Source organism: Pseudomonas sp. NCHU5216 (assembly GCF_052156495.1).
In the GTDB taxonomy this organism is placed as follows: Bacteria; Pseudomonadota; Gammaproteobacteria; order Pseudomonadales; family Pseudomonadaceae; genus Aquipseudomonas.
The window spans coordinates 55649-112139 of sequence record NZ_JBQLIX010000003.1 but is presented as its reverse complement, the minus strand read 5'-3'; the positions used below and the strand labels follow the sequence as shown (position 1 = coordinate 112139).

Sequence of the window (56491 nt, the reverse complement as noted above, 5' to 3'; positions counted from 1 at the left end):
CCACCGATGGGGCGGTGCTCGGGAAGTGCATGCCAGGGGTTGAAGGACAAATTGTCGCAGAACAGGTTTTGTTCACGACTGTCGAAGTCCTGCGGTGGCAATGTGATGCGTGCCACAGTTTGAAATGGCGAGATCTTTTCGCTCCATTCCACGCTCGGGTCTTCGATGGGCATGTAGTACTGGGCGTTCTGTTTTTGTACCTGCAGCTCGAAACAGGCCGGCATGCGGTCGAGCGATAGTTGCTGGTAAAGCGCATTACGCAGGAAGTTGGGCAGGGCCTGGTTTTGTTCGGGCAATTGATAGGGTGGGCAGTTCTGTGGTGCCGGCACCACACGGTATTTGATGTTGAGCGGGCCGAGCTTGTAGGGGGCAATGGAGTTGTAGGTGGTCGCCACCGGGGTTTGCGGCGCGGGCGCCAGGGTTTTCAGGGCGATGAACAGGTGGCGGACTTCCCAGGTGCGAGGATCCCAACTGGGGAAGAAGGCCAGCACCTTCTTGCCATCGGCCTGGGCGGCGAAGTTACTGCGGTATTCGGCCACGTCGCGAACGAAGAACACCGGATGGTTGAACATCACGAAGTCTTGCTCGCCGGCATGCGCCGGGCTGCGCATGAGCTTCTCGCCCGGTACGTCGAGCAGTTTGATGGCCATGCCACGGGCATCGCGGGCGCGGTCGAACTGCGGGTAGGCGTTGCCGTTGGACAGGCGCACCCAGGCCTGCCAGGTCTTGCCCGGCTCGCTGAACACCCCCTGGCGCAGGTCGGCGTCGAGGTCGTCGAGCACCTGTACCTCGCCCTTCATGCAACCGTGGGCCTTGGCATGGGCATCACGCAGAACGCGAGTGTTGTCGCGGTGCTGCTCCACCACACGCACGGCGTCCTCGATGATCAGGCGGGTCAGCGCCGCCTCGTCCGGCGGAATCTGCTCTTCATTGGCCACCGGGCCGGAGAATTTCTGCGCGTAATAAAGCTCGCCCGCCCCCCAGCCCAGCAGGCCGAGCAGCGCCAGGGTGAGCAGGAGTTTGCCAAGGACACGGCCAAGCCAGAGCCAGAAAGCTTTCAACATGGGTGGATTCCTTCTTCTCGTTCTTATCAGCTTTCGCAGCTCGGGGCTGGCGTGCTCGGGCGCACCGGCAGGTCGCTTAGCTGGGCTTCCAGCGGCGGGTTGCCCAGTACCTTGAGGTATTCGATCAGGGCCAGGCGCTCATCCGGGGACAGGGCACGGCCGATCACGCCTTGCTGGCGACAGCCATCGCGGAATTCATGACCGCCGTTGCCGTTGCCGGTCACACGGGTATCGAAGAAGAAGCCGCCGGGAAATTTCTCGGTCTGGAAGCCGACGAACTTGGGGTCGTACTCGAAACTGCCGACCCAGAAACTGCTTTGCCGCTCGTAGACCGGCGAGAGCAACTGGAACAGGGTTGGCACCGAACCGTTGTGCAGGAAGGGCGGCGTGGCCCAGATGCCATCCAGTGGTCTGGCCTTGTAGCCGCGCAGCTCCTGCACGCCAATGGGCAGGCCGTAGCCGTCCATCACCTGACGCTCCCGTGGCGGGATACCAGCGTCCTGATAGGCGCGGTTTTCCACGTAGGCGGTGATGTAGGCCAGGCCCTTGGCGCTGGAGATGCTCTTGAAGTCCACCTCGTCGAGGCTGGAGCCGAACAGGCGCACATCCAGCTTGCTCAGCTCGGCCTTGGTCCAGCCCAGGCGGCTGATGTCGAAGCGATGATCGGCGATGTTGTCGGCGGTGGTCGGGTCGGTGCCGATCACGCTGAGCGGCACGATATGCATGTGCCATTCGGGATCACGGCTGGGTGCCAGACGCCGATCGACGGGCGTGGGATCCGGCGCGTGGCAGCGGGCGCAGTTCTCGCTGAACAGCGCCTTGCCCTGGCTGGCCAGTGGCAGATCGATCTTGCCCAGCACCTCCTCAGGCCAGTGCGGCGGTTGCAGGCGCTGGAGCGTTTCCTCGAGGGTATGCAGATCCTGCAGGCGCACGCTGGAGGCGTAGCGGTCGGCCTCGGGAATGGCTTGGCCATGGTCGTCGAGCAACTGCAGGGTGGCGCCCACGCCAAGGGCTTCGCCAACGTTGCGCGCCATCGGTTGCATGGCCGAGCCGTTCCATTGCACCCAGTCGAACTTCCAGATGTCCCAGAGTTGCGGGTAGCTGACCGGGCCGTTGGCGATGCGATAGTTGGCCGGGTCGATGGCGTCGCCGAACACGGTATTGGCGATACGGCCGAAGGCATCGGTACGGCCGAAGCCTTCTTCGGTGGGGTAGAGGCCACGGTGCCAGTCGTTGGCGGCGGTTGCCAGCAGCGCGTCGAGCACCTGCTTGAAGTCTTCACGCAGGCGCTCGCGCCCCTGCGGGTACTGCTCGCCCAGCACCTCGCGGGCGAAGCGGCGGAATTTCAGCGGGTTGTAGTAGGTGAAGAGCATGCTCATGCCCAACGCCTGGCCGAAGCCGCCGCCACGCAGGGTCGGCACCGTCGAGGCCAGGGAATGCAGGGCGGCGCCGCCGTCGATGCGCACGGCCTGGCCACGATAACGCAGCTCGCCGGTGTGGCAGGCAGCGCAACTGATATCCAGGTACTGTTCGCCGCTCTCGCTGTCCTCGTGACGGGTGAAACCGACTGGCAGATTGCCGGGATTCAGCGCGCTGGGCCGTTGGTTGGGGTCGATGAGCAGACCGAAGCGGGCCAGGTACTCCGGGCGGGCGAACCGGCTCGTACCGAAGGGCATTTCCAGGGCGGTGAACCAGTCGTAACGCATGCCCTTGAGCTGCGTACCCTGCGGCGTGTAGTAGTAGGTCTGGCGATCGGTCTCCGACCACTGATCCAGGTAATGCAACTGCTCGGGTTGCTGATAGCTGGGCAGGTTCGGGTTGGCGACGTAGTAGAGGACGACTGCCAGGGCGATCAGCGCCAGCAACAGAACCAGTTTGAAAACTCGGCGGAGCAGGCGCATCGGGGGTCTCCTTCAATGGAGTTCTTTTTAAGGGTGCTGTTATGCCAAGCCCTTACTCTGTTGGCAAGTTGCCATCAATTGTAGACGAGCCATTTCTTGCACTTTTGTCTCTGCTTCTCTGCGGCATGTCGGGCGCGAGGCTGCTAAGGTGCAAGCGAACCCACCATGCAAGGACAGGCTCATGCATCCGTTCGAGGCCGAGAAACCTCCACAGTTGGCCCTTTTGCTGGGCTATGCCGGGCTGCTGCCTTTCGTCTTCGGGGCGCTGGGAATCTGGCTGATCCCACTGGGCTGGCGCGCCTTCGTGCTCGAGGCTGTGCTCGACTACGCGGCGGTGATCCTGGCATTCATGGGGGCGATCCACTGGGGCCTGGCCATGCGTGCCGAGGCGAGCGAGAGCCAGGCGCAACTGCAGCTCGGGCTGTCGGTGATTCCACCGCTGCTGGGTTGGGTGGCGATTGCCAGTGGGCTGACCACCAGCCTGGTGCTGCCGATCTTCCTGTTCGCCTTCAGCGGCCTGTACCTGGCCGATCTGCACGCGGTGCGTGTCGGCCTGGCGCCGAAGTGGTATCCGGCGTTACGCACGCCGCTGACCCTGGTAGTGTGCCTCAGCCTGCTACTGGCCTGGGCCAGTGTGCTCTTCGTCTGAGGCGAGCAGGGCAGCGACTTGACGCTGGGTCGTCTGCCAGCGCTGTTCCCAGTCACCGCCAACCGTATGGAACGTCTGGTTCGTGCTCTGCAGCCAGTGCTGGCAGGCCTGGTGGAAGTCCAGACGATCCTGAAGCTCCGGTTGGCAGCGCTGGCCGTCGTCGCACCAGGGCACGCCACGCGGGTCGAGCAGCAGGTGCAGGTCGTAATGTCGGCGCAGCAGTTCCGTCTCCAGCCAGTCGGGCACGGCGCCGAACAGGCTGCGGCTCCAGAGGATATTGCTGAGCAGGTGGGTGTCGAGAATCAGCAGGTGAGGGCGCTCGGTCCGGGCCTGATCTTCCCAGGCCAGTTGCCCACGGGCAATCACAGGAATGTCGGCGTAGCAGGTGTCGCGCTGCTCGCGCTCGATGAAGTGGCGCACGTATTCGCCGACCACACGCCCGCCGAAGTGCTGGGCGATACGCTGCGACAGCCAGCTCTTGCCAGTGGACTCCGGCCCGGTCAGCACCACGACCTTCATGCGGCCGACCGCAACGCCAGATCCTTGCGCCAGCCGAGCCAGCCGCTGATGGCCAGCAGGGTGAACACGGCGTAGAGCACGGCGGTCAGGTAGAGTTCGGTGGCGATGAAGAACGCCACGTAGCACAGATCCACCACTATCCATAGCACCCAGCATTGCGCGCGTTTCTGCGCCATCCACCACTGCGCCACCAGGCTGAAGGCAGTGAGGGCGGCGTCCAGCCAGGGGGCGCTGGCATCGGTGAAGGTGGCCATCGAATAGCCCAGCAGCAGGGCACCCAGCAGTCCCGCTGCCAGGTCACGAACAACGCCCGGCATGGGCAGCATGCTCACCTGACGCCCTTCATGGCGCTCGCCGCCGCGCGTCCATTGCCACCAGCCATAGAGCTGCAGCGCGGCGAACAGCACCTGCAACAGCAGATTGGAATACAACCGCCAGTCGTAGAACAGCCAGGTATAGAGCAGCACCATGACCAGCCCGATGGGCCAGCACCAGGGGTTCTGCCTGACGGTCAGCCAGACCGAGATGATGCCAAGGCCGGCGGCCAGCAATTCGAGCCAGGACATGGATCACCCCCCAAGTAAAAAGGGCGCGATTGTAGCGCCAAGTCAGTCTGGATCAAACGCGGAACTGCCGATTCAGTTCCTCGGCCAGGTGCTTGATTAGCACGGTGATGCCCCGCACTAGCATGAGCCAGAGGCGGCTCATGGAAACCTTAGGAAGGTACTCTGCACGCTATCGGCATAAGGCTGCCGCCTTCGCGACCTTTGTCTGATAGCATCTCGCCCGGTCGAAAGCAGCCCCTGATACGCAGGAACCTCTCCATAACGCGTCTGTCCCAGGGGCGGGAAAAATTCAAAGCAGCGCATTGCCGTATTTCTTGGGGGAGTCAATGGATATCTGGATGGCCTTTCAGGCCCTGATTCTGGGCGTAGTCGAGGGGCTTACCGAGTTCTTGCCGATTTCCAGCACTGGCCACCTGATCGTGGTAGGCGACCTGCTGGGCTTCAACGGCCAGACGGCCACGGCATTCAAGATCATCATTCAGCTCGGTGCCATTCTGGCCGTGATGTGGGAGTTCCGTGCCCGCGTGCTCGGCGTGGTCGTGGGCCTGCCGCGCGAGCGCAAGGCTCAGCGGTTCACCTTCAACCTGCTGCTGGCGTTCATTCCGGCAGTGATCTTCGGCCTGGCCTTCGCCGATCTGATCGAGCATTGGCTGTTCAACCCGATCACGGTGGCCACGGCGCTGATCGTCGGTGGGTTGATCATGCTCTGGGCGGAGAAGCGCGAGCATGCGACCAAGGCCGAAACGGTGGATGACATGAACTGGAAGCTGGCCCTGAAGGTTGGTTTCGCCCAGTGCCTGGCGCTGATTCCTGGCACCTCGCGCTCCGGCGCGACCATCATCGGCGGCCTGGTGTTCGGCCTGTCGCGCAAGGCGGCCACCGAGTTCTCCTTCTTCCTGGCGATGCCGACCATGGTGGCGGCCACGGTCTACTCGCTGTTCAAGTACCGTGACATCCTGCACCTCGACGACCTGCCGATCTTCGCCATTGGGTTCGTCACCACCTTCATCGTGGCGATGATCACCGTGCGCGTCTTGCTCAGGTTCATCGCCAACCACAGCTACGCCGTGTTCGCCTGGTACCGCATCGCCTTCGGCCTGGTGATCCTGGCCACCTGGCAATTGCACCTGATCGACTGGAGCACCGCGCAACCGTGATCGGCAATGAGCGCAAGGGGCGTCTGCAACGCTGGGACGACGCCAAGGGCTTTGGTTTCATCCAGCCGCAGGGTGGCGGTGCCGAGCTGTTCGCCCATATCTCGGTGATGCGTGGGGAGCGCCGTCCCCAGGCAGGGGATGAGGTGTTCTATATCGAGGGGCGTGACCCGCAGGGCAGGCCGCGCGCCGAGCACATGCGTCTGGCGGGTGAATTGAGTCTGGATCGCCAGGCCATTCGCCGTAAGCCGGCAGCCAGGCAGACGGTTGGCAGTCGCGAGCCAGGCAAGGGCTCTCGGAGTACGCGACGGCAGCAGGGCGAAGGCACGATTCAGCATTTCGGCGCCAAGGCCGTGCTGTTCCTGTCGCTTTGTGCGTTGCCGCTGGTGGGTGCGCTGCTGCAACTGGGCGGTGCCCTGTGGTGGGTATTGCCGCTCTACCTGCTGGCCAGTGCGCTGAGCTTCGTGCAGTACTGGCAGGACAAACGCAGTGCCCAGCAGGGCCGGCGGCGTACACCGGAGCAGACCCTGCATCTGGTCGAACTGGCCGGTGGCTGGCCGGGCGCTCTGCTGGCGCAACAGGTGTTTCGCCACAAGACGCGCAAGCTTTCCTACCAGATACCGTTCTGGCTGATCATCGCCGCACATCAAGTGTTCTGGATCGATCTTCTGTGGCTCGATGGTGCCTACCTCGCTCGCTACATTCCGTTACCCCTCCAGTAACCGCACAGGTTGCAAGGCTCGCTGGCATGAAACCGCGGTAAGCGACTATGTTGACGCCCCGGATCCGCCAGCCTGGCGAGAGCAAGGTGTCATGCGAACAATGAGAAACCTCGGTGCAGCCATTGCCAGACCACGTCTCGCGACCGGTTTACGGGCGCTGGGTCTGTGTCTGCTGGGCTGGCTCGCAGGCTCCGCGCAGGCCGCTGCCGGGGTGCAACTGACCCTGGGCGGTACGCCCGAGTCGCTGGCCTATACTCGGCTCGTGCTCGAGCAGACCTTGGCCTTGGGCGGGCATGCCGTCGAGGTGCGGGAGCTTGTCGACCTACCGATGAAGCGCCTGGAACTCATGCTGCAACGTGGAGACATCAGCGCGCTGATCCTCGGGCCGACGGCCGAACGCAATCGCAGGTTTCTGCCGGTAAGGGTGGATATCACCGACAATCTGGTCAATCAACGCATCCTGTTTATCCCCAAGGGCAGCCAGGCGCTGTACGACCCGGTGCACAGCCTGGAGGATTTCCGCCGCCTGCAGCGGGTGGCGGGCATGGGCACGGCCTGGGCGGACAGAGCCATCTGGGAAAGCAATGGCCTGCCGGTGGTGAGCATCGACGGTGACTGGAAGCGGCTCTACCGCATGGTGGCGTCGCCGACGCGGCGGATCGACTATCTGCCCCGTGGCGCCCACGAGATGGCGCTGGAATGGAAGCAGCATGTCGACCTGGAGGTAGAGCGGAACCTGCTGTTCACCTATGCACAGGATCACATTCTCTATGTCTCGCCGGCACGCCCGGAACTGCATCGCTTGTTGCAGGAACTGTTGCCGCAGGCACAGCGCACGGGGTTGATAAGTCGTCTGGCCAGGCAGTACTACCACCAGGCCTTCGAGTCGCCGGTCAGCCTGCAGCAGCGGCGAGTCATCCGCCTGCAGATGCCACCTCTATAGCAGCAGCCCCGGTTGCAAGCGTTTGGGCAGGCGGCGCACCACCAACTGATGGGAGCGGGTGAGCAATTGGCGCAATTCCGCCTCGCCCAGAGGCAACTGCCGGGCACTCATGCTGATCCAGTGTGCGCGCGCCAGGTAGGGCGCAGGGCGAATGCCGGGGCGATCCACGTAACCCAGGAACAGCTCGCTGTCGACCTTGAAGGCCAGATCCTCGCCGAGAAAATCGAGGATGGCGAACATCTTGTTGCCCGCGATGGAAAACACGCGGTTGCTGCCCCACTTGAAGTCTTCGCGGGCACCGGGCAGGTTCAGGCAGAAGGTGGCGATCTGGTCGGGGGTCATGGCTGATTCCGAAGTCGGCAGGTCTTTGGCTGGGTGTGCATTCAGGCCGGGGCAGCCTGCGAGCGTTCGTACGCCTGGGTCATGACCCGCCAGGTATGTGGGTCAGCCGGGATCAGGTGCTCGATACGTAGCGACGCCACCGTGATATCCAGCGGCATGCCAAAGGTGGTGAAGGTGGAGAGAAAACTCAAAGGCCCCTCGGGTGAGTCGATGCGCGTCATCACCAATGGTGGAAGTTCGTCGTGCACTGCGGCCGGCGCGCAAGGTGCCGGTAAACCTGCCAGCAGTCTGGCCAGCTCGGGATCTTGCAGTGCTTCACGTGAGGCGCGCTGCCAGGCGAGGGCGCGGATCTCATCGGCATTGACCAGGTGATCCCCCAGGCCGCCTGGTTGCAACAGGGTGACCAGCAGGTTGAGTTCATCGGCGCTATCTGCCGACAGTCCCAGCAAGTCGAACAGTGCCGCCGTGCTGGCATTGGCAGCCAATACCTGCCATTGGCTGCCCAGCACTATCGCCGGGGCCGGATTGTTGGCGTGCAGGATATGGCCGATGGCGTCTCGAATGGCGGCGAGCGACTGCGCCTCGAGCGGTGACGTGCCATAGCGCGGCGCGTAACCGGCAGCCAGAAACAGGCTGTTGCATTGCTCCAGCGGAGCTTCCAGGGCCATCAGCAAGGCGTGCAGAGTCGCGGGGCTGGGCCTGGCGCGGCCGGTTTCGATGCAGCTCAGGTGGCGCTGGGAAATGCCGCAGATCAGCCCCAGATTGAGTTGGCTGAGGCCGGCCTGGCGACGCAACTGGCGCAGTTGCAAGCCAGCAGGGGCAAGGGCAGGCGTTCGTGGCGGAAGGTGGGCGTTCATGCACGGACTCTGGCAGTTCGGGCGAGGCGTCGTCCATGACCTCAGAGGTCATTGAACGAGAGGCGAGCCTATCACTAATTTGCTGGCACCATCGCTCAGGAGCCGCTCATGAACCGACCTTACCTTGCGCTCGTCACCCTGCTGACCTTTGCGCTCTATACCGCCTGGAGCATGGCGGTTACCGAACAGTCGCTGCTGGCTTTCGGTCTGCAACTGCTGTCGCGCCCGGATACCGCGCAAGTCGTCATCGATCTCTACCTGATGGCAGCGCTGGCCATATGCTGGATGTATCGCGATGCACGCGCCAAGGGGCGTTCGTGGCTTTCCGTCCTGCCTTACCTGGCCCTGACTGTCATCTTCGTTTCCATCGGCCCGCTGACCTACCTCGTGGTCGAAGGCTTCTGCCGCCAGCGCTTACCGGCGGCACGCGCATGAGCACCGGTTGGCGTCGCCTTGACCCGCGTGTTTTGGCAGCTTCTGAGCTTGTCTTGTAGACTCCGCTCTTCCTTGCTTCTCTACGAGCAGTGCCTGCTGCGCGCGCCCATCGTTGGCCACCCATGAAGATCGATCGCCGTTTTCGCTTCGCCTGGCTGTTGCTGTGGCTGCTGCTGTCATGGCCAGCGCTGGGCGATGTGCTGCCTGTGGATGGGGGGCAACTTGGCGATGCGCCAGTGTCGCTGACTCGCCATGTCGGCATGCTGGAGGATCCCTCTCAGGCCTTGACCCTGAAGGAAGTGCGCGCCGCTGCGCAGGAGGGCCGCTTCCGTTACCAGCAAGGCAGCGGCGCATCCTTTGCTCTGGGCTTCACCCGTTCGGCCTACTGGTTTCGCCTGGTACTCGGCAATTCCAGCGATGTGCCGTTCACGCGCCTGTTGGTGGTGGACAACCCGCGTATCTCCCAGGTCGATGCCTACATTCCGGACGGGCAGGGTGGTTATCGCGGCTGGTTGACCGGTGCCGACCGGCCATTCACCACCAAGGCCTACGACAATCGCAATTTCGTCTTCCCGGTCGCACTGCCGGCGCGCTCGCAGCAGGTGATCTACCTGCGCGTGCAGTCGAGCATCGGACTGCTGGTGCCGTTGCAACTCTGGTCGCCGCAAGCCTTTCAAGCCTACGAGCGTGATGACTACATGGCACGCAGTGGTTACATGGGCATCGCGGTGGCGATGATCCTGTTCAACCTGATGTTGTTCATCGCCCTGCGCGAGCGCATCTACCTGCTGTACGTGACTTTCGTGCTCAGCGCCGTGGGCCTTTTGACCATCAAGAACGGCATGGCGCCGGACTGGAGCCTGTTCGGCTTCACGCTCAACTCCAATGTCGCCTACTACAGCAGCGCGTCGCTGGCCTTGTGCGCGCTGATGCTGTTCATGCGGCAGATGCTGCAGACCCCGCGTTTGCTGCCCTGGGGCGACCGTCTGCTGCTGGCGATGATCGCCCTGTATCTGGTCTCGCCACTGATCTACGCCCTGGCCTTGCCTCAGGTGTCCCGGGTGGCCATCGTGCTCAACCTGCTGACAGCGCTGATGATGATCGCCATTGCCGTCGCCTGTGCCCTGAAACGGCAGCGCAGCGCCTATTTCTTTCTCGCCGCCTTTGGCCTGCTGATACTCGGCGGGGCCAGCACCACGTTGCGCGCCATGGGCATCCTGCCGACCAACGTGTTTACGGTCGACGGCCTGCAACTGGGCTCATCGCTGGAAATGCTCCTGCTGGCCTTCGCCCTGGCCGACCGTATCAACGTCATGCGCCAGGAAAAGATGCGGGCCCAGGCGCAACTGCTGCAGGCTCAGGAGCAACTGGTGGACAGCCTGCAGCGCTCCGAACGTGAGCTGGAGCAGCGTGTGCAAGAACGCACACAAGAGCTGCAGGTGCTCAATCAACGCCTGGAAAACCTGAGCATGACCGATGCGCTGACGGGCATCGGCAACCGTCGGCAGTTCGATGCCATGCTCGCTCAGCAATGGCATCAGGCCCAACGCAATGCCACGCCGTTGGCTCTGGCCGTTCTGGACGTGGACTGGTTCAAGCCCTACAACGACCTCTACGGCCACCCGCTGGGGGATGCCTGCCTGCGCCAGATTGCCCAGGCGCTGGAAGCGACACTTGGCCGCTCGACGGATTTCGTCGCCCGTTATGGTGGTGAGGAGTTCGTCTTTCTCGCGCCCATGACCGATCTGGCCGGTGCGCTGCAGCGGGCCGAGCAGCTGATCGCGGCGGTGCGCGCCCTGAATCTGCCGCACAGCGGCTCGCCCTATGGTCAGGTCACCCTGAGCATCGGCGTGGCGGTCATGCAGGCCACGCCGCAGCATGATCGGCAGCAGCTTCTGGAGCGGGCCGATGCCGCCTTGTACCGGGCCAAGCAACGGGGGCGCAACCGCGTCGAGTGCGACCAGACGGAGTGAACGCTGCCCCTGTGTAGGAGCGAGCTCATTCGCGATAGGCCATGGCCCGATGCCCCGCGACTCTGTGTGCTTGATGGGGGGGCAGCCGTAGGGCGGACTCAGGAGCCTAAGCGAACAGTCCGCCGGGCCATGCCGAGTTCGGCACCACGGCTCACACCCAATACAAGCATTCCAACTGCGAAGCGCCATAAAAAAGCCCCGAGCACGCAATGCGCGCCCGGGGCTAAAGGAGCGGCGGAGCTGAGCCGCTCCCAGGAGAGAGACTTCAGGCCTGTGGCTGCCAGCCGCCACCCAGCGCCTTGTAGATGGCGACGATGCCGCTGTATAGCTCCACCTCGGCCGCCGCCTGGGCGTCTTCGGCGGCCAGGCGCTCGCGCTCGGCATCGAGCAGCACGAGGAAGTCCACGGTGCCTTCGCGGTAACGAATCGCCGCCTGCTGCGCCGCCGCACGGCTGGCTTCGACCTGTCGTACCAGAGCGATCAGGCGTTGCTGGCGCTTGCCGTAATCGCTGAAGGCGTTCTCCGACTCTTCCAGCGCCAGCAGCACCTGTTGCTCGTACTGCGCCAGGGCACCGTCGGCCTCGGCTTCGGCACCGCGCAGACGTGCGCGCACGCTGCCCAGGTCGAATGCGGCCCAGCTTATGCTCGGTGCCACGGCCCAGGCCCGTGCGGCCGAGGCGCCCAGTTGCGAGCCGCGCCCGGCGGTAAAGCCGAGAAAGCCCGACAAACTCACCCGTGGGAACAGGTCGGCCGTGGCCACGCCGACTTCGGCGGTGGCTGCCGCCAGTTGCCGCTCAGCGGCCTGCACGTCCGGGCGTCGGCGCAGCAGCTCGGCCGGGTTGCCAATCGGCAGAGCCTTGGCGATGGCTGGCAGCGGCTTGGGCGACAGATCCACCTCCAGTTGCTCCGGGCGCTGGCCGAGCAGGGTGGCGATGCGGTTGCGCGCCCGTACCTGCTGTGCCTGCAACTGCGGCACGCTGGCTTCCACCGCCGCCAGGCGGGCATCGGCGCGCAGCACGTCCAGCTCGCTGCCGATACCGGCATCGCGCAACTGTTCGGTGATGGCACGCGATTCCTGCTGGTTCTTCAGGTTTTCCAGGGCGATGTGTTCACGTAGCTGCGCGCCGCGCAAGGTGCCGTAGGCATCCACCAGCTCGGCGATCAGGCTGACCTGAATCTGGTAGTAGTCGGCCTCGGCCACCTCGATGCGCGCTTCGCTAGCCTCCAGTTGGCGCTGGATGCGGCCGAACAGGTCGAGCTCCCAGGCCGTGTCCAGGCCCAGGTCGTAGCGCTCCTGACGCACGCGCTGCTCGGTGGTCGGTGGCTGCTGGGCCTTGCCGAATTCGCCACTGGCACGGCTGGTGACGGTGGGGAAACGATCGTTGGCCACGTCATCGCGAATGGCCCGCGCCGCGCGCAGGCGGCTGAAGGCCACGCGCAGTTCACGGTTGTCGGCCAGCGAGCGCTGCACCAACTGGTTCAGCGTCGGGTCGTCGAACTGCTGCCACCAGGCCGCCTCGAAGCGGGTGCGGTCGTAGTCGCCGGCCTCCAGCGCGGCAATGCGCGCCGGGTCGGTTTCGGGTGCGCGATAGTCAGGGCCTACAGCGCAGGCCGACAGGGCCAGGGCGAGCAGGGCGGGAGTAAAGGCCTTCATGCGTGCACCTCCTGCAGGCGGGCGACTTTGCGCGCTTGGCGTTTCTCCACGAAGGCGCGGATCAGCACGTAGAACACCGGCGTCAGCAGCAGGCCGAAGAAGGTCACGCCAATCATCCCGCTGAACACCGCCACGCCCATGGCATGGCGCATCTCGGCACCGGCGCCGGAGGAGAGCACCAGCGGCACCACGCCCATGATGAAGGCGATGGAGGTCATCAGGATCGGACGCAGACGCAGGCGGCAGGCTTCCAGCACTGCAGCGACGCGATCGAGGCCTTCTTCCTGTTTCTCCTTGGCGAACTCGACGATGAGGATGGCGTTCTTGCACGCCAGGCCCACCAGTACGATCAGGCCGATCTGGGTAAAGATGTTGTTGTCGCTACCGGCCAGGATCACCCCGGTGATGGCCGACAGCAGCACGGTCGGCACGATCAGGATCACCGCCAGCGGCAGACTCCAGCTTTCGTACTGGGCAGCCAGCACGAGGAAAGCCAGCAGCACGCAAAGCGGGAAGATGAACACGGCGGTGTTGCCGGCGAGAATCTGTTGGTAGGTCAGATCCGTCCACTCGTAGGTCATGCCGTTGGGCAATTCCTGATCCAGCAGGCGGGCGATGGCGGCCTCGGCCTGGCCGGAGCTGTAGCCCGGCGCGGCGGCACCGTTGATCTCGGCGGTGAGGAAGCCGTTGTAGTGCATCACCCGATCCGGGCCCGAACTGTCATCCACCTTGACGAAGGTGGACAGCGGCACCATCTCGCCACGGTTGTTGCGCACCTTGAGCTGGCCGATCTGCTCCGGCTCCAGACGGAACTGCTGGTCGGCCTGGACGTTGACCTGGTAGGTGCGGCCAAAGCGGTTGAAGTCGTTGGCATACAGCGAACCCAGGTACACCTGCAGGGTGTCGAAGATGTCATCGATGGCCACGCCATGGGTCTTGGCCTTCTCGCGGTCGATGACGGCATCGACCTGTGGCACGTTGACCTGATAGCTGGTGAACACCGACATGGGGTTCAGCTCCGGCAACTGGCGAGCCTTGTTGAGGATGTTCTGGGTTTGCGTGTACAGCTCCTCATAGCCCAGGTTGCCGCGATCCTGGATCTGCAGGCGGAAGCCGCCGATAGTGCCCAGGCCTTGTACCGGGGGTGGCGGGAAGATGGCGATATAGGCGTCCTGGATCTCGCTGAACTGGCCGTTGAGCGCGCCTGCGATGGCGGAGGCCGACATGGACGGATCCTTGCGCTGGTCGAAGTCCTTCAGCGTGACGAAAACAATGCCGCTGTTCGGGCTGTTGGTGAAGCCGTTGATCGACAGCCCGGGGAAGGACACGGTGTTCTCCACGCCTGGGTACTTGGCAGCGATATCGCTCATGCGCTTGATCACCGCTTCGGTACGGTCGAGGGTGGCGGCATCGGGCAACTGGGCGAAGGCCACCAGGTACTGCTTGTCCTGTTGTGGCACGAAGCCGGTGGGGGTACTGGAGAAACCCAGGTAACCGAGCACCAGCAGGCCGCCGTAGACCAGCATGGCGATGCTGCTACCGCGCAGCACACGGCGCACGGTGCCGACGTAGCCATGGCTGGCGCGGTCGAACACGCGGTTGAACGGGCCGAACAACCAGCCACCGAACAGCTTGTCGAGCAGGCGCGAGAAGCCATCCTTGGGAGCATGGTGATCTTTCAGCAGCACGGCAGCCAATGCCGGCGACAGGGTCAGCGAGTTGATCGCCGAGATCACCGTGGAGATGGCGATGGTCAGCGCGAACTGCTGATAGAACTGCCCGGTGAGGCCGGAAATGAACGCAGTCGGCACGAACACCGCGCACAGCACCAGGGCGGTGGCGATGATGGGGCCGGTGACTTCCTTCATGGCTTGGCGCGTGGCTTCGACCGGCGACTTGCCCAGAGCGATATTACGCTCGACGTTCTCCACCACTACGATGGCGTCGTCCACCACGATGCCGATGGCCAGCACCAGGCCGAACAGCGACAGGGCATTGAGGGAGAAGCCGAACAGGTGCATCACGGCGAAGGTGCCGATCAACGACACCGGCACGGCGGCCAGCGGGATGATCGAGGCGCGCCAGGTCTGCAGGAACAGGATCACCACCAGCACCACCAGCACGATGGCTTCGAGCAGGGTGTGCACCACTGCCTCGATGGAGCCGCGAACGAAGATGGTCGGGTCGTAGACGATCTCGTAGTCCATGCCCTGCGGGAAGCTCTGCTTCAGCTCGGCCATGCGTGCCCGCACCTCGTTGGAGATGGCGATGGCATTGGAGCCGGGGCGCTGGAACACCGGGATGGCCACGGCTGGCTTGTTGTTCAGCAACGAGCGCAGGGCGTACTGGTTGGAGCCCAACTCTACCCGGGCGATATCGCGCAGACGGGTGATCTCGCCGTCTTCGCCGGCGCGGATGATGATGTTCTCGAACTCTTCCTCGGTGACCAGGCGGCCCTGGGTGTTGATCGACAACTGGAAGCTGTTGCCAGCATCCGACGGCGGCGCGCCGAGGGCACCGGCGGCAACCTGGCGATTCTGTTCGCGGATGGCGTTGACCACATCGCTGGCGGTCAGCCCACGCGAGGCCACCTTGTTCGGATCCAGCCAGACGCGCAGCGAGTAGTTGCCCATGCCGAACAGTTGCACGTCGCCCACGCCGTCCAGGCGCGCCAGCTCGTCCTTGACGTTGAGCGCGGCGTAGTTGGACAGGTAGAGCATGTCGTAGCGGTTATCCGGCGAGGTCAGGTGCACCACCATGGTCAGGTCGGGGGAGGCCTTGTCCACGGTCACGCCGAGGCGCTGCACTTCGGTGGGCAACGTCGGCATGGTGCGGGTGACGCGGTTCTGCACCTGCACCTGGGCGTTGTCCAGATCGGTGCCCAGAGCGAAGGTCACGGTCAGGGTCAGCTTGCCGTCGTTGGTCGACTGCGACGACATGTAGAGCATGCCTTCGACGCCAACGATGGCCTGCTCCAGCGGCGAGGCCACGGTCTCACCGATCACCTTGGGGTTGGCGCCAGGGAAGTTGGCACGTACCACCACGGTGGGCGGCACCACTTCCGGGTATTCGCTGATCGGCAACTGGAACAGCGAGATGGCGCCGCTGATCAGGATCAGCAGCGACAGCACGGCGGCGAAGATCGGCCGCTGGATGAAGAATTGCGAGAAATTCATGGGTCTGTCCTTGAGTCGCGGGCGTGATCAGCCGCGCGGCGAGCGAATATCGGTACGTTCGGCGGCAAGGCGGGGTGACTGGCTCTCGGCGGCGGCCTCACGCATACGTGCCAGTTGCGCCAGGGTGTCGGCATCGGCCATGGCCACGGGTTGCGGGTCAACGGTGGCGCCGGGCATGGCGCGCTGCAGGCCGTTGACGACGATCTTCTCGCCCTTGCTCAGGCCGCTGCGGACGATGCGCAGGCCTTCGAGCTTCGGCCCCAGTTCGATGGAGCGGTAGGCCACGGTGTTGTCGTCACCGAGCACCAGCACATACTTCTTGCCCAGATCGGTGCCCACCGCTTCGTCCTTGATCAGGGTGGCGGCATAGGGCTTGCTGCCCACCAGTTTCAGGCGTGCGTAGAGGCCCGGGGTGAAACGGCCGTCCTGATTGTCGAACACGGCGCGACCACGGATGGTGCCAGTGCGCGGGTTGACCTGGTTGTCGAGAAAGTCCAGCTGGCCAAGATGCGGGTGACCGGCCTCGTCGGACAGACCCAGGTACACCGGGCTGGCGCCACGGGCATCGGTGCCGGCGTCATGGGCCAGTTCCGTGTACTTGAGGAAGGCGCGCTCATCGGCGTCGAAGTAGGCGTAGACCTTGTCGGTGGACACCACCGAGGTCAGCAGGCTTTCACCGGCGTTGACCAGGTTGCCGCGGGTGATTTCGGCGCGGCTTACGCGGCCATCGATGGGCGAGGTGATGCGGGTGAAATCCAGATTGAGACGGGCGTTGTCCAGCTCCGCCTGGATAGCCGCAACCTGTGCTTGCGCTTCGCTGGCGGCACTGGCGCGGGCGTCGGCCAGTTCTGCGGAGATGGCGTTGCTCTGGCGCAGACGTTCGCCACGGCGGGCTTCGTTGACGGCGCGAGCCTGGTTGGCGCGGGCCTGCTGCAACTGCGCTTCGAGGCGCTTGACCTCGGCCTGGAAGGGGCGCGGGTCGATCTGGAACAGCAGATCGCCTTTCTTCACCAGGCTGCCTTCATCGAAGGCCACGCGGTCGATGTAGCCGGACACGCGCGGACGAATCTCCACCGATTGCGGCGCTTCCAGGTGGCCGGTGAACTCATCCCACTCGTTGACCGGTTGCTCGATGACCTCGGCCACACTGACCTTGGGTGCCGGCATTTGCGCCTGGGCCTGCGGGGCTTGCTCGCAGCCGCTCAGCAGCAGAGCGCCGGCGAGGGCCAGGGGGAATATCCAGATGTTCTTGTGAAACTGTTCCATAGATGACTCCGCCAGTCGGATTTGTGGATGGGCGGAGTCTGCGGCGAGGCACGGCGAGCGACTAATCGAACGCCATGAAGTTCAATATCACCGGCAATGATTATGGAGCGTTTGCGGTGCTGCTGTGATTGATGGGGCGCCACCGGTATCAAGGTTCATTCATCACGGGCGCGGGTGATTTCGCTCACGCCTCATCCGGTTGCGGTAGCGGATCTTCAAAGGCCGATCGCACCCCTTCGACGCGGAAAGGCTACCTTCTCGACGATTTTGCTAATAAATAGCGAACCTGCATTAAAAACAGTAATGCACCGAGACATTCGCCAATCGGTGAAATGTAGCGCCTGAGGTGCGCTACAGGCTATCCGGGTCACCACAGAACATCTGGATGCGCGAACGCAGCCAGCGCTCGGCCGGGTCGTTGTCCTGGGCGCCGCGCCAGGCCATGTGCAGCTCGAAGGTCTGCGTCTGCAGCGGCAGATCCTCGGCACGCAAACCGCCAGCGGCGGTCAGGGCGGCGGCGGTGTAGTCCGGCACGCTGGCGACTATGTCGGTTTCCGCCAGCAAGGTGCCCAGGCCATTGAACTGCGGCACGGCCAGCACCACATGGCGCTTGCGCCCGAGCTTGGCCAGTTCGTCATCGATGAAGCCGGTCAGGTCACCGGCGAAGGACACCAGGGCATGGGGGCGGTTGCAGTAGTCGTCCAGGCTCAGCGCGCCGGGGATGGAATCGGCGCGCAGCAGCTTGGCCTTGCTGCGCCGCAGCACCTTGCGCTTGGCGTTGGCGGGCAACTCGTCGGTGTAGGCCACGCCCACGGAAATCTCGCCGGAGGTCAGCAGGCCGGGCATCATCAGGTAGTTGGTGCGGCGAACCACCAGCACTACGCCCGGCGCCTCGGCGCGCAGGCGGCGCAGCAGAGCTGGCAGCAGGGCGAACTCGACGTCGTCAGAGAGGCCGATGCGGAAAACCGCAGTGCTGGTGGCCGGGTCGAAGTCGGCAGCGCGGCTGACCGCCGTGGAGATGGAGTCCAGCGCCGGCGAGAGCAGGGCGAAGATCTCCTGCGCCCGTGGGGTCGGCTCCATGCTGCGGCCGGTGCGTACGAACAGCGGATCGTCGAACAGGGTGCGCAGGCGCGCCAGCGCCGCGCTGATGGCCGGTTGCCCCAGGAACAGCTTCTCGGCGGCGCGCGTCACGCTGCGCTCGTGCATCAGCGTCTCGAAGACGATCAGCAGGTTCAGGTCGAGGCGACGCAGATCGTTGCGATTCATTCGGATACCATTCGAGGGAAACTGGCCTTGTCAGCACTGCGTTGCAAATGAGAGCCTGTGCGTGGGCATAGTAAGGTCAGTGCACGGCGGATTGAAAGGCGCCGAATCACTGCCAGGCATGACGACTATCGATGGCAGCCGATAGTGCCGGTGTCATACAGCGGATAAAGTCCCCACTCAATGAAGTGTCAAGCCGCGATCGAGCGTTGAGGTAAGCGATGTCCCGCATGATCCGTTTTCATAAGTTCGGCGATGCCGATGTGCTCCAGTACGAAGAGGTTCCGACGCCCGTGCCCGGCCCCGGTGAGGTGCTGGTGCGCGTTCAGGCCGTCGGGCTTGGTTGGAAGGACGTGATGTGGCGTCAGAACCTGGCCGCCGAACAGGCCCGCCTGCCAGCGGGCACAGGTTTCGAGTTGGCCGGTACCGTGGCCGCACTGGGCGAGGGCGTCGACGCCTTCGAGCTGGGCACCCCCGTCGCCGGCTTCCCGGCGAGCACGCCGAACCGTTACCCGACCTGGGGTGATCTGGTGCTGATGCCCAGCCATGCCCTGACCCGTTACCCCGAGGTGCTCAGCCCCGTCGAGGCCAGCGTGCACTACACCGGGCTGCTGTTCGGCTACCTGGCGCTGATGGATCTGGCTCAGCTCAAGCCTGGGCAGCATGTGCTGATCACCGAGGCCAGCCACTGCCTGGCCCCGCAGACCGTGCAACTGGCCAAGGTGCTGGGCGCCAAGGTCATCGTGTCTACCGGCTCGGCCGATGATCGCGAGTTCCTGCGCGGCCTGGGCGCCGACAAGGTGATCGTCACCGAGGAACAGGATCTGGTGCTGGAGGTGGAGCGCTATACCGAAGGCAAGGGCGTGGAGGTGATTCTCGACCAGTGCGCCGGCCCGCAGATGAAACTGCTCGGTGATATCGCCGCAGCACGTGGCAAATTGATACTGTATGGTAACAACGGTGGCAATGACACGGCGTTCCCGGCTTGCGCCGCGTTCAAGAAGCACCTGCAGTTCTTCCGCCATTGCGTGCTGGATTTCACCGGCTGCCCGGAGTTGGGCATCGAGCCCGACAGCGAAGCCGTAACCCGTGCGCTGACGCACATCAACCAAATGACGGCAGATCGATTGCTCACACCCGTGATCGACAAGGTCTTCGCCTTCGAGGATTTCGTCGCCGCGCATCGTTACATGGAAACCTGCCCGAACCGTGGCCGGGTTGCCCTGCAACTGAGCATCGATTGAGGATCGACGGCCGTATCGCGCCCGCTCTTGCGGCGTGATGCGGCTGGGTGGTTTATCCTGTCGAATGTCTAGTCAAGGAATCAGCCATGACGCTCGTTACCGGCGACTCGCTATCGCTTTTGCTCTTTCGTCTGCATAGCGGCAGGCTGCTCGGCATCAACCTGCTCAAGGTCAATGAAGTCATCGACTGCCCGCCGCTGACCAAACTGCCCAACCGGCACCCCAACATTCGCGGTATCGCCATGTTGCGCGGCTTCACCCTGACCGTCATCGATCTGGGCGCCGCCATCGGTGAACGTGGTGTCAGCAGCGAGAACGACGAAGGCTGCCTGATCGTCACCGAAGTCAATCGCTCCCGTCAGGGCATGCTGGTGAAGAACGTCGAGCGCATCGTGCCGTGCTCGACCCGTGACGTGCGCCCGCCACCCGCAGGGGCGGGCAGCCGCGCCTTCATCACCGGCGTGGTGCAGATCGACGGCGATATCGTGCAGGTGCTGGATATCGAGAAGGTGCTGCACGAGATCACCCCGGAGCACGACCATACGCCCACCGAGCAACTGCTCGAGCCGCAGGACGCGAAACTGCTGCAGGGGCGACGGGTGCTGATCGTCGACGACTCGTCGGTGGCGTTGCAGCAGACGGTCAGCGTGCTGCGTCAGCTCGGCCTCGATTGCACCGCCGTGCGCAGCGGCCAGGCGGCGCTGGAACAGCTACATGAATACCGCGAAGCCGGCATGCCCTTCGAGTTGCTGGTGTCGGACATCGAAATGCCCGAGATCGACGGCTACAGCCTGGTGCAGGAAATTCGCCGCAGCAGCGATATCGCCGACACCTACGTGCTGCTGCACACCTCCCTCGACAGCACCATGAATACCGAAAAGGCGCGTGCGGTGGGGGCCAACGCCATTCTCACCAAGTTCTCCGCCGTGGATCTGACCCGCCTGACCCTGGACGCTTTCCGCCAGATCAGCGCGCGCTGAGCCTTGCCGCCCGACGGCAGACAATTGCCGTCGGGCGGCAGCTTGATGCCTCTCCCTTCCTCTCGCACTTCCGACAAATCAACAGCTTGCGATGATTATCTCGACTGGCATGAGAGTTGATGGGTTGCACCTGCAATTCATCCACGAGGATCAATCATGAGCACGATTGCGGGAGTGGCAGGCCACAGCAGCCTGTCGCTGATGGAGTTCAAGACCGGCAAACGCAGTGACGAGCAGCAGAAGGACGCGTTGTTTGGCGCTCAGACCAGCGTGCCCCAGCCGCGCACCGTCGATGCCAATGCCGAACGCGACTACCAGGCCCAGCAGGCCAGCGACGAAGGCTTCGCGCGCTATCGCGTCGGCCTGCAGACCACCTCGAACGCAGCGGCGGATAACCACTCTGAAAGTGGCGTCTGGAGCAATGGCCTGGGCACGAGCAAAAACGACGAACCTGACAAGGCCCTGCAGGAATTCCAGGCCTACATGGCCAAGTCGCCTGCCGAGAAGATGCGCGACAGCATCCTCAAGGACATGGGCCTGACCGAAGAAGACATCGAGGACATGCCGCCGGAAAGGCAGAAGGCGGTCGAGGCGGAAATCGCCGAACGCATGAAGGACAAGGCGCAGATGCAGGCCCAGGCGGATGTATCGCCTGAAGAGCAGGTTTATGGCGTGGTGTAGCGGAGGCTAGAGCGGAGGGAGCGACAGGGCGCGAACTCGCGCCTGTCGTACGTCGTGTTGTGGCTGCAGAGGGCCAGGGCAGCGATAAGAGTGGCAGCCTCGCAGTTACACAGCACTTCAAGCTTCCGGCTGTGCTCAGCCCACAGAGCTTAGCCAGGCCGGCAGTTCACGACTTGCAAAACCTTTCGTTCCCGCCTCAACGCAATCGGCCAAGCTGGCGAAATGCACGCTTCGACCCACCAGCCCTGGCGCGTAGTGGGCGTACTTGGCTGAGTTCGTCATCAACACCTTGGCAGATGGCGGAATCACTGGCTCGCCGAGCATGCACCAGCAGGTGTCGGTCACAATGCTTGCGCCAAAGGCTTCGACAGGGGCGATGTACCCTGCTGTACGCGCTTGTTCCAGAACCGCACGGCCACACGTGATGACGAATGCTAGGTTCGGGTGTTTGCTACGGCCCCGGCAAAGCTCGGCCAGACGACTGAACTCGCTCAACGAAAAGTGAGGGTTACCCAGTGAGACGACATCTACTGTGCTGTTCTGAGCGCTATTGAGCTCTCTCCAGCTTGCTACCAGGTCAATCGGCTCCACTGTCAGTGCGGGTAAGTCTTCCCCTGCCGCGACGGCATGTTGCGGATCCATTGCTTCCGGCGTCACGCCGGCTATATGGAAGAGCGGGGCCGCTGAAGTGGTGCCGAAAGCAGCAGCGAATGCTTTCAGATCGTCCAGATTTGGCTTTTTGTTCTCCAGGCCCAGGATCAAGGGAATCTGCTTGCCTGATAGTGCCCCGATACGGTACCCAAGCAGCGGATAAAAGGCGTCGTCCACTTCCCCCGCACCTTTAACCTCGATGCGTAGCTGTGCTTTGCGGTTCTCTTCCAGATGGCAGCCCGAGAGAGGGGCTCGTCCGCAGATGGCGATGCAGATATCCAGGTAATCTGGGTATTTCAACGTGCGTGCAGCGAGGACACTGTTCGCGAACACTACAGCGTTGGATTCCGCCCACACGATTTGCTCTCCCGCCTTGGGGGCGGTATCGAGTAGATAAGGGGCGCAGGTGTAGCTCATTTGCGCCCCCATAGCCATGTACGCCTCGCCTAGAGCGCTCGCCGGCTCCCCAAAGGAAGGATCGACACCGAGTTCTCGCCAGCGACGCTGGTCAACGGAGATCGAGTTGAGGGTGGTTGGTACGGAGACCTGTGCACCCCACTCAACTAGCTGTTCGGCGAAGCGAAGGCTGGACGGGCCTGTGTAAATGCATCCATCGATATGCGCCTGGGTGACGTCAATGAGGCTTCTTGCACCCTGAAGCTCGGCCATCTGCAGGACGACCTGCATGGCAACCTGAGTTGCCTTGCCGTGCTCACCTGCCAACATCGCCCGGTCGCGATCCGTAAGCACTACAGCGATATCAGCGGATGCAGCGCCAGGATGTGCTACCTCAACCACCGAGGTAGTACTGGGAAACGCTTCGCGTAGCTGTACCGTGCTGCCTTCAACTCGAACAAACGCAACATCACGTAAGCGAGCGAACGCTTCTTTACCGATGCAGATCACAGGCAGCGAGCGCTCAAAGATCATCTCGGCCAGTAGCACGCCAAGGGTCAGAATCTCGTCGACTTCGGCCAAAACGAGCGCAGACGGTGCGTTGCCGGTGCTGATCAACTCCATCATCACGCTGCTGCCCGTACATGAACCTCGCCCGCTCGGGATTGCAAGAATTCGCCCTGCTAGGTGGTTTCCGCTAAGCGGGTGATGGCGGTCGATGATCTCGCCACTGGACGGGTTCACTCCCCCCCAGAAGCTGAGGCCGACATCGGAAAACAAGAGTTCGCCTTCAGCAGCACCACCAATCAAGCTGCGGCCGTTCAATATGGAAGTCATTTTCGGCATCCTGGAATATTCGATCATTGTTCTAACCCTGGCGAGCAGTCAGCCTGCCGCTGGTATTCATAGGCTCCGACTGCGCCCGGCTGGTGGTCATCGGACTGGCGTTGCCTCGTCATGGGCACAGTGCGAAGACGGGCAATTGATCGGTTGAAGAGCGGCGCCGGCCGATTGCTCAGTCGGCGCAGCCACCTTCACTTCATGGGCTCGACCTTGAACGAACGAGTCATCTTGTAGATGGATTGAGCCCCCAGCCATTTGTCGAAGATCGCCTGCATCTCGCCTGAAGCCTCCATGTCGCGAAGCGCGGTGTTTACAGCCAGCAGCATCTGGTCTTCGCCCTTACGTACACCCACGCTCCAAACCTCCCGGCCAATCGGTGGGGCGATTACCGAATACTTGGACGCGTTAGGGCCAAGGCGATTGACCAGCTTCTGAACAGCCTCTTCGGAGGTGCTAAATGCCGCTACCTTGCCCTGGAGAAGAACGGTGAAGGCCGTCGAGATGTCGTCGTACCCAACGGGGGTGGCAGTCGGCAGCGCTTCGCGAATGTAAGGCTCGCTGATGGTGCCTTTGACATAACTGATGCGCTTGCCTGCCAGATCACTGGTCTGCTTGTAGCCACGGTCATTGCGCACGGCCAGCACGTTGTTGCTGACGTAGTAGGAATCAGAGTAACTGATCTGCTCCGCGCGTTGAGGCGTGTAGGCCAGGCCGGCAGCGAGGATGTCCATGTGGCCTTGCTGCAGCTCCGGGATCCGGGCCGAATCGGCGACGGGCTTGATCTCTGCATGCACGCCAAGCTTTTGGGCAATGGCGTTGCATATGTCGACATCGTAACCAGCAACACTGCGAGTCGCGGTGTCGGTGTAGCCGAATGGCTCGAAGATATCGAGCACACCACACACCAGGGTGCCTTTGCTTTTGACATCGGCAAGTTGGTCGGCCTGAGCCACGGAAACCACGAACAGTGCACAGCTAGCGATTGCGGAAATAAACGCGTTGGTACGGAATTTCATAGCAACATCCCTCGATTTATTGCGCCTGAGGCGCGCTGTTGTTAACCAGGGTGAATCACTTACAAACTTTCCTTGGGGCGTACTTGTCGAGTGATGCTCCCGTGCATTCGGGAGCATTCATCGACAGTTCAGTGCAGAAGTCGCTTGAGTCAGTGCGCCAGTGGCGTTGGCGGGAAGCCAGTACGTCTCTGTCGACTCAAGTGCTGCGAAACCAGTAACCGTGCGGCGCGCATGAGCTCGTTACTCAGCGCTGGCCAAGGCTTCGAGCGCCACACGAGCAGCGGCCAGATCCCATGCGGCTGTGCCAACGCTCTTGAAAACCACAGGGCGATTCGGATCGATGTTTGCCCTCAAGGCACTCGCGAGAGAGCTGACGCGGGACCAATCGATCCCCGCACGAAGCAGGTCACCTGCCTCGTGACGTGCGCCTATAGGGTCGTCGGCATACAGATCACTGCCGTCCAAGGTGACTTCGCCCAGCTCGGCCATTTCAGGTTTGAAGGCACCTACACCAATGACCAGGCAGCCAGGTTTGGCGAGCTCGTTGTAAACGGGCTCGGTGCTAGTGGTCACGGTGATGACTACGTCCACCTTGCTTGGTAGTGCCGCCCCACATGGGGCCAGGTGCTGATGCTGGTGACGGTTATTGGCGCAGAAATCTGATGCGCTTTTTTCATCCAGACCTCGTACCCATACATTGGCTTCTGGGTAGAGGGCATTGATTGCCTGCACGTGGTATCGGGCCTGTGCTCCGGTGCCAAAGAGCAGCACATCCTTCGGTGCTTTCTTCAGCAGGGTGCGAATCGCCAACAGCGTTACGGCGGCGGTGCGGCGGCCAGTCAGCTCGGGACCATCCAGCAGGCACAGGATCTTGCCGGTCACGGCATCACAGACCGTGACGGTGCCGTGAATGGTCGGGAGTTGGCGCTGGACGTTGGAAGGGTGGACGTTCACCAGCTTATGGATTCCAACGTCGGGCGCGGTCGCGGGCATGCTCAGAAGAACGCCGGTATCTCCCATCGGGACGACCATTCGCTCGGGGCTCAAAATCGCCCCGGCGTCCAGCTCCGCTGCTGCCTGGGCGATGGCCTCGACAAGCGCGTTGAAGTCCAGCAGTTGTGCGGTACGTGCTTGGTCGCACACTGTGATCGAAGCGTCTTTATTGGCGCTGGTAACGGCTGACACATTTGTCATGAAGCTGCTCCTGGTGAGGATAGGATTCAATCGCGACGGATGTCGGACAGGAACTTCTGCGCCCGCGGGTGCTTGGGCGCAGTGAAGAATTCTTCTGGAGGCGCCACCTCCAACAGTTCGCCCTGATCCATGAACCACACAACGTCAGAGACCTCTCGGGCGAACTTCATTTCATGGGTGACGCAGACCATCGTCATTCCTTCGCTGGCCAGCGCTTTCATTACGGAAAGCACTTCGCCAACCATTTCTGGGTCGAGGGCGCTGGTCGGTTCATCGAACAACATGATGGGCGGTTTCATTGCCAGAGCCCGAGCGATTGCCACCCGCTGCTGCTGCCCCCCGGAAAGCTGATTGGGATACGCGTTCGCCTTGTGGCTAAGCCCGACCTTGGTCAGAAGCTCCATTGCGGCTTCGTGAGTTTCCTTCTGCGCAACCCTGCTGACCCACAGTGGGCCGCTCGCTACGTTCTCGAGGACAGACAGATGCGGGAAAAGGTTGAACTGTTGAAAAACGAAGCCAATGTGGCTTCGCATTTTGTTCACATCGACGTTTTTTCCTTGCACGTCTTTGCCGTTGACCTGGATCGTGCCCGAGCTGATTTCTTCCAATCTGTTCATCGTCCGGATCAGCGTCGATTTACCTGAACCAGATGGGCCGCACAGAACCACGACCTCGCCGCGCTTGACCTCGGCGGAGAGGTTGGTGAGCACGTGGTGCTCGCCATACCATTTCTCGACGGCGCTCAATTTGATGATTGCGTTGTCATGCATAGTCGCAGAGGTAGCGTTAGAAGTACTTTTCATGGTGGTCAGAGTTCCGCTGCGGTGGTGTTGGAGATGCTGATGGGCGACTGCACAACGGAACGGGAATTGCGACGTTCAAGGCGTGCTTCCAGAACTCGGGCGGCCTGCGTCAGCGCGAAACAGATAAGGAAGTAGATGACCGACAGCACCAGGAAGACGCTGAAGGGCTCGGTCAAAAGGCTGCTATTGACCTGGTTGGCGGCATAGGTGAGTTCGTTCACCCCGATCACGTAGCCAAGCGAGGTGTCTTTGATCGTGGTAACGAACTGGCCAACCATGCTGGGCAGCATGTTGGTGAGTGCCTGCGGCAGGATGATTTTCCTGGTTCGCGTCCAGTAGCCCATACCAAGCGCGGCGGCAGCCTCGGTCTGGCCACGGGGTAGAGCCTCAATTCCGGCGCGCACGATTTCGGCCAAGTACACCGCCTGGAAGAACACCAAGGTCACTGCCATCGTGGTGAAGCCCGCAATCGGACGCCCCAAGATCATCGGCACGATGAAATAGGTGCCAAAGATCAGCATAACCAGCGGAATGCTGCGCACCAGGTAGCGCATCACCGTTGCTGGGTAACGAAGAACCTTGAAGGTACTCAGTTGTGCAAGCGCAAGCAGCACGCTGAGAGGAAAGGCCAACCCGATGCCGATGATGGAGAGCAGTAGCGTGGCAGCCACGCCGCCAAGCGGGCCGTTCGGGTAGGAACCGATGAGCAGGAGAAGCCAGTAGTTCTGGATGATATCGAGCATTGTTAGCGCCCCTTGATCTGAAAGCGCTGGCTCAGCCAGTTACCAAGAATCAGCAGGCAAAGGGCCACGGCCACATACATCGCGGTGCTGAACCCGTAAGTTTCAAAGATGCGGAAGGTGTCGCTGGCTACGTCCTTGGTTGCATAGGTGAGCTCCATGACGCCGATCACCATGGCCAGGCTGGTGGTCTTCACCAGCATCACCGTTTCGCTAACCAGCGGAGGGATGGCGATGCGGAGAGCCTGTGGGAGCACAACGCGGCGCATGGTGCCGACGTAACTCAGCCCCATGGCTCGCGCGGCTTCTTGTTGCCCCCTCGGAACACTGCGAAGACCACTGCGGATGTCTTCTGCAAAGTAGGCTCCGTAGTACAGGCCGATGGCTATCGCAGCAAAAATGAACTCGCCGTGGTTGGCGTTCATCCAGTCCTGAATAGACTCGGGCAGGATGCTGCTCACACCGAAGTACCACAGAAATATGTGAACCAGCGGCGGGACGTTTCGCTGATATTCAACAAAAACTAGAACGGCGATTTCGACTGCTCTGATTTTGGTCATACGAACCAATGTGAGCAGCAGGCCTACCGTAAAGGCCAAAAGCCAACTGGCGGCGGACAATAGAAGCGTGATCCCCAGGCCAAGCAGGAGCACCAGCCCATATTCATTCAGCAATGACATGGTGGTTCCTCAATGGTGAGTGATGCGCAAGAGGGTTGGGAGAGCCTCCTCAGCCTGCTGCATGCATGGCCAAATGGCTGAGCAAAAAGCCATGCTGCGGGTGCTGGATAGAGCGCATGTGCTGCTTGTCTTCGTTGGCTTCATCTTGTGCTTATTCATTTGAGCCTCTTACGGATGCCCATGAAGGGCTAACTGGTTAGCTTTAGAACCATCTTGGGTGGGTTGGGCTTCCAGCCATAGGCGATAACCGTGCCAGAACGCTTCACTGGTTGGTTATTGATCCACTAGTGGTTGATATTATGCCCACTTTTTAAGGCTTGCAACGGCTTTTCCTGATCCGCTGGTCGCTATTCGGTTTGCCATATGACCAATTTGGTGCGAAATTCACCCAAGGTGGTCAAAAATGAAGCCATGCGTTGTAGGCTCGCATCGTCATCAGGAATTGGTTAGGTGGTAATGAGAATGGACCAGAAGGCTACCCAGTTGGATTTCCGCCCGAAGCAGATTTACGAGCAAGTCGCGGACGAGATCCGCACAGGGATCTTCACTGGCGCTTATCTGCCAGGGTCACGCCTGCCATCGGAGCGGGATCTGGCACAGCGCTTGAAGGTCAGTCGGCCCGCTGTACGAGAGGCCATAGGGGCCTTGCAGAATGAAGGGATGGTGGTCACTCGCCATGGTTCGGGAACCTATGTGGCCGACCAGGTCGACGTGGCTCCCCCGGTTCCGCTCGAGAATCGCCCCCAGGCAGACTTCAGCCCGAACAGCACGCTTGAGGTTCGTCTACTGATTGAACCCGCGATCGCTCGCTTGGCGGCCAGACGAGGCAAGCGGGATCTACTGGCAGAAAAGTACCTGGCTCAGATGGCTGGAGTGAAAGACATTTCGGATGTCAGGCAACAAGTGCTGTGGAGCGAATGCGACCGCTTATTCCACCGTCAGCTTGCAGTGATGACCGAGGATGCCCTCATCCTCAAAATCGCCGACGAGGTCGAGAAGAGCATGGCCCAGCCACTCTGGAATCGCCTGCGTGATGACGGGATATACGATGAAGACCGGATCCAGCTCTATGTGGCTGAGCATCGCCTGATCTACGAGTCGATTGTGTCAGGCGATGAGAATGGGGCTGCGTTCTATGTCGAGGGCCACCTGAAGCGAGTCCAGCGAGACATCAACACGCGGGAGTGATTCCTCGTCCTTCATACAGCTACCGCCTGCACAGCGAGGCCTGGCCTCTTTCTGATCGTGCAGGTTGCACCGCTCGCCATTGCGGATGGTCTTCACTAGCTGGGCGCTATGCGATGTGCAGCCCAATCTGCGTTGCCGCTCAACATCATCAGTGCAAAGCAACCACCCTATCAACGTTCTACTAAGCTGCTCTCCCATCAGGGACTGACTGGGAGAGTGTGATGGGTTGTCCGCAGGTGTGCAGTGGTGCGACGTTGCAGTGCAGTTTTGGCGCTGCGCCGAGCATGTTGAACGTGTTGCCGACCAATCGCACGCTTACAGGCGGCATGCCGGCGGCGAATATCATGGATCATATCCCGCTGGTGAACATCATGCCCTTCGGCATGTGCATGAGCATGGCCAACCCGACGGTGGCGGCGGCCACTGCGGCGGCCCTGGGCGTGTTGACGCCCATGCCGTGCATCCCGGCCACGGCAACGCCCTGGATACCCGGTGCGCCGACCATGTTGTTGGGCAATATGCCTTCGCTGGATTCCAACTGCTCGCTGATGTGCAACTGGGCTGGCGTCATCAAGGTGGTGATGCCTGGCCAGATGCAGATGCTGATTCCCTAGCAGGCTGTTGAAAACTACATGCGTTGCCATTGCGGCGTTAAAAACAGGCTCGTGTGCGAGCCCAAGCTAGGCGCCTCCGTCAAAAATGCTCATTTACAGCTCGTGAAGTCGACCGCGACTCCGACCGTTTTTCGCCTGTTTTTGTGGGGCAGCCAGCGGTATTGCACTGGCTGTATTGGCTACGTTTTTCAACAGCCTGTTAGGGGCTGCTCAGATCGTTCCCTTGATCGCCGGTTTGGTCGTATCGACGGTGGTCCTGAAGATGCTGAACTCGATCGGCTGTCCACTGGCAACGGTAATGCTCATGACATTTGAATGGTCACCGTAGAAAATTTTTTTCCTGATCGTGGACGTATATTGAAGTCCATCACTGGTTTCGCTCTTGGGTGACTCGTAGTGAAACTCCAGGGGCAGTTTCGGTGTGAACTGATTGATAGGGCTGGACATCAGCTCATGGATGACAGTCTTGTTGCCTGCCCCGTCGGAGATCTCCATGTCGGCGCAGTAAGAGGTGTGCATATCGCCGGTCAGGAAAATGACATTGCTGATGCCGTTCTTGAGGATGTGCCTGAGGATCTTTTCTCGCTGGGCCTTGAAGACCGGGTCACACCATTTGTCCTGCTTTGGATTCTTGACGGCGCCTACGAATGGGACGCTGGTTACGATGAATTTGGTGCTGTTGCTGTATTGAGTCATCCAGGCAAGCAGGCTTTTGAGCTGCTTGTCGTCGATCATTTGTCCGAGGCTCGATACACGCGATGTACGAGTGTCGAGCACGAAAAACTGAACATCACCATAGTTGAAGCTGTAGTAATACTGGTCGGCAGCGCCAAGTGTGGTTGGGTTATGCGAGTGCTGGAACTCCCAGTAGACCTTGAGTGCAATGCGCGGCAGCGTGCTGCCGAGCTCATCGCTGCCATGTGCGTAGTTGTTGATGATCTCGTGGTCGTCCAGGATCATGTAGTGTGGCAGTTCGGTCAGTACCTTCCTGGCGGGAATGCAGTCATTCCAGGCATCCAGATACTTGTCCCGGTAGTGCTCCAGGCTGGCCTCGGGCTTGAAAGGAATATCGGCATATATTTGATCACCCGCGTGGAGCATGAAGCGCGCTTGGGTTTTCGCTGCGATTCTGGAAATGCTCAGCCAGGACTGATCCGGGCGCTCCAATATGCCAAGTGAATGAAGGTTGCACGAGCCAAGAAGAAAGGTGAACGGCTGGGAGGCCTTTTTCGGGAAGGTCTTGAATCGACCTTCGGTATAGGCATCTCTTATGCGTGCCTCGGCAGGGGCCTCGGGTGTTTTGCCGAAAGAAACCTTCACTTTGTATTCAGTGTCGGCTGACAGGCCGTTGAACTCATGAACCGCGGTGAAGAACTCGGATTCCTGGGTTGGAATGGCTTTTTCAGTGAGTGTTTTGTTGTTGGCCAAGTTGATTAGCTGCAGAAAGGCTATTGGCCAGCGAGCCGATGCCCTGATCCAGATCTTCGCTGAGCTATCGGTAGTGTGCCCCAGAATGAGTTTTGCCATGTAATGTCCCTTTAATGTGTGGCTCCATGGCTTGGCGCTTTTGCTGGCCAGCCATGTTGGTCAGTGCATGTCATGGACTCCCAGCGCGAAGACTGGAACACGCGGAGGACTGCACCAGGTCGGACGTCTGTTTTTGTGGGTTAGGGTTCAATCGCCCCTTGAATAATCTAGGTGCTGGGCTGCAAATTGCCATCTCGCCTGTTTGCCATTGGTCGGTCGTTGATCTAGGCAGCAGATCTCGGTGGGCTGTTCGATGCTACGAGCGGTCAGCGTCCCGCTCCACCCTACGCGCTGAACGGCCTGGGCTCTAGGCTCCAGGCCGTTCTTGAGCCTTTTCAGGCCACCACCGGAATCAGCGGATCGGCTGCCGCCAGGGCGGCTGCACGTTCGGCTGCTGGCGGGTAGACCCACTCGGTGTTGATCTGGGTCTTCAGCGCCTTGCCCTCCTGGCCGGTGAGCACCACCTTGCGCTCCCAGCCTTCGGTGAACACTGCGCCCCAGGCGCCCAGATCCAGGCAGGTGACGTACTTGGGCTGGCTATAAGCGATAGGCTCCACACCGAGCAGGTCGGCTGCGGCATTGTTGCCCGCCGAGCGCCCAAGGGCGATGGCGTGCTGGCAGGTCATCAGCGCATGGTTGCCGATATCGTCCACGGCGGCGTAGGCCGTGTCCCCCGTGGCATAGATCGCCTCCTGGCCGAGTACCTTGAGGTTGCGGTCGACATGCAGGCGACCATGCAGGTCGCGTTCAGCCGAGATTTGCTGGGTGAGCGGCGAGGCTTGCACGCCGACTGCCCAGATCACCGTGCTGGCCTCGATGCGCTCGCCGTTATCGAGCACCACACCCGCTCGTTCCACTTTTGCTACCGGGCTGCCGAGCTTCCAGGTGACGCCGAGCTGGTCGCTGGCTTCTGCCACCACCGCCGCAATATCCTGCCCCATGGCGCCGCCCACCTGATTCGCCATGTCGACCACTATCACGCGGATATCGGCCTGTTCGCCGAGCAGGGCGCGCAGGCGAGCAGGCATTTCCGTGGCGGTCTCGATGCCGGTGAAGCCGCCGCCGGCCACCACTACGGTGTTGCGTGCTGGGCTGTCCGGCTGCCGGCGCAGGGCCTGCAGGTGGGCCTCGAGTTTCTGGGCCGACTCCAGGCTGTCGACATCGAAGGTGAATTGATCGATCCCGGCCACCGGCGGGCGCGACACCTGGCTGCCGCTGGCCAGAATCAGTCGGTCGTAGGCCAGACTGGCGTTGTTGCCGTTTTGGTCGCGGTAGCTCACGCGGCGTTCTTCGCTATGGATACGGGTCGCGCTGCCTTGCACGAAGTGCACGCCGACGGCGTCGAACAGCGGCCCCAGCGGGGCAACGGTGGTGCTCAGGTCAGCTTCGTAGAAGCGTGGACGCACGCGCAGCTCGGCCTGTGGGGCCAGCACGGTGACCGCCACGTCGAGGCGCTGCTGACGATCCAGCAGGCGAACGGCGCTGAGTGCGCTCCACATACCGCCGAATCCGGCGCCGATGATCAGGATCTGTTGCTTCATGGTTTCGCTCCAGTGAAGAGATGGGAAGTGTTCCGCTCGATTACGGAAGCGATTCTGCTGCTGGCTTGGATCGGTGTATTGATCCATTCTTGCTGGAAGTCATTGATCCATTCAGAGGCCCTCATGCCAAACACCAGCGCACCGCCGCAGGTGCTCTTCCTGCCGCTGGGCACGCCGGAACCGGGCGTCAGCCTGCAACGCTGGCTTTACGAGTCGCTGCGCGCGGCCATTCTTGGCGGACGCCTGCCGGCGGACAGCAAGCTGCCCAGCACGCGACAACTGGCCGAGCACTACCAGATCGCGCGGGGCACGGTGCAGGCGGCCTATCAGCAACTGTTGTCCGAGGGCTACCTGCATGCACGCACCGGCAGCGGTACGCGGGTCAGCGCCGTGCTGCCGGATGTCACGCTCAATGCCGGCTACGTGCGGCGCAAGGTACGGCCGCCCGAGGAGCTGCCACGCACGGCGCCAGCTACACCTTGGATGGAGCGCCTGGATCAGCTCAAGCCCGTGTTCGCCAGGCGCGCCTCGGTGTCGGGATTGCGCCCGTTCTTTCCTCATCGGGGAGATGTTCAGGCCTTTCCCATCGACACCTGGCGCAAGTTGCACACGCAACAATTGCGCGCGTCACGCTTGTCACTGCTGCTCGACGCCGACCCCGGTGGCCTGCCGGCGCTGCGTGAAGCCATTGCCGGCTACCTGTCCATCGCCCGTGGCGTGCAGGTGCCGGCCGAACGCATCCTGGTGCTTGCCAGCGTGCAGCAAGGGCTCGACTTGTGCCTGCGCCTGTTGGCGCCCGGTGACTCGCAGGTCTGGATGGAAGATCCGGGTTATCCCGGCGCGCGCCAGCTACTCGATGTGGCCGGAGTGCGACGGGTCGACGTGCCGGTGGATGCCCAGGGCTTGCAGGTGGACGAAGGCATGCGCCTGGCGCCCCATGCACGGCTGGCCTACGTGACGCCGTCGCGCCAGGCACCGCTCGGTGGCGAATTGTCGCCGTCGCGCCGCCTGGCCTTGCTGCAATGGGCGCAGCGCGAAGGCAGCTACATCTTCGAGGACGACTACGACAGCGAATACCGCTTCATCGCCAAACCGATCCCGGCGCTGCGCTCGATGGCGGCTGCCGAGCAGTCGGTGATTCTCGCCGGCACCTTCAGCAAGCTGCTGTTCCCGGCGATTCGCCTGGCCTATCTGGTGCTGCCCGCACACCTGGTGGAATGCTTCACCCGCGCGGCAGCCCTGACCGCACGGCATGCCAACAGCCTGTCGCAGGCGGTGCTGGCCGACTTCATCCACGAGGGCCACTTCGACCGTCACGTGCGGCGCATGCGCAAGCTCTATGCCCTGCGTGCCGAGGCCTTCGCCGAAGCCGCGCAGCGTCACTGGCAGGGCATGATCGAGGTGCCGGAAATCCGCGCCGGGCTGGACATCGCCTGCGGCCTGCAGATGGAGGACGAAGCCAATGCCTTTGCCCGAATGCACGCTGCCGGCATCGAGGCGATGCCGCTGGCACGCTACTGTGTGCATCCACGCTCGCCCGGCCTAGTAATGGGCTTTGCGCCTTATGATGAGCGCGCCATCGATGAAGCGGCGAGAGCGCTCGGCGCTGCGCTGCGGGCCTGATGCAATCTTGAACAGTACTGTGGGCGTACTCGCGAAGCAGTACGCCTTTTACCTTGTTGGTGGCTGTTCGCTGAGGCTACGAGCGGTCGGCGTCTCGGCCCACCCTACGCGCTGCCTTGAAAAGGCCGAACCCGCCTTGGCGGGCTCGAACACTGGCAGCTCTACAGCTTCAATTCCGTGCGCAACGCCTGGTGCCCGCCACCGAAAGGCGAGCACAGCCGCTGGTGGATGCGGCTGAGAAAGCCCAGCTCGAAGGCATGCCGCTGCGCACCTGGCGGGTATAGCTGCCGCTCCATTAACAGATTGGCCCACAGCCAGCCACTATTGGCGTTGTCCAGCCAGGCCTGCGCGGTCTGCACGCCATGGTCGAAGCTCACCTGGCAATCTGCGTTCCAGCCGAAGCAGGCAGGCGGTTGCCCATCATGGCTGGGCAAGTGAGTGAGATAGCGTTGCAGCTCAATCATGCTCGGCCCTCCCGGCTGCCTGGGCGATGGCTCGGCGGTAGAGCACGATCAACTCGCTCAGCAGTGCGCTGGTGGTGCTTGCCAACTCCGACTCAGGCATGCGCCGCAATAGTTTGGCCAGCAACGCCGCCCGATACTCGGCAGCCGCCTGATGCGGACACTCGTCGGCAACATGGCTATGCAAGGGATTACGTGGCGTGGGGAAGGGGATAACGACGGATTCAGACTTGGTCATGCAGCACCTCCAAAACGGAAGTCGACACGACAGCCAGCAGCCCAGGGCGGAGCCCTTGGGTAAAAGGGGGATAGTGCATTTTCCTTATGCTCCTTGGACAGATTAAGGAGCCGCTTCCCAGCCTTCTCACGAGCTATGGAGGCGGACCGTGCAAGGGTGAGAAACCGGCGTCCAAGGGAACCGGCCAGGCCGAGGCCTGCCTCACACGGCCCGCCATAGAAATGCGGTAACCGGGCACAAAAAAGCGCCGGCTACACTGCTATGGCGCTTCCGCGCCTTGGACGATGTTCGGGTTCTCACGCCCGGTCACGGGATTGACCGTGACGGGGCGGACTGTAGCGTGGTGATGGGGGGAGGGCAAGGGTGAGGGGCTGGAATCGGCCAAGAGCAGCCGTTGCTGACAACGCATATTTGCTTCGAGCATCACTGATAATCATGCTCTGGGGGACTCAGCTAGGGCCTGCCCAGCAATGCTCGTGCAGCTTCCTTTGTCGCCGAAAGAAGGCATAATGCCACTGCAGCCCTGAAACTCCCTCATATCCATCTATTCATAACGAGCGGATTAGTAATATTCAAGGATGACAAAATTGAAGTGTTTCAAAACCCTGCTAGCAAAGATATATACCATTAAAAAAATCAAACGTGCTCAATGGTATCTGGAGCGCGAAAAGCCAATTGTTGAGAATTTCTTCGATCTGGCGCCAGTGGATAATGCTGATATCGATGGGCTATATGGGAAGGCTTTGGACTTCGCGATGAGGAATTCAGCGGTCCGAAATGTCGCAATAACCGGCCCTTATGGCTCCGGTAAGACTAGCGTTATCAGGACATATGAGAAGAATTCTCCCTATAGCTTTCTAAATATCTCACTGGCAACGTTCAGTGATCCAAATTTCAATGCCGACCCAGGGGCTTCATCTTCATCTGATGAAATTACAGTCAAAATTGAGCGCAGCATTCTTCAGCAAATGCTCTACGGTTCAGACACAAGCGCGCTACCATATTCAAGATTCAAAAGAATTTCGAAGCCCCGCTGGCTTAACGTAAACGCAGCCGGTTTCGCTTTCTGGATCATTATATGTTTTTATCTTTACCGAGAAAGAGAGTCCATCTTCGATGTCACCTCCCTGCATGAAATGAAGCCACTATGGGCGTTCAGTGTTCTGTATGCCATATCTTACTTCACGCAACTGATTGCTCGCGCATTGAGAGCCTCACATTCCTTATCAGTCAAACGGCTATCGCTCCAGAATGGAGAGGTGGAGTTAGATGGAACCCCTGAAAGCTCTATTCTGAATAAGCACCTTGATGAGATCATTTACTTCTTTGAGGAAAAAAACTACGACGCAGTCATTTTTGAGGATCTAGATAGATTTGGAAGTCCTGAAATATTCATCAAGCTGCGCGAAATAAATAAAATAATAAATGATCGACCTAGGCGCAGGGCTGGTGTTGGCATACTCAAAGAAATGCAGCCATTAAAATTTATCTACGCAATAAAAGACGATGTATTCTTTAATAAGGACAGGGCAAAGTTCTTTGACTTCATCACGCCTATTGTTCCGATCATAAACAATTCAAATTCCCGTGAGATGCTTTCCAAATGCATGATTGAGCGAGACGGCAAACAGGAAATAGATAACCGACTTCTGGGCGATGTCTCACTGTACTTGGATGACTACAGATTAATTAAAAATATTAGCAATGAGTTCTTGATATACAAAGGCAAGGTGGGTGGAGTACCTAACCTGAGCAAGCTTTTTGCAATTATAGTGTATAAAAATACATATCCCAAAGATTTTGAAGCTCTCCATCATGGTAAAGGAGCCCTCTTGAGGATAGTAGAGCTGCGCACCCAGTTGATCGCACAGGCCGCTGCCGAAACGGACGTGAGGATTGAGACGCTTAGGCAGTTAATACGCGCCTCGGAAGCCGAAATATGCTCTGCACAAGAGGATTTGGTTAGAATTTTCTGGGGCCAGTTGTGTGGTGGAAACGCGGGCTACAATATTAAGTCTGTATATGCCGAGAACGAGGCCTTGGATTTCCAGAAGCTGTTGGAGTGGGATAACTTCAGAAAGCTCTACAATGAAAAATCAATTCGCGTTCAAGCACTTGTTCCTTGGAATGGACAATTCCGAAGTAAGGATGTAGAGATAGGTTCATCGTTTCGAGAGATTGAAGAGCTGGCTATGCCTGGGGCAAAATTTGAAGTCAGGTATGAGCGAATAAAAAATAAGAACTCACAGCGACGAGGCGAGCTAAATAATCAGATTGAAGCTCTTAAGGAAGAAAAAGCAGAGCTTGCGCGAAAGCCGCTGAGAGATTTACTTAAATCAGCCGAGTCTGAGATTGATGAAATAGCAAGGAGCTCGGAGATTGGCGACTTTAGACTGCTAAATTATCTTATTAGAAATGGCTATTTGGATGAAACATACCATCTATACATCTCTATATTTCACGAAGGCCGCATGTCTCGGAATGACTGGAACTTTATTCAGACCATTCGTGATTTTAGATCTGTTGATCCGCTTGCTCCAATAGACACACCCAGTGAAGTCGTAGCAGAAATGCGTGATGAAGATTTTGGTGCTGAGTACGTCCTTAATGTACCGCTTGTGGACTATCTTCTGGCCTCGGAAAAATCGAATCGTGCGAAAATCATAAGCGCAGTAGAGTTTATATCAAAACGCTTTGCTGATTCAGAGGGGTTCTTTCAAGCTTATTGGCTTTCTGGTCGATCGGTAGATAGATTCACAAGAGCCGTGGCTGAGAACTGGTCGGGCTATGGTATAGCCTCAATTAACAGTGACCAAGCTTCCCGGCACATCGCTCTCATAATTTCACACGTGAGTCCTTCGCACATAGCCAAAAACATGAATCCCAACGGCGTGTTGAGTAGGTACCTATCTACGCATGCCCCTCTAGTGTTCTCTGAAAATATCTCTTTTGCTAACGGGTATGAGGCCCTCAAGCTTCTTCGAGTGGAAATTGAAGAGCTTCAGGCGCTTGCCGAGCTTGATGACGTTCTAAGTTATGTCTATGAGAGCTCTCTTTATGCAATAACTGTGGAAAATATAAATTACGCCATTTTAAATTTATTAAAAGAGGCTGGTGGCGCAGTAGAGCCTGAGTTTGACCCGCGAAAATCAAACTACACAGTCATCAGTGCAGCCCAAGACAGAACAATCAAGACCTACATCTACGATAACATTGATACGTACCTTAAGGATGTTGGCCTCGCAATTGATAGCAATACTGAAGAGTCTAAAGATTCAATATTGGAAATCCTTAACCACCCTGAAGCTGATCCAGACCTGGCTGCGCAATTTGCCATGAAGCAGAGCTTCATATTTGAAAGCCTCAAAGATGCCCCTGATTACATTTGGAGTGATTTGCTGTTCAGTGCCAAGGTCGTCATTAATTGGGTCAATATACTCACGTATTTCCTGTATGAAAACTCTGATCATGACAGGCTAAATGGGCTGCTGAATCGAGATGAGGTGGTTAACAAGCTTGTAGGCACTGAAATTCCAATGTCATCACAAAGTGGTGATGACGATAGTAGAGCACTTTCGCTCTTCATCATCCAAAATACAAGTATTGATATTCCCAATTACACGAAGCTCATTGCGTGCTCCCCTTATACTTATAAGAATTTCCCTTCTGGGAATCCGCAGGATAGAAACTTGTCTCTCGCTCGACTTGGGAAGGTTGGTTTTAATGAGGAATCATTTGCAAGCACGGCCTCATCAAGCGAGCTTAGGGCTGCATTGGTCCAAAGATACATAAATAAATATTTATCTCAAGCAGAAAAATATCCGTTAGACATCACGGTGAAGTTGATTTTGCTCAGATCCCTTGCTGGCAGCGCCGAGAAGGTTGGCATATTCAAGATGATTAAACTTGATGAACTACAGAGCGGCGAAAATGTCGTTCTCCAAGTTTCTCGATACCTTGCTACACGTGGCCTCGACACAGAAAGCTACAATAGGGATCTTGTGGCTTACTGCCTAGCAAACTGCTCCTTATCCGAACTTGTAATAGAGATGCTTTATAACTTCATAGACTTGTTAAGTGACCAGGAGGTCACTAGCGCATTAAGAGCATCGCCCGAACCTTACTGCCAATTCATAAAGGCCAATACACGCCAGAAACTGGATCGCACAGATAGAAATGTGGATTTTGTAAGGAAGCTTGATCTCCGAAATATTGTCTCGTCCATCAGTGAGGAAGACGACACTATCCGGGTTAATGCATACCGTAAGGGAGTGTTGAAAATTTTGTTTGGAGAGTGAGTAAGTACCCAGCACAAAAGGAGGTATTTGTTTATATCCGCCTTTTGCCGAAAGCAGCCTCATCCACCACCAACCAATTTTTCTTCTAAGCTTCTTTCCCATCAAAGACTGGTTTGGAGCATGTGATGGGTTGTCCGCAGGTGTGCAGTGGTGCGACGTTGCAGTGCAGTTTTGGCGCTGCGCCGAGCATGTTGAACGTGTTGCCGACCAATCGCACGCTCACAGGCGGCATGCCGGCGGCGAATATCATGGATCACATCCCGCTGGTGAATATCATGCCCTTTGGCATGTGCATGAGCATGGCTAACCCAATGGTGGCGGCAGCTACCGCTGCAGCACTGGGGGTGTTGACGCCCATGCCGTGCATCCCGGCCACGGCCACGCCCTGGATACCCGGTGCGCCGACCATGCTGCTGGGCAATATGCCTTCGCTGGACTCCAACTGCACCTTGATGTGCAACTGGGCCGGGGTGATCAAAGTGGTGATGCCGGGCCAGATGCAGATGCTGATTCCCTAGCAGATCACGGGCGGGCCGGGCTAGGTCGCCAGCAATGTGGTGATCTGATTGACGCTGACCACTTGCCCGCTCCAGATCATTTCATAGTGTGCGCTCTGGATGATCGAGGTCACGGGGCGCGGCGTCATCAGTGCCCAGCAGATGTGGCCGGCAGCGCGAACCGAGTGATAACGCAGGCCTGAGCATCCTGCTCCTTTGAGCTCCGCGCCCAGCCGGTGCGAGTGGGTGTAGTCGTCCGGGGCATAGATGGGGTCTGAAAGCGGCATGACCGTGGCGTCTCTCAACCCCGCTTCGCTGAAGCTGGCGGTCAGCCCTCTGAACACGAAGCGCTCATAGTTGAGTTCCGGAACCTTCGACCAATAGCACTGCTGGTGGTAGCACACCTCGGCAATCGCGGTATCCATGCTGTCCGCCAGGTACAGCACGCCGAAGCTGCCGTTGCTGAAGCGCGAACCGCCCGGGTTGACATGAGTGAAGGGGGCCGTCGCATAGGAGCAGCCCGCGATGCCGAAGGGAATCTGATCGCGCGGGATCAGCTCCAGGCGACCAATTTCGTTCTGCAATCGTGGATTGGTCAGCGCCTGGATCTGATAGAGGGCGTCGAAGTCCTCTGCATCGGCGACGTCATCGAACAGGGCGATGGGCGGAAACTTGGAGTTGACCAGGCGGTAGGCTTGTACAGGGTGATCTTCCAGCAGCGGGAGGTCGCTGAGCATTACCACTGGGCACCTCGCAGGGTGTCGATGCGCCGGAACGTTTCGTACAGCGAGATCATGTCCCCTTGTGCCATGACTTCCAGCGGCGCGCGGCCGTTGAAGAACTCATTGTGGTTTTTCATCAGAGCAAAGCCGTAGACGTTGTCGGGGTTGTCGAAAACCACGCGCAGTGCCGCATGGATATTCAACACCAGGCTGACGCGCTGCATCTGGTCGGCGTCCAGGCTCACTGTCCAGGAAGCATCCTGCTGACTGGCGCGGGTGTAGGTGCTGCGGGAAATACGCAGCACTCGGCAGGCCTGTTCGGGAGAGGCCTTCCACTTGTCGAGAATGTTCAGCGCAGCGCGCAAACCGGCGGCGCACTGGCTTTTCGAGAAGTCCTGAAGCTGGATGGCGGTAGCGGTCATGGGAAGCCCTCTTTAATCTGCAGAGTAAAATATAGCATATTTGATTCTGTAGATAGTGAGTGCTCGCTCTGTTGCTCTTTTGCGCCTGCAACAGTCCGCTGAAACAATCGACCATCAACTTCGCTCCAACAGTTCCCGCAGGGCACGGGCGTCATAGGGCGCCCGCACCTTCACGTCGTTGTCGAAATAGCAGTAGACATCCCGTGGCATTCGGCAGGGTGGGTGTGATGTATCGATCAGGCAGGCGTCGCCGGGCTGGCCTCCGGCGGCCCAGATTTCGATGCGCTGCTGCCAATGCTGCAGGGCTTCGGGCGAATAGCCGCTGACATAGAGTTCGGCATCGCCATGCAGGCGCAGGTAGAGAAAATCGGCGGTGATGTCTTCGGCGTAGGGCCATTTGCCTGCGGTGTCCGCCACCACCAGGGCGACGCCACGTTGGCGCAGCAGCTCGATGAAGGCCGGGTCGCGGAAGCTGGCATTGCGAATTTCCACGGCATGGCGCAGCGGGCGATCCGCCGCGGCATCCAGGTAGCCCGCCACGTGCAGGCGGGCGGAGGCATGGCGGGCCAGGCTGCGCGCCTGATCGGTGTCTGCCGGCAGCTTGGCGAGAAAGTCGGCGAAGAGGCGTTCGTCGAAGCGAAAGCTGGGCGGAAACTGCCAGAGGATCGGGCCGAGTTTCTCCTTCATGCCCAGCAACCCGGAGGCGAAGAAGTTGGCCAGTGGCTCGTCGATGTCCACCAGCCGGCGCACGTGGGTGATGAAGCGTGGCGCCTTGACGCTGAAGACGAAGTCCTCTGGCGTTTGCGCTGCCCATTTGCGGTAGCGCTCGGGCGTTTGCAGGCCGTAGAACGAGCCGTTGATCTCGATGCTGCCAACTGCGCGGGAGGCGAATTCCAGCTCGCGGCGCTGCACCAGGCCCTTGGGGTAGAAGTCGCCGCGCCAGGGCGCGTAGCGCCAGCCGGAAATGCCGATACGCACATCGCTCATGGCGCCACCTCCGGCAGGCGTGGGCAGCGCGGGTGGTGCAGGGCGGAAAAGGCCATGGGCGTTACCTCGCAACTCGTATGGGGCATTGGAGAGGCGCGAGGTGGCGGTCATTCGAGTCAATTTTTTCTGAACCGCAGGCCGCGGATGCGGCCACAACTCTATGAGTCAGCGCGGAGGAATTTCCAAATGCCCGGTGAAATCAGCCTGCTATTCATTGCGCTCGGCGTGATCATCATCCTGCTCGATCTGTGGGCCATCGTCAGCGTCTACCGCAGCGACAAGGGCGTGGAGGCCAAGGCACTTTGGTCGCTGCTGATCGCCGTTATGCCGGTGCTGGGCCTGGGCCTGTGGGCGTTGTTCGGGCCTCGCGGGATGAACCCACCGCCGTCCTCGCCGGAGCACAGCAAGTAAGGCCCGATGGCCATGCCGGGAAGAGGAGGGCCGATGAGCGTTGAGATTTCAAAGGCGCCAACCCTGTGCGCCGGCCATGCTCGATACGGAGGCCTGCGTCATGCCTAGAGCCATCTGGAAGGGGGCCATCAGCTTCGGCCTGGTGCATATCCCGGTTGCACTGGTGACCGCCACTTCGACCCAGGGGGTGGACTTCGACTGGCTGGACAAGCGCAGCATGGATCCGGTCGGCTACAAGCGGGTGAACAAGGCCACCGGCAAGGAAGTGAGCAAGGAGAACATCGTCAAGGGCGTGGCCTACGAGAAAGGCCGCTACGTGGTGCTCAGCGAAGAAGAGATTCGCGAAGCGCACCCCAAGTCGACGCAGACCATCGATATCTTCGCCTTCGTCGACAGCGCGCAGATCCCCCTGCAGCACATCGACAAGCCCTATTACCTGGCCCCGGATCGCCGTGGCGAGAAGGTCTATGCGTTGCTGCGTGAGGCGCTGAGCAGTACCGACAAGGTGGCTCTGGCGCGCGTGGTGCTGCACACGCGCCAGCACCTGGCGGCGCTGATGCCGATCGAGTCGGCCATGGTGCTGGTGATCCTGCGCTGGCCCAGCGAAGTGCGCGGGCTGGAGACGCTGGAGCTGGACGAGGCGGTGACCAAGCCCAAGCTGACCAAGAGCGAACTGGACATGGCCAAGCGCCTGATCAAGGACATGAGCGCCGACTGGCAGCCGGACGAGTATCAGGACAGCTTCCAGGATCGCATCATGGCGCTGGTGGAGAAGAAGGCCAAGGCGGGCAAGATCGAGAACGTCGAGCAGGTCGAAGGCGAGGAGACCCGGCGCAGTGCCGATGTCATCGACCTGACCGAGCTGCTCAAGCGCAGCCTCGGCGGCAAGCCCGAGAGCAAGGCGAAAGCCAAATCCAAGGCGAGCGCGCCACGCAAGAGCCCCAAGACTGCACGCAAATAAGCCGGGATACCGACCATGGCCAGAGCGCAGAGCGAATACAACCGCAAACGCAATTTCGAGCAGACCAGCGAGCCCCGCGAGCAACCGCGCAAGCGCCGCAGCAAGGCCGGTGCGCTGCGCTTCGTGGTGCAGAAGCACGATGCGCGCCGCCTGCACTACGACTTTCGCCTGGAGCTGGACGGCACCCTGAAGAGCTGGGCGGTACCCAAGGGGCCGAGCCTGGATCCCACGCAAAAGCGCCTGGCGGTACACGTCGAAGACCACCCGCTGGATTACGCCAGCTTCGAGGGCAGCATCGCCGAAGGCAACTACGGCGCGGGCGACGTGATCGTCTGGGATCATGGCATCTGGCAGCCCCAGGGCGACCCAGCGGCCGCCTACCGTGCCGGCAAGCTCAAGTTCACCCTGGTGGGCGAGAAGCTGACCGGGGACTGGGCCCTGGTGCGCACGCGCCTGCGCGGCAGTGGCGACAAGGAACAGTGGCTGCTGATCAAGGAGCGCGACGACACGGCGCGCCCCAGCGACGAGTACGACATCGTCGAGGCGCAGCCGCAGAGCGTGATCAGCGGGGCACTGGTTGGTGGCCCGAGCAAGGCGGCCAGGCGCAAGACGGCCGCCAAGCCGGCGCCGCGCCGCGAGACGCCGGTGGAATTTCCCGACAGCCTGGCGCCACAACTGGCGACCCTGGCCGAGCGCCCGCCGGAAGGCGATTGGCTGTACGAGGTGAAGTTCGACGGTTACCGCATCCTGGCGCGGGTGCAAGGCGCTGAGGTGCGCCTGTTCACCCGCAATGGCCACGACTGGACGGAGCGTCTGCCGCAGCAGGCCAAGGCCCTGGCCAAGCTGGGCCTGAGCGATAGCTGGCTGGACGGTGAGGTGGTGGCCCTCAACGAGCAGGGCCTGCCGGACTTCCAGCAACTGCAGAACGCCTTCGACATTGGCCGCAGCCACGACCTTATCTACTACCTGTTCGATGTGCCGTTTCTCAACGGCGAAGACATGCGCGAGGTGCCCCTGGAAACTCGGCGCGCGAAACTCAAGACTGCATTGGGCAGCACGCGGCGAAGCCCGTTGCGTTTTTCCGAGGCCTTCAGCGCCCATCACCGGGACATAATCGAGAGCGCCTGCGCCATGTCGCTGGAAGGCGTCATCGGCAAGCGCTCCGGCAGCTTCTACCTGTCGCGGCGCAGCGCCGACTGGATCAAGCTCAAGTGCCGGCTGCGTCAGGAGTTCGTGATCGTCGGCTACACCCAGCCGCAGGGCAGCCGCAGCGGTTTTGGCGCGTTGCTGCTGGCGGTCAACGAGGCGGATGGGTTGCGCTATGCCGGGCGGGTCGGCACTGGCTTCGGCGAAGCCGCGCTCAAGGCCCAGCACCAGCAGTTGCGCAAACTGGCGCGAGACGAGTCGCCACTCGACCGCAAACTTACCGCCGCCCAGGCCCGTGGTGTGAGCTGGGTCGAACCGCAACTGGTCGGTGAGGTGGAGTTCGCCGAATGGATCCGTGAGGGCATCGTGCGCCAGGCCAGCTTCATCGCTTTGCGCAGTGACAAGCCGGCGGCGCAGATCATTCGCGAGCACCCGCGCACGCCAGGAGCGGCAGCGGAGAAATCGACAGCGAAGGCTGAAGGTTCGCGCAAGGCATCCGCCAGGCCGTTGGTAGCGGGGGTGCCGATCAGCCATCCGCAACGGGTGATCGACCCGGACAGCGGCACCACGAAACTTCAGCTCGCCCAGTTCTATGCGGATATCGCCGAGTGGCTACTGCCTTATCTGCGCAACCGCCCGGTGTCGCTGGTGCGGGCGCCGGACGGGGTAGGGGGTGAACAGTTCTTCCAGAAGCACGCCGAGCGCCTGGCGATCCCCAACATCAAGCACCTCGACCCCAAGCTGGACCCAGGCCATGCCCGGTTGATGGAGATCGACAGCGTGTCGGCGCTGGTCGGTGCCGCGCAGATGGGCTGCATCGAGTTTCACCGCTGGGGCGCCACCCACGACCGCATCGAAACACCGGATCACTTCGTGCTGGATCTCGACCCGGACCCGGCGCTGCCGTGGCGCAGCATGCTGGAGGCGACCCGGCTGACCCTGGCCGTGCTCGATGAGCTGGGCCTGCAGGCCTTTCTCAAGACCAGTGGCGGCAAGGGCATGCACATCATCGTGCCGCTTGCCCGGCACGCCGGCTGGGACAGGGTCAAGGGCTTCGCCAAGGCCTTGGCGCAGTTCATGGCCCGGCAGTTGCCGGAGCGTTTCACCGCGACCTCGGGGCCGAAGAACCGGGTGGGCAAGATCTTCGTCGACTACCTGCGCAACGACCGTGGTGCCAGTACGGTAGCGGCCTATTCGGTGCGCGCGCGGCCCGGCCTGCCGGTGTCGGTGCCAATCGCCCGGGACGAGCTGGATGGCCTGCGCAGCGCCCAGCAGTGGACGCTCGCCACTCTGCCGCAACGCCTGGCAAAGCTGGACGACGATCCCTGGGCCGGCTACGCCAACCGCCAGCGCCTGACCCGCGCCATGTGGGACAGGCTCGGTGCCGAGCCGCCATGAGCGGCGCAGCGGGCAGGCGTCACCGTGCAGATCGGTGCCAGACCGATGACTGCCGAGGTCATGCCCCTGCTCAGGCTCGTTTGCAGCGCTCCGCTAGGCTTCGGCCGATTCGTTCCATCGCCGCCACCACCAGCGCAGCCGAGAGATGGGTTTGCCCTCGGCGTCCAGGGGGCGGCCGTCCTCGGCGAAGCCCTGGCCTTCGTCCAGCGGTTTGCCGTTGAGGTAACGGCTGCGATGCGCGACCTGACCGTTGTCATGGAAGCGCTGATAAAGACCGTCACGCATACCATCGCGATACAGTTCCTGCTCGGCCAGGCTGCCGTCCGGGTAGTAGCTGCTGGCTTCACCGTGCATCAAGCCCTGGCGGTAGGCGACCTTGCGCTGCAGCCAGCCTTCGGCGGCGAAGTACTGGGCCACGCCATGCAGGCGCCCGTCGGCGTAGGGCAGGTGTGCCGATACCTGGCCGTTGGGGTGGTAGAGGATGCTGGGGCCGTGCAGCACGCCATTGGCGTAGCCGAGCTGGGCCTGCGGGCGGCCAGCTTCCTGGATGCGTATCGGGCCGTCGAGGGCGCCGTCCTGCAATTTGCCCTGCAGGCGGCTGTCGCCGCGGGTGAGGTCGAGATTGCCGTTGGCCATGGGCGCCTCAGTTGACCTTTACCAGTCCGCCCTTGATGGTCAGCATGCCGCCGCCATCCACGGTCTGTTCGGCGGCGGCCTTGTTGGTGAGGCTGACGCCGGCGTCGTTGGTCAGGGTGGTGCCGGCCTTGTTGTCCAGGGAGGTGCCCGCCTGGTTGGTGAGCGAAGTGCCGGCCTTGTCGGTAAGGGCCATGCCGGCCTGGGTGGTGAGGTTCTTGTCGCTCTTGGCGGTGAGGTCTCCGCTGCTCTGCAGGGTGAGGGTACCGGTCACCTTGATGGTGAGGTTGCCGTCCACGGTCAGTTCGTAGTTGCCGCTCACCTTGTGGCTGTAGTTGCCGCCGGTGCTGTGGGTCTGGTCGGCGCCGACGCTGACGGTGCGGCTGTCCTTCACGTCGAGGCTGTCGCTGCCGGTCTGGATGGTCACCGTGCGCTTGCCCTTCTCCAGGGTGATGGTCTCGTCGCCTTCCTTCACCGTGCGGGTGCGGGCGTTCTGTACCGTGAGGGTTTCGTCGTGGCCGATGGTGGCGGTGCTGTCGTTGAGCACGTTGACCTTCATGTCCTTCTGCGCCTGGAGGAAGACTTCCTCGGCGTCCTTCTTGTCCTCGAAGCGTAGCTCGTTGAAGCCTCCGCCACCCTTGGAGGAATTGGTCTTGATGCCGGACTGGGTCTGGTTGTCCGGCAGGGCGTAGGGCAGGGTATTGTCGCCGTTGTAGACGCAGCCGGTGACCAGCGGGCGATCCGGGTCGCCATCGATGAAGGTGACGATCACTTCCTGGCCGATACGCGGGATGAACTGCATGCCGAAGCCCTTGCCGCTCCAGGGCAGCACCACGCGCACCCAGCAGGACGAGGTTTCGTCGTTCTTGCCGTCGCGATCCCAGGGGAACTGGATCTTGATACGGCCGTACTGGTCGGTCCAGATTTCCTCGCCAGCCTTGCCCACCACCTGCGCGGTCTGGGTGTGCATGCGCGGCTTGGGCGTGAGGCGGGGCGGGCGGTAGGCGGTGGCCTTGGGAATGGCCTCGAAGCGGTTGCGGTAGTGCTCGTGGCTGGCGTCGTGGGTGACTGCGGTCACCACCCAGTCGATATTGAGGCTGGCGTCGTCATGCCCGGTGAGGGTGAACCAGTGGCCGGGCACCAGCCAGCGGCAGTCGCTCTCGCCAATCAGGCGCTTCTCCTGGCTGCGCAGCCCGTCCACGCGCTGCTTGGTCAAGGCATCGCCGCGCGCCTTGGCGATATAGCCGCCCGGATGCTCGTACATCGACAGCGGCCCGGCCATGGCTTCGGCATTGCTGTAGAGCGACGTGGTGGGAGTGGTGAAGGCATAGTCCGTGGCGCTGTACACCCCGCTCACCGCCTGTACGCTGTACTGCGCCGAGCGGATGCCATGCAGCTCGCGCACGCCGATGCCCTGGCCCAGGTAGGGCACCTTCGGCCCATTGGGAATCTGCACGAAGGCATCACTGCTGTCGCCCAGCACCAGCGTGTGCTTGCCGTCCTCGTGGGTGAAGAACCAGAAGATGCCTTCCTCCTCCAGCAACCGCGAAACGAAGGCGAAGTCCGTCTCCCCGTACTGCACGCAATACTCACGCGGCTCGTAGCTACCACTGAGCGACAGTTTGAAGTCGGTAAAGCCATGGGCCTTGAAGATGGTGGTGACGATGTCGCTGGTGGAGAGGTTCTGGAACACCCGATTGTTGCTGGCCAACGTCAGCCACCAGAGCCAGGGGCGCAGCACCACCTGATAGCGGTCGGCAGTGGCATCGGCGGGGAGCTGGCGAATCTCCGCGACCAGGGCGTCGAGGGGGCGCTGGTTGGCGTCGTTGTGCAGGGTGGCGGTGATATGCGTGGCCACGGCACTGCTCAAGGTCAGCGCGGTGGCGCTGTCGCCCTGGAGGCTCAGGCTGCCCAGCGCGTTCAATGCCTCGTCCCCTGACAGCGTCTGGGGGTAAAGATCCGTCAGGGCGGAAGCGCTGAGGGAGAGGCTGGTATTGGTGGGGCGGGGCATTGAAAAATCCATTCAGCTAGTTGATGAATGATTAATAAATTAAAAGTTAATAATACATTGAATTTTTCTATTGAGACTCTGTTTGGCTATTTTTTATTCCATGGCAGGCCAGTATGAGGTTCGCCGTCGCGCTTGTTGCATCCGCCGCATAAAGGGCGCAGGTTTGGAATGGATGTTTCAGCTGCGTTTTGTATTTCAATATCTGATTTTGAGCTTAGTAGGAGTGAGAATATAAATATTCCGCTTTCATTTAGTTGGTACTTATTTGATAGGGAGCTTGATAATCCAAGTAGGCCGAGCTTTTGTGCCTTGTATCCGGTTGCGCCATCTATAGTTAGGCCTGCGTAGCGGAAAAGTTTTAAAGTGGCACCCCAAAGACTTGTCTCTGGGAGCTGTTCTTTACCTATGGTTTTAGATCGCTGGTGATCAATTTCTATTTGATCTCTTTCCAGTATGATTCCGCAATGGCGGCAGGCATAAAGATCATTGGAATTCAAGGTTTCTATTGAGTTTGTCTGCCAGTTCCATTTTTGCCTTGATGTGATTGTGGGTTTGTATATGTTTTGCCATGCAGGATTGTCTATTATGTCTCTATAGTTACTGCGTGCAAGTGCTGTTGTTAGGTTGTCTATAATTTTTGCCTGGCGTTCAACTTCGTTCCAGTCAGGTATGTAGACAAAATTTCCGCTTTGTTTTTCGTATGCGCCGAAATACTGTATTCCGCCAACCTTAAGGTCAGGGCTTTGATGAATAATGGGTGAGGTTTCACCCTTGATGTTTAAAGCGGGGATTTCTGTTTTTTGCCCGCTCTCATTGATGTGATGGAGCTTGTGTGTCCTGGCAAAATAGAATGACGCATCTTTATTTTGTCTGATTGTGGCTAGCGCATTGAGCATTTTGCGCAATCCTCTGGCGTGTCTGTTGCTTTTGCTTTCTTGATGGAATAGGTTCTGCAGTTTTTTAGAGTTTTAGGTGGCGTTCGAATCAGTATCTATTTTGCCAAGTTATACATTGCTTGCGTTGTCATTATATTGCCGGGTCTTGGAGTGGGAGCGGGGGTTAGATTTTTTTGGCGTGGCGGTTTTTTGCTTTCAAGTTCATTGGTAAGTAATTGTACTAATTGGAGGGAGTAGTTGAGTTTTTCGAGTTGTTTCTTGGAAGATGAATTTACCGTTGGATCGAGTGCCCACAAGCGTGACTCCCTGCAAACATCCATCTGCGCATATGTAGCTATAGGGCCAAATTATTTTCACCACCAAGGTCGGTATCTTTGTTTGTCCGTCTAACAGTTCTGGGGTGGCTCGTGGTCGACCTTGTGGTCTACTGAGCAGCGCGGTTGGAGGTGGATCAGGGAATTTTGCTATGAATGTGCTGGCCAAATTAGGTTTGGGTTGCATGTTTCTCGTCAAAGTTGTTTGCTGAAGGCCTAAGTCAGTTTCGTTATTTATTACTTGCGCCACTCGGGATGTGACTTCGGTTGCGAGTTTTTGAAGAGTCAAGTTGTTTGGGATGCTAGTGAAAGGCCAGGTATTGCCGGTGTCCCATATTTTTATATGGATATAGCAGCGATCGTTGTCTCTTGGATGCTCATTCCCAGCGCCCATCAACTGCTTCAGGGCGGATCTTATTAGATCGTCAATTACCCCATGACTGGTTTGAAAGGTTGACTTGCTTTGAATTGCCTTGGCGTAACCTTCTGTCGTTCCGATGGCGACATCGGCTATGCCGCTTCCAGGAACTATTTCTCTATATTTAAGGTATCTGTTTTTATAGTAGAGCTGGAACTCAGAAGAGTGCCCGGCGCAGACTCCGCCTATTTTTCTGGCCCACTGGTCAAGCATGTCGTACATTGTTTTATCGGAGGCTGCCAATTGGCCGAGGCTATTTTGTTTATGAAGGCTATCATGTGTCTCCTGCATTTCTTGTATCTGCTTTTTTATAATGTCAAATATTTGCTGGGTTGGGAGTGGCATAGTGGTTTCCCTTTGCTTTCACATCTCTGAATGACGTTTAAGTTATAAGTCGGCAGCGTAAAATAGAACGCTCACTCCAACACCCACTCCGCCAACTTTCCCGTCACCTGCGCCATCAGCACATTCTCGATATCCCGCGCACCCGCCGAGCTGCACTTGGCAAGCACGGCCCTGACGATGGCGGGGTCGAAGTCGAACTGTTTGCCGGTGGCGGCCTTGTAGCGTTCGCGCAGTTTTTCCAGCTTGGCCAGGACGATGCCTTCCAGCGTGGCCTCAAGCAGCGGGCGGTAGGGCACGACAGTCATGCGGGCCAGGAAAGCGGGGCGGAAGGCTTGTAGCAGCACCTTGCGCAGGCGTTCGTTGAAGGCGTCGCTGCCAAGCTGATCGACGGGGGTGTCCAGCACCAGTTCGGCGCCGACGTTGCTGGTGGCGAGCATCACGGTGTTTTTGAAGTCCACCACCAGGCCGGTGCCGTCTTCCATCACGCCTTTGTCGAAGACGTTGTAGAAGGCTTCCAGCACGTCGGGGTGGGCCTTTTCGATTTCGTCCAGCAGCACCACGGAGTAGGGGCGGCGGCGCACGGCTTCGGTGAGCACGCCACCAGTGCCGTAGCCGACGTAGCCGGGCGGGGCGCCCTTGAGCTGGCTGACGGTGTGGGCTTCCTGGTATTCGGAGAGGTTGATGCTGATGAGGTTGCGCTCGCCTCCGTAGAGGGCGTCGGCCAGGGCGTAGGCGGTCTCGGTCTTGCCGACGCCGGTGGGGCCAACCAGCAGGAACACGCCCACCGGCTTGGCCGGGTCGGTCAGGCCGGCGCGGTAGGCCTGGATGCGTTGGGCGATGGTGGCCAGGGATTTGTCCTGGCCCATGACCCGCTGCCCCAGGCGCTGGCCGAGGGTGCGCACGGCGTAGGCTTCGTCGGCAAGCATCTTGCCGATGGGGATGCCGGTCCAGCCGGCAATCACGGCGGCCACGGTGCGTGAGTCCACCTGTTCGGGCACCAGTGGGTCGTCCTGGCGGATGGCGTCGAGGCCGGCCTCCAGGCGCGCCAGTTCGGCGGCCAAATGGTCGATGCGTTCGTCCACGGCCTCGTCGGGCTGCTGGGTATCGGCGCTTTCGCTCAGGGCCAACAGCTCGCGGCGGGCCTCCAGCAGTTCGCGCACGGCTTCGCGTTCTTCGCCCCAGCGGGTTTCCAGTTCACGAATGGCGCTGCGGTTGCTGGTGGATTCCTGTTCCAGGGCGGTGATGCGTTCGCGGTGGTCGAGGCCGGTGGTCTGTTCTCGGCGCAGGCGTTGCAGTTCTTCGCTCACCGCTACTTCGCGGTGGCGCAGGCTTTCCAGCGGTGGCGGTACGTCGTGCTGGCCGAGGGAGACACGGGCGCAGGCGGTGTCGAGCACGCTGATGGCCTTGTCCGGCAACTGGCGGCCGGAGATGTAGCGGTGGGAGAGTTTGACCGCATCCTGAATGGCGCTATCAAGCACCTGCACGCCATGGTGCTGCTCCAGCTTGGCGGCGACGCCGCGCAGCATTTCCACGGCGGTGGCCTCATCGGGCTCTTCCACCTGCACCAGTTGGAAGCGACGGGCCAGGGCCGGATCCTTCTCGAAGTACTTCTTGTATTCCAGCCAGGTGGTGGCGGCGAGGGTACGCAGTTCGCCACGGGCCAGGGCCGGTTTGAGCAGGTTGGCGGCGTCGCTGCCGCCCTCGCTGCCACCGGCGCCGATCAGGGTGTGGGCCTCGTCGATGAACAGGATGATCGGCTGTTCGCTGCTTCGTACCGCATCGATCACGCCTTTGAGGCGCTGCTCGAATTCGCCCTTGACCCCGGCACCGGCCTGCAGCAGGCCGAGATCGAGCACACGGAGGATGACGTTCTGCAAGGGCGGCGGCACATCCCCGGCGGCGATGCGCAGGGCCAGGCCTTCGACCACGGCCGTTTTGCCGACACCGGGCGCGCCCACCAGGATCGGGTTGTTCTGCCGACGACGCAGGAGGATGTCGATGCTCTGGCGGATCTCGCCGTCACGCCCGACTATAGGGTCGATGCGCCCGGCGCGGGCGTCGGCGGTGAGATCCTGGGTGTACTGGTCGAGCACGCTGTCCTGCGAGGCTTCCTGGGCGGGGCGGGCCTTGCCGGCCGGGCCAGGGCCACCGCTGTACTCGCGGGAGGCTTGTGTCCATTCCAGCAGATTGGCGCGCAGGGCTTCGCGGGGGATGCGCAGCAACGAGGAGGCGCTGTTGAGTAGCAGGCTGCGGCGCTCGTCGCGGTCGAGCAGGGCGAGCAGCAGCAGGCCGGAGCGAATGCTCGCCTGGCCCTGCACGCTGGCTTGCACCACGGCGTCTTCCAGCAGGCCGATGGTCTGCGCGGAGAGGGCGGGGGTACGGGTGCTGCCGGCCTTGAACAGCTCCAGGGCGCGGTTGATCTCGGTGGCCACGCTGTCCCGTTCCAGACCGAAGCGCGGCAGCAGGTAGGCGAAATCGCCGCCTTCGATGTCGAGCAGTTCCAGCAGCAGGTGCTCGATCTCCACGTAGTGATGGCTGCGTTGCAGGCAGCGCTGCGCGGCGCGTTCCAGGGCGCGGCGGCTGTCTGCGTTGAGGCGACCGATCAGCCCGGCGAGTTCCATCAGCGCATCTCCTTGTGGCGCAGGCGGGTGTCGATGCGTTGCAGGGTGGTCGCCCCCGCGCGTTGCAGGCCGCCACTCCAGCGCAGGCGCGGCGGTTGTTGGCGATCCAGGCGCAAGGGGTTGCCGGGGCGTACCAGCAGGCGCAGATGGCAGTCGGTATCCGGGCCGAGATAGAGGCTGGCCAGATCCGCCAGGCGCTCATGCTGTTCGCCGCCAGGCAGGTAGGCCGGCGCCTGCTCCGCCGCTAGCGGGCCGAGGGTCAGGCGGATACCGGCGTGCTCGTCCCAGACGCGGGTGCCGGCGACGGCGTTGCGGCCCAGGCCGAGATTGCGCCCGCCGCGCTGCAGGCGGCTGCGGCTGGCCGGTGGAATCTCGCGCCAGGCACCCTGGTAGGCCTCATAGTCCACAGTCACCCCGAACTGATGCCTTACCAGCACGGCGAAGCCGGCCAGGGAACGGCGTGGGCCATGCAGCAGGGCAGTGCGGGTGGTGATGCTGGTGTCCGGCAGGGCCATGCGCCCTTGCAGGCCGCGTGGCAGAAGGCCGCTCAGCGCCAGTAGCAGGTGGCGTGCAGGCGCCTGTTCCGGGCGCTGAAAGCCCAGGGCCAGGCGATGCCGCCCGAGCACCCGGTAGAGCTGGGCGAGCAGGCGGTTGTGGAACAGGTCGAGGAAGTCTGCCGGGGCATGATCCTTGAGGCGGGCGCGCTGTTGCAGCCATTCCTGATAGGCGTAAGGCAACGGGCCATCGGGGCCGCCCAGGCCGAACACGGCGGTGCTCAGGGTGGGTGACTCGCCGGGGCGTTCTTCCAGGCGCGTTACCTGGCTGGCGGCGAACGTTGGCGTCAGTGGGCCGCGCAGGCGCACGGCCTCTGCCTCCGGGCTGCTGCCCTGGCCGAGTGGCGTGGCTTCGGGGCGCTCGCGTTCCAGCAACAACAGGGCCTGGAGGAACTCGAAGGCCTGAGGATTCTGGCGCAGACGCTGGCTCAGAGGTTCAGCGGCTTGCCGGCCTGGGGCTGCCATGTCCGTACCTCCTTGTCGTGATCCACCAGTACCGTGCGCACGAAGCGGTTGGGCGTGGCGTAAAGGGAGAAGAATTGCGCCAGCACGGCGGAAAACAGCACGGCGCTGCTGCCGGCGAAATGCTCCGCATCCAGGCGGATGCGTACTTCCAGGCCATTGCGCCAGCCGCGCCAGGCGTCTTCACCGACCCGCGCCACCACGCGCTCGCAGGTCAGTTCCTGCAGGCCTTCCACCTGGCGCCTTGGCCCGGCTTCGTCACGCAGGTTGTGCAGGTGGAGCATTTCGCGCAGCGCTTCGAGGGCGTCGGGGCCTTCCACCAGCGAGAGGTGGTTGAGGCTCAGTTGCGAGACCAGGCGCCAGCGCGAGGGGCCGGAAAGCCGGGGCAGGCTCTGCACACTGGGTGTGCTCAGCAGGCTGACCAGGGCTACTGGGCCTGGGCGCTCGAAGCCCAGGCGGGTGCCAGCGGGCAGTTGCTCGGCCAGATGCCGGCTGGTGCACAGCAGCTCGGCGGTCAGGCTGTATTCGGGGGCGTCCTGCAGTGGGTCGAACGCGGTGTCCACCAGGCTCAGCAACAGGTCGCTGCCGGGGCGCGTGGGGTTCAGGCCCTGCACACGGCGGGCATGCCAGTACAGGCCTGCGTCGCCATGGTCATGCCCGTAATAGGCCGGTACTCGGCGCACGCCCTGCGGCGTGGCGGCGCGCAGGCTGCGGATGCTGTAGATCTCCACGCTGCTTTCGCGATGGGCATCGGCTACCAGACGGTATTCGCTGCGGCTGCCGTCCGGGCGCAGGGGTTCGGAGGTGCGCGGGAACAGGTTGATCGCCGGGGTGCAGCCCAGGCGCAGTTCGCTGGCCTGCAGGTGCGGTCGGCCCACGGGGGCACGGTCAAAGGCGATCACCAGTTGGCAAATGCGACCGCCTTGCGCCGGTGGCAGCAATGGCAGGTCGAAGAAGGCGAACTTGTCGGGGAATGCGAAGTACTCGGCCAGCAGGCGCAGGCCGGGATGCTGACCATCCTCATCGGGCAGCAGTGCCTGGCCGTCAGCGAAACCCACCGGCGCGGGCATTGCGCTCACTGGCTGCAGCGGCCGGCCGGGAGCACCGCTCCAGAGCCCCAGGCAGTGAGCGGCGAGCAGGTCGTAGAGGATGGCGTTGGTCATCGGCGACGCGGCCAGGTGCACGCGCAGGCTGCGCACCGGCAGTTGCGCCCAGTCGAATTCACCCAGGCATTCCAGGCTCAGGCGCAGGGCAGAGCGGGCCAGCGGGTGGCCGGTGAAGGCCACCGCCGCGTCGCCATCGAGCAGGGTGGCCTCGCGGATGCGCAGCGGCCATAGCTCCACCTGGGCACTGGTGCGCCAGTGCACGCTGGCCTGATCGCGGGTGGTGACGAACAAGGGGGTGTCGCGGGGCAGGCTATAGCCTTCGGCGAGATTGCCCTGGGTCGCGTCCGGCTCGAACTGCACGATGGCGCAGGACGGCAGGGGGCGCAGGGCCAGGGGGTAGAGCTGCTCCAGCAGCGCATCGCTGAACTCGGCGTAGTCGTCGTCGAGGCGCCGGTGCAGCCGTGCAGTGAGCAGGGCGAAGCCTTCCAGCAGGCGTTCGACGTGTGGGTCGGGGCATTCCCCCGGTGCCAGTTCCAGGCGTCTGGCCACCTTGGGATGGCGGCGCGCGAAACCGCTGCCGGCGTGGCGCAGCCAGGTCAGTTCGCGCTGGTAGTAGTCGAGCAGTTCGGCATCAATCGAGTCGCTCATGGCGCACCTCCATGCCGGCTTCGCCAGGTGCCAGCAAAAAGACTGCCGGCCAGCTACCCTGGCCGCTGCGCAGATGGCCAGCCAGACGGATGTTCAGGCGCTGAGGTTGCCCGGGCATGGCCTCGACATCGACCGCGCTGAGCTGCAGGCGCGGCTCGAAGTGCTGCACGGCGGCGCGCACCTCGCGCAGCAGCAAGCGCCGATCATCGGCGCGCAAGGCCTGCAGGGCGGCCCAGTCGGCGATGCCGTAGTCGAGCAGGGTGAGTGCTCGACCGGCAGCGCGTTGCGGGCGACGGGTGTTGAGCAAACGTAGCAACTCCTGGCGGACGGACTCGGCCAATGCCTCGCGGTCGAAGTGCGACGCCTCGTCCTCCTGGGTGCAGAGGCGCTCGAACAGGGGCGCACGCACGTCTGGTTTTCCTTACTTGACGAGTTTGTTGGCGGCCAGATCCCAGGTGGAAGCCGCCGTGCCTTCCTTGGTGCCATCGTCCTTCTGCGCGGTGAGCTCCCACTTGATCTTGGTGAAGTTCAGCGACAGGGTTTCCACCGGCTTGCCACCGGCACCGCCGCTGACGCTGACGTTGGAGAGCACCACGTTGTCGAGGGTGTAGACGATGAAGGGCAGCAGCTTGCCGTCGCTTTCGGAGGCGTTGCGGCCAATGGTGATGGTGGCCTTGGTGATGGGCTTGCCGGCGCAGCAGTATTCGTTGAGCGAGGGGGTGGAGGTGTCGATGAAC

At 61.2% G+C, this 56491-nt stretch carries 49 protein-coding genes (2 of these 49 cut by a window edge); 17 read left to right on the top strand and 32 right to left on the bottom strand.

What is annotated here, in order from left to right; all coding sequences use genetic code 11:
- Together ACSVIK_RS03610 and ACSVIK_RS03605 are read right to left on the bottom strand one after the other, a co-directional pair.
- Positions 1-1064: the 5' portion of a catalase family protein gene (locus ACSVIK_RS03610; RefSeq protein ID WP_442443011.1), read on the bottom strand. The gene continues 100 nt to the left of window position 1, outside the view; only the first 1064 of its 1164 coding nucleotides appear in the window; its start codon is at positions 1062-1064; its stop codon lies off the left edge, out of view.
- A 26-nt stretch (positions 1065-1090) separates the two neighbouring features.
- On the bottom strand, positions 1091-2965 hold the full coding sequence (locus tag ACSVIK_RS03605; RefSeq protein ID WP_442443010.1) for a di-heme-cytochrome C peroxidase: 1875 nt from the start codon (positions 2963-2965) through the stop codon (positions 1091-1093).
- 181 nt (positions 2966-3146) lie between these two features.
- Between ACSVIK_RS03605 and ACSVIK_RS03600 the strand changes: the two genes are divergently transcribed.
- Complete coding sequence (locus ACSVIK_RS03600; protein WP_442443009.1) at positions 3147-3614, top strand: DUF3429 domain-containing protein; 468 nt, start codon at positions 3147-3149, stop codon at positions 3612-3614.
- Here ACSVIK_RS03600 and ACSVIK_RS03595 read toward each other — a convergent pair.
- Both ACSVIK_RS03595 and pnuC read right to left on the bottom strand, forming a co-directional pair.
- Complete coding sequence (locus tag ACSVIK_RS03595; protein WP_442443008.1) at positions 3582-4133, bottom strand: AAA family ATPase; 552 nt, start codon at positions 4131-4133, stop codon at positions 3582-3584. The genes ACSVIK_RS03600 and ACSVIK_RS03595 overlap by 33 nt on opposite strands.
- Positions 4130-4699 carry a nicotinamide riboside transporter PnuC gene (pnuC, locus tag ACSVIK_RS03590; RefSeq protein WP_442443007.1) on the bottom strand — a complete coding sequence of 190 codons (570 nt, stop codon included), beginning with the start codon at positions 4697-4699 and terminating at the stop codon, positions 4130-4132. The genes ACSVIK_RS03595 and pnuC overlap by 4 nt, the downstream gene beginning before the upstream one ends.
- Positions 4700-5025: 326 nt before the next feature.
- Between pnuC and ACSVIK_RS03585 the strand changes: the two genes are divergently transcribed.
- From ACSVIK_RS03585 to ACSVIK_RS03575, 3 genes are all read left to right on the top strand, one after another.
- A complete protein-coding gene (locus ACSVIK_RS03585; protein ID WP_442443006.1) occupies positions 5026-5856 on the top strand; it encodes an undecaprenyl-diphosphate phosphatase in 831 nt (276 codons plus the stop codon).
- The gene (locus ACSVIK_RS03580) at positions 5853-6575 is read left to right on the top strand and encodes a DUF1294 domain-containing protein (RefSeq protein WP_442443005.1); all 723 of its coding nucleotides are present in this window, start codon (positions 5853-5855) and stop codon (positions 6573-6575) included. Before ACSVIK_RS03585 ends, ACSVIK_RS03580 begins: the two co-directional genes overlap by 4 nt.
- A gap of 100 nt (positions 6576-6675) precedes the next feature.
- Positions 6676-7518 (top strand): hypothetical protein, encoded by an 843-nt coding sequence (locus tag ACSVIK_RS03575; RefSeq protein ID WP_442443004.1) that lies wholly within the window; start codon positions 6676-6678, stop codon positions 7516-7518.
- Here ACSVIK_RS03575 and ACSVIK_RS03570 read toward each other — a convergent pair.
- A complete protein-coding gene (locus ACSVIK_RS03570) occupies positions 7513-7860 on the bottom strand; it encodes an MmcQ/YjbR family DNA-binding protein (protein ID WP_442443003.1) in 348 nt (115 codons plus the stop codon). The two genes, ACSVIK_RS03575 and ACSVIK_RS03570, sit on opposite strands and share 6 nt — an antisense overlap.
- A gap of 41 nt (positions 7861-7901) precedes the next feature.
- Positions 7902-8717, bottom strand: a complete 816-nt coding sequence (locus ACSVIK_RS03565) for an MmyB family transcriptional regulator (RefSeq protein WP_442443002.1) — start codon at positions 8715-8717, stop codon at positions 7902-7904.
- A gap of 108 nt (positions 8718-8825) precedes the next feature.
- On the opposite strand from ACSVIK_RS03565, the gene ACSVIK_RS03560 reads away from it, so the two are divergent.
- On the top strand, positions 8826-9152 hold the full coding sequence (locus ACSVIK_RS03560; protein WP_442443001.1) for a DUF2834 domain-containing protein: 327 nt from the start codon (positions 8826-8828) through the stop codon (positions 9150-9152).
- Between the two features lie 122 nt (positions 9153-9274).
- A complete protein-coding gene (locus tag ACSVIK_RS03555; RefSeq protein WP_442443000.1) occupies positions 9275-11125 on the top strand; it encodes a sensor domain-containing diguanylate cyclase in 1851 nt (616 codons plus the stop codon).
- Positions 11126-11390: 265 nt separating this feature from the next.
- On the opposite strand, the gene ACSVIK_RS03550 is transcribed toward ACSVIK_RS03555, so the two are convergent.
- The 4 genes from ACSVIK_RS03550 to ACSVIK_RS03535 all read right to left on the bottom strand — a co-directional run bounded on the left by ACSVIK_RS03550 (position 11391) and on the right by ACSVIK_RS03535 (position 18487).
- Positions 11391-12779, bottom strand: a complete 1389-nt coding sequence (locus ACSVIK_RS03550) for an efflux transporter outer membrane subunit (RefSeq protein WP_277374763.1) — start codon at positions 12777-12779, stop codon at positions 11391-11393.
- The gene (locus ACSVIK_RS03545) at positions 12776-15955 is read right to left on the bottom strand and encodes an efflux RND transporter permease subunit (RefSeq protein ID WP_442442999.1); all 3180 of its coding nucleotides are present in this window, start codon (positions 15953-15955) and stop codon (positions 12776-12778) included. The genes ACSVIK_RS03550 and ACSVIK_RS03545 overlap by 4 nt, the downstream gene beginning before the upstream one ends.
- A 27-nt stretch (positions 15956-15982) precedes the next feature.
- Complete coding sequence (gene mexE, locus ACSVIK_RS03540) at positions 15983-17221, bottom strand: multidrug efflux RND transporter periplasmic adaptor subunit MexE (RefSeq protein ID WP_442442998.1); 1239 nt, start codon at positions 17219-17221, stop codon at positions 15983-15985.
- Between the two features lie 351 nt (positions 17222-17572).
- Positions 17573-18487: a LysR family transcriptional regulator gene (locus tag ACSVIK_RS03535; protein ID WP_442442997.1), complete on the bottom strand. Its 915-nt coding sequence runs from the start codon at positions 18485-18487 to the stop codon at positions 17573-17575.
- A 218-nt stretch (positions 18488-18705) separates the two neighbouring features.
- On the opposite strand from ACSVIK_RS03535, the gene ACSVIK_RS03530 reads away from it, so the two are divergent.
- The 3 genes from ACSVIK_RS03530 (at position 18706) to ACSVIK_RS03520 (ending at position 21389) form a co-directional block, all read left to right on the top strand.
- Positions 18706-19728, top strand: coding sequence for a zinc-dependent alcohol dehydrogenase family protein (locus ACSVIK_RS03530; protein ID WP_442442996.1), 1023 nt, complete (start codon positions 18706-18708; stop codon positions 19726-19728).
- Positions 19729-19814: 86 nt separating this feature from the next.
- Positions 19815-20708 (top strand): chemotaxis protein CheV, encoded by an 894-nt coding sequence (locus ACSVIK_RS03525; protein WP_442442995.1) that lies wholly within the window; start codon positions 19815-19817, stop codon positions 20706-20708.
- Positions 20709-20864: 156 nt separating this feature from the next.
- Complete coding sequence (locus ACSVIK_RS03520; RefSeq protein WP_442442994.1) at positions 20865-21389, top strand: hypothetical protein; 525 nt, start codon at positions 20865-20867, stop codon at positions 21387-21389.
- A gap of 135 nt (positions 21390-21524) precedes the next feature.
- On the opposite strand, the gene lhpI (ACSVIK_RS03515) is transcribed toward ACSVIK_RS03520, so the two are convergent.
- The 6 genes from lhpI (ACSVIK_RS03515) to ACSVIK_RS03490 all read right to left on the bottom strand — a co-directional run bounded on the left by lhpI (ACSVIK_RS03515) (position 21525) and on the right by ACSVIK_RS03490 (position 27712).
- Positions 21525-23282, bottom strand: a complete 1758-nt coding sequence (lhpI, locus tag ACSVIK_RS03515) for a cis-3-hydroxy-L-proline dehydratase (RefSeq protein ID WP_442443142.1) — start codon at positions 23280-23282, stop codon at positions 21525-21527.
- 188 nt (positions 23283-23470) lie between these two features.
- Complete coding sequence (locus ACSVIK_RS03510) at positions 23471-24295, bottom strand: transporter substrate-binding domain-containing protein (RefSeq protein WP_442442993.1); 825 nt, start codon at positions 24293-24295, stop codon at positions 23471-23473.
- A 240-nt stretch (positions 24296-24535) separates the two neighbouring features.
- A complete protein-coding gene (gene lhpI / locus ACSVIK_RS03505; protein ID WP_442442992.1) occupies positions 24536-25489 on the bottom strand; it encodes a bifunctional Delta(1)-pyrroline-2-carboxylate/Delta(1)-piperideine-2-carboxylate reductase in 954 nt (317 codons plus the stop codon).
- 26 nt (positions 25490-25515) lie between these two features.
- A complete protein-coding gene (locus tag ACSVIK_RS03500) occupies positions 25516-26244 on the bottom strand; it encodes an amino acid ABC transporter ATP-binding protein (protein WP_442443141.1) in 729 nt (242 codons plus the stop codon).
- A 53-nt stretch (positions 26245-26297) separates the two neighbouring features.
- Entirely contained in the window at positions 26298-27035 is a 738-nt protein-coding gene (locus ACSVIK_RS03495; RefSeq protein ID WP_442442991.1) for an amino acid ABC transporter permease, read from the bottom strand.
- 2 nt (positions 27036-27037) lie between these two features.
- Positions 27038-27712 carry an amino acid ABC transporter permease gene (locus tag ACSVIK_RS03490; RefSeq protein WP_442442990.1) on the bottom strand — a complete coding sequence of 225 codons (675 nt, stop codon included), beginning with the start codon at positions 27710-27712 and terminating at the stop codon, positions 27038-27040.
- Between the two features lie 462 nt (positions 27713-28174).
- Here ACSVIK_RS03490 and ACSVIK_RS03485 point away from each other — a divergent pair, with 462 nt between their 5' ends.
- Together ACSVIK_RS03485 and ACSVIK_RS03480 are read left to right on the top strand one after the other, a co-directional pair.
- Positions 28175-28900 carry a FadR/GntR family transcriptional regulator gene (locus ACSVIK_RS03485; RefSeq protein ID WP_442442989.1) on the top strand — a complete coding sequence of 242 codons (726 nt, stop codon included), beginning with the start codon at positions 28175-28177 and terminating at the stop codon, positions 28898-28900.
- Positions 28901-29121: 221 nt separating this feature from the next.
- On the top strand, positions 29122-29514 hold the full coding sequence (locus ACSVIK_RS03480; RefSeq protein WP_442442988.1) for a DUF4280 domain-containing protein: 393 nt from the start codon (positions 29122-29124) through the stop codon (positions 29512-29514).
- 210 nt (positions 29515-29724) lie between these two features.
- Here the strand turns inward: ACSVIK_RS03480 and ACSVIK_RS03475 are convergent, their stop codons facing one another.
- A complete protein-coding gene (locus tag ACSVIK_RS03475) occupies positions 29725-31041 on the bottom strand; it encodes an alkaline phosphatase D family protein (protein ID WP_442442987.1) in 1317 nt (438 codons plus the stop codon).
- A gap of 335 nt (positions 31042-31376) precedes the next feature.
- Positions 31377-32582, bottom strand: a complete 1206-nt coding sequence (locus ACSVIK_RS03470) for an NAD(P)/FAD-dependent oxidoreductase (RefSeq protein WP_442442986.1) — start codon at positions 32580-32582, stop codon at positions 31377-31379.
- 123 nt (positions 32583-32705) lie between these two features.
- Between ACSVIK_RS03470 and pdxR the strand changes: the two genes are divergently transcribed.
- Positions 32706-34205, top strand: a complete 1500-nt coding sequence (gene pdxR, locus ACSVIK_RS03465) for a MocR-like pyridoxine biosynthesis transcription factor PdxR (RefSeq protein WP_442442985.1) — start codon at positions 32706-32708, stop codon at positions 34203-34205.
- 161 nt (positions 34206-34366) lie between these two features.
- Here the strand turns inward: pdxR and ACSVIK_RS03460 are convergent, their stop codons facing one another.
- Both ACSVIK_RS03460 and ACSVIK_RS03455 read right to left on the bottom strand, forming a co-directional pair.
- The gene (locus ACSVIK_RS03460) at positions 34367-34669 is read right to left on the bottom strand and encodes a LasR-specific antiactivator QslA (protein ID WP_442442984.1); all 303 of its coding nucleotides are present in this window, start codon (positions 34667-34669) and stop codon (positions 34367-34369) included.
- Positions 34662-34904: a hypothetical protein gene (locus ACSVIK_RS03455; protein WP_442442983.1), complete on the bottom strand. Its 243-nt coding sequence runs from the start codon at positions 34902-34904 to the stop codon at positions 34662-34664. Before ACSVIK_RS03455 ends, ACSVIK_RS03460 begins: the two co-directional genes overlap by 8 nt.
- Before the next feature lie 578 nt (positions 34905-35482).
- Between ACSVIK_RS03455 and ACSVIK_RS03450 the strand changes: the two genes are divergently transcribed.
- Both ACSVIK_RS03450 and ACSVIK_RS03445 read left to right on the top strand, forming a co-directional pair.
- Complete coding sequence (locus ACSVIK_RS03450; protein ID WP_442442982.1) at positions 35483-39202, top strand: YobI family P-loop NTPase; 3720 nt, start codon at positions 35483-35485, stop codon at positions 39200-39202.
- Positions 39203-39327: 125 nt separating this feature from the next.
- A complete protein-coding gene (locus tag ACSVIK_RS03445) occupies positions 39328-39720 on the top strand; it encodes a DUF4280 domain-containing protein (RefSeq protein WP_442442981.1) in 393 nt (130 codons plus the stop codon).
- 20 nt (positions 39721-39740) lie between these two features.
- Here the strand turns inward: ACSVIK_RS03445 and ACSVIK_RS03440 are convergent, their stop codons facing one another.
- The 3 genes from ACSVIK_RS03440 to ACSVIK_RS03430 all read right to left on the bottom strand — a co-directional run bounded on the left by ACSVIK_RS03440 (position 39741) and on the right by ACSVIK_RS03430 (position 41830).
- Entirely contained in the window at positions 39741-40436 is a 696-nt protein-coding gene (locus ACSVIK_RS03440) for an RES family NAD+ phosphorylase (protein ID WP_442442980.1), read from the bottom strand.
- Positions 40436-40843: an antitoxin Xre-like helix-turn-helix domain-containing protein gene (locus tag ACSVIK_RS03435; RefSeq protein ID WP_268183921.1), complete on the bottom strand. Its 408-nt coding sequence runs from the start codon at positions 40841-40843 to the stop codon at positions 40436-40438. Before ACSVIK_RS03435 ends, ACSVIK_RS03440 begins: the two co-directional genes overlap by 1 nt.
- Before the next feature lie 114 nt (positions 40844-40957).
- Entirely contained in the window at positions 40958-41830 is an 873-nt protein-coding gene (locus ACSVIK_RS03430; protein WP_442442979.1) for a DUF72 domain-containing protein, read from the bottom strand.
- Positions 41831-42016: 186 nt separating this feature from the next.
- On the opposite strand from ACSVIK_RS03430, the gene ACSVIK_RS03425 reads away from it, so the two are divergent.
- From ACSVIK_RS03425 to ligD, 3 genes are all read left to right on the top strand, one after another.
- Positions 42017-42241 (top strand): PLD nuclease N-terminal domain-containing protein, encoded by a 225-nt coding sequence (locus ACSVIK_RS03425; RefSeq protein WP_442442978.1) that lies wholly within the window; start codon positions 42017-42019, stop codon positions 42239-42241.
- A gap of 100 nt (positions 42242-42341) precedes the next feature.
- Positions 42342-43202, top strand: a complete 861-nt coding sequence (ku, locus tag ACSVIK_RS03420) for a non-homologous end joining protein Ku (RefSeq protein ID WP_442442977.1) — start codon at positions 42342-42344, stop codon at positions 43200-43202.
- Between the two features lie 15 nt (positions 43203-43217).
- Positions 43218-45746 (top strand): DNA ligase D, encoded by a 2529-nt coding sequence (ligD, locus tag ACSVIK_RS03415; RefSeq protein ID WP_442442976.1) that lies wholly within the window; start codon positions 43218-43220, stop codon positions 45744-45746.
- A 93-nt stretch (positions 45747-45839) separates the two neighbouring features.
- On the opposite strand, the gene ACSVIK_RS03410 is transcribed toward ligD, so the two are convergent.
- The 9 genes from ACSVIK_RS03410 to ACSVIK_RS03370 all read right to left on the bottom strand — a co-directional run.
- Positions 45840-46382 carry a toxin-antitoxin system YwqK family antitoxin gene (locus ACSVIK_RS03410; RefSeq protein ID WP_442442975.1) on the bottom strand — a complete coding sequence of 181 codons (543 nt, stop codon included), beginning with the start codon at positions 46380-46382 and terminating at the stop codon, positions 45840-45842.
- Between the two features lie 7 nt (positions 46383-46389).
- Entirely contained in the window at positions 46390-48390 is a 2001-nt protein-coding gene (tssI, locus tag ACSVIK_RS03405) for a type VI secretion system tip protein TssI/VgrG (RefSeq protein WP_442442974.1), read from the bottom strand.
- Positions 48391-48476: 86 nt separating this feature from the next.
- The gene (locus tag ACSVIK_RS03400; RefSeq protein WP_442442973.1) at positions 48477-49286 is read right to left on the bottom strand and encodes a hypothetical protein; all 810 of its coding nucleotides are present in this window, start codon (positions 49284-49286) and stop codon (positions 48477-48479) included.
- A 201-nt stretch (positions 49287-49487) separates the two neighbouring features.
- Positions 49488-50363 carry a hypothetical protein gene (locus ACSVIK_RS03395; RefSeq protein WP_442442972.1) on the bottom strand — a complete coding sequence of 292 codons (876 nt, stop codon included), beginning with the start codon at positions 50361-50363 and terminating at the stop codon, positions 49488-49490.
- Between the two features lie 71 nt (positions 50364-50434).
- Positions 50435-52984: a type VI secretion system ATPase TssH gene (gene tssH / locus ACSVIK_RS03390; RefSeq protein WP_442442971.1), complete on the bottom strand. Its 2550-nt coding sequence runs from the start codon at positions 52982-52984 to the stop codon at positions 50435-50437.
- Positions 52984-54003 carry a type VI secretion system baseplate subunit TssG gene (gene tssG, locus ACSVIK_RS03385; RefSeq protein ID WP_442442970.1) on the bottom strand — a complete coding sequence of 340 codons (1020 nt, stop codon included), beginning with the start codon at positions 54001-54003 and terminating at the stop codon, positions 52984-52986. Before tssG ends, tssH begins: the two co-directional genes overlap by 1 nt.
- A complete protein-coding gene (gene tssF / locus ACSVIK_RS03380) occupies positions 53967-55754 on the bottom strand; it encodes a type VI secretion system baseplate subunit TssF (protein WP_442442969.1) in 1788 nt (595 codons plus the stop codon). The genes tssG and tssF overlap by 37 nt, the downstream gene beginning before the upstream one ends.
- Complete coding sequence (gene tssE, locus ACSVIK_RS03375) at positions 55738-56163, bottom strand: type VI secretion system baseplate subunit TssE (RefSeq protein ID WP_442442968.1); 426 nt, start codon at positions 56161-56163, stop codon at positions 55738-55740. The genes tssF and tssE overlap by 17 nt, the downstream gene beginning before the upstream one ends.
- A gap of 12 nt (positions 56164-56175) precedes the next feature.
- Positions 56176-56491 carry the 3' portion of an Hcp family type VI secretion system effector gene (locus tag ACSVIK_RS03370; RefSeq protein WP_442442967.1) on the bottom strand. 182 nt of this gene lie beyond the right edge of the window, so 316 of the gene's 498 nt are visible here — the last part of the coding sequence; the start codon falls outside the window, past its right edge — the gene reads right to left on this strand; its stop codon occupies positions 56176-56178.

Coding starts and splice junctions, on each gene's coding strand:
- ACSVIK_RS03395 (WP_442442972.1), bottom strand. CDS start 50,363: ATGCCACTCCCAACCCAGCAAATATTTGACATTATAAAAAAGCAGATA.
- ACSVIK_RS03545 (WP_442442999.1), bottom strand. CDS start 15,955: ATGAATTTCTCGCAATTCTTCATCCAGCGGCCGATCTTCGCCGCCGTG.
- ACSVIK_RS03560 (WP_442443001.1), top strand. CDS start 8,826: ATGAACCGACCTTACCTTGCGCTCGTCACCCTGCTGACCTTTGCGCTC.
- mexE (WP_442442998.1), bottom strand. CDS start 17,221: ATGGAACAGTTTCACAAGAACATCTGGATATTCCCCCTGGCCCTCGCC.
- ACSVIK_RS03485 (WP_442442989.1), top strand. CDS start 28,175: ATGGACCAGAAGGCTACCCAGTTGGATTTCCGCCCGAAGCAGATTTAC.
- ACSVIK_RS03450 (WP_442442982.1), top strand. CDS start 35,483: ATGACAAAATTGAAGTGTTTCAAAACCCTGCTAGCAAAGATATATACC.
- lhpI (WP_442443142.1), bottom strand. CDS start 23,282: ATGCCGAAAATGACTTCCATATTGAACGGCCGCAGCTTGATTGGTGGT.
- ACSVIK_RS03440 (WP_442442980.1), bottom strand. CDS start 40,436: ATGCTCAGCGACCTCCCGCTGCTGGAAGATCACCCTGTACAAGCCTAC.
- ACSVIK_RS03460 (WP_442442984.1), bottom strand. CDS start 34,669: ATGATTGAGCTGCAACGCTATCTCACTCACTTGCCCAGCCATGATGGG.
- tssI (WP_442442974.1), bottom strand. CDS start 48,390: ATGCCCCGCCCCACCAATACCAGCCTCTCCCTCAGCGCTTCCGCCCTG.
- pnuC (WP_442443007.1), bottom strand. CDS start 4,699: ATGTCCTGGCTCGAATTGCTGGCCGCCGGCCTTGGCATCATCTCGGTC.
- ACSVIK_RS03550 (WP_277374763.1), bottom strand. CDS start 12,779: ATGAAGGCCTTTACTCCCGCCCTGCTCGCCCTGGCCCTGTCGGCCTGC.
- ACSVIK_RS03595 (WP_442443008.1), bottom strand. CDS start 4,133: ATGAAGGTCGTGGTGCTGACCGGGCCGGAGTCCACTGGCAAGAGCTGG.
- ACSVIK_RS03555 (WP_442443000.1), top strand. CDS start 9,275: ATGAAGATCGATCGCCGTTTTCGCTTCGCCTGGCTGTTGCTGTGGCTG.
- ACSVIK_RS03535 (WP_442442997.1), bottom strand. CDS start 18,487: ATGAATCGCAACGATCTGCGTCGCCTCGACCTGAACCTGCTGATCGTC.
- ACSVIK_RS03400 (WP_442442973.1), bottom strand. CDS start 49,286: ATGCTCAATGCGCTAGCCACAATCAGACAAAATAAAGATGCGTCATTC.
- tssH (WP_442442971.1), bottom strand. CDS start 52,984: ATGGAACTCGCCGGGCTGATCGGTCGCCTCAACGCAGACAGCCGCCGC.
- ACSVIK_RS03470 (WP_442442986.1), bottom strand. CDS start 32,582: ATGAAGCAACAGATCCTGATCATCGGCGCCGGATTCGGCGGTATGTGG.
- ku (WP_442442977.1), top strand. CDS start 42,342: ATGCCTAGAGCCATCTGGAAGGGGGCCATCAGCTTCGGCCTGGTGCAT.
- ACSVIK_RS03510 (WP_442442993.1), bottom strand. CDS start 24,295: ATGAAATTCCGTACCAACGCGTTTATTTCCGCAATCGCTAGCTGTGCA.
- ACSVIK_RS03410 (WP_442442975.1), bottom strand. CDS start 46,382: ATGGCCAACGGCAATCTCGACCTCACCCGCGGCGACAGCCGCCTGCAG.
- ACSVIK_RS03600 (WP_442443009.1), top strand. CDS start 3,147: ATGCATCCGTTCGAGGCCGAGAAACCTCCACAGTTGGCCCTTTTGCTG.
- tssG (WP_442442970.1), bottom strand. CDS start 54,003: ATGGCAGCCCCAGGCCGGCAAGCCGCTGAACCTCTGAGCCAGCGTCTG.
- ACSVIK_RS03445 (WP_442442981.1), top strand. CDS start 39,328: ATGGGTTGTCCGCAGGTGTGCAGTGGTGCGACGTTGCAGTGCAGTTTT.
- ACSVIK_RS03605 (WP_442443010.1), bottom strand. CDS start 2,965: ATGCGCCTGCTCCGCCGAGTTTTCAAACTGGTTCTGTTGCTGGCGCTG.
- ACSVIK_RS03525 (WP_442442995.1), top strand. CDS start 19,815: ATGACGCTCGTTACCGGCGACTCGCTATCGCTTTTGCTCTTTCGTCTG.
- lhpI (WP_442442992.1), bottom strand. CDS start 25,489: ATGACAAATGTGTCAGCCGTTACCAGCGCCAATAAAGACGCTTCGATC.
- ACSVIK_RS03425 (WP_442442978.1), top strand. CDS start 42,017: ATGCCCGGTGAAATCAGCCTGCTATTCATTGCGCTCGGCGTGATCATC.
- pdxR (WP_442442985.1), top strand. CDS start 32,706: ATGCCAAACACCAGCGCACCGCCGCAGGTGCTCTTCCTGCCGCTGGGC.
- ACSVIK_RS03520 (WP_442442994.1), top strand. CDS start 20,865: ATGAGCACGATTGCGGGAGTGGCAGGCCACAGCAGCCTGTCGCTGATG.
- ACSVIK_RS03435 (WP_268183921.1), bottom strand. CDS start 40,843: ATGACCGCTACCGCCATCCAGCTTCAGGACTTCTCGAAAAGCCAGTGC.
- ACSVIK_RS03585 (WP_442443006.1), top strand. CDS start 5,026: ATGGATATCTGGATGGCCTTTCAGGCCCTGATTCTGGGCGTAGTCGAG.
- ACSVIK_RS03480 (WP_442442988.1), top strand. CDS start 29,122: ATGGGTTGTCCGCAGGTGTGCAGTGGTGCGACGTTGCAGTGCAGTTTT.
- ACSVIK_RS03565 (WP_442443002.1), bottom strand. CDS start 8,717: ATGAACGCCCACCTTCCGCCACGAACGCCTGCCCTTGCCCCTGCTGGC.
- ACSVIK_RS03490 (WP_442442990.1), bottom strand. CDS start 27,712: ATGTCATTGCTGAATGAATATGGGCTGGTGCTCCTGCTTGGCCTGGGG.
- ACSVIK_RS03430 (WP_442442979.1), bottom strand. CDS start 41,830: ATGAGCGATGTGCGTATCGGCATTTCCGGCTGGCGCTACGCGCCCTGG.
- ACSVIK_RS03475 (WP_442442987.1), bottom strand. CDS start 31,041: ATGGCAAAACTCATTCTGGGGCACACTACCGATAGCTCAGCGAAGATC.
- tssF (WP_442442969.1), bottom strand. CDS start 55,754: ATGAGCGACTCGATTGATGCCGAACTGCTCGACTACTACCAGCGCGAA.
- ACSVIK_RS03530 (WP_442442996.1), top strand. CDS start 18,706: ATGTCCCGCATGATCCGTTTTCATAAGTTCGGCGATGCCGATGTGCTC.
- ACSVIK_RS03575 (WP_442443004.1), top strand. CDS start 6,676: ATGAGAAACCTCGGTGCAGCCATTGCCAGACCACGTCTCGCGACCGGT.
- ACSVIK_RS03570 (WP_442443003.1), bottom strand. CDS start 7,860: ATGACCCCCGACCAGATCGCCACCTTCTGCCTGAACCTGCCCGGTGCC.
- ACSVIK_RS03495 (WP_442442991.1), bottom strand. CDS start 27,035: ATGCTCGATATCATCCAGAACTACTGGCTTCTCCTGCTCATCGGTTCC.
- ACSVIK_RS03455 (WP_442442983.1), bottom strand. CDS start 34,904: ATGACCAAGTCTGAATCCGTCGTTATCCCCTTCCCCACGCCACGTAAT.
- ligD (WP_442442976.1), top strand. CDS start 43,218: ATGGCCAGAGCGCAGAGCGAATACAACCGCAAACGCAATTTCGAGCAG.